This window comes from Salsipaludibacter albus, assembly GCF_019798055.1.
In the GTDB taxonomy this organism is placed as follows: domain Bacteria; phylum Actinomycetota; class Nitriliruptoria; order Nitriliruptorales; family Nitriliruptoraceae; genus Salsipaludibacter; species Salsipaludibacter albus.
The window spans coordinates 56,497-114,167 of the sequence record NZ_JAHOPH010000008.1 but is presented as its reverse complement, the minus strand read 5'-3'; the positions used below and the strand labels follow the sequence as shown (position 1 = coordinate 114,167).

Genomic DNA, 57,671 nt, shown 5'->3' with positions numbered 1-57,671 from the left:
TGCCGATCGGCACGGTCGTGCGCACCCGTGACGGCCGACTGCTGGCCGACCTGACCACCGACGGCCAGCGCTTCGTGGCGGCTGAGGGCGGCCGGGGCGGTCGTGGCAACGTCGCGTTCGCCAACCGCCACCGCCGGGTCCCGCGGTTCGCCGAGTACGGCGAGGAGGTCGAGGAGCGCAGCCTGCAGTTGGACCTCAAGGTGATCGCCGACGTCGGGCTGGTCGGCTTCCCGTCGGCCGGCAAGTCCTCGCTGGTGTCCCGCCTGAGCGCGGCACGTCCGCGCATCGAGGCGTGGCCGTTCACGACCCTGACCCCCCACCTGGGCATGATGCGGGCCGGCAACCGTCCCGACGGCAGCCCGATCGACGTCGTCCTGGCCGACGTGCCCGGCCTGGTCGAGGGTGCCAGCGACGGCAAGGGGCTGGGGCACCGGTTCCTGCGCCACGTGGAGCGCTGCCGGGTCCTCCTGCACGTCCTCGACACCGCGCCGTTCGATCCCGACCGTGACCCGCTCGTCGACCTCGCCGTGCTGCGTCGTGAACTGGTCGCCCACGATCCCGAGCTGGCCGAGCGGGTCGAGGTGGTGGTGCTGAACAAGGTCGACCTCCCCGACGGGCGTGCCATGGCCGACCTGGTCCGGCCTCGCCTTCAGGACGAGGGCTGGGAGGTCTTCGAGGTCTCCGCGATCTCCGGGGAGGGACTCGACGCGTTGCGCTACCGGCTGGGCGAGCTGGTCGCGGCGGCCCGGGACACCGACCCGACCGCGACCGACGACGGCGACGAACCGGTCGTGATCACCCTGCGCGAGTCCGGTCCGGACTACCGCATCGGACGGGATCCGTCCGGCGCCTACGCGGTCGTGGGCCGACGCATCGAGCGCTGGGTCCAGATGCTGCCGATCGACAACCCCGACGCGGCCCGGTACCTGCAGGGTCGCCTGCGTCGTGCCGGCGTGGTGTCGGCGCTGGTCGACGCCGGCGCGCGCTCCGGCGACGAGGTCGTCATCGGCGAGGCGGTCTTCGACTTCCAACCCGAGCTGGACGACCTGCCCGCCGAGGAGCGGGCCGAGATCCTTGCCGGCGAGTTCGACGACGACGACCCCGACGAGGTCGAGGGAGACATCGTCGTCGACGCCGTCGACGACGCGGGTCGCTGACATGGCCGAGCGTCCCGGGCTGGTCGTCGTCAAGGTCGGGTCGTCGTCCCTGCGTGGCCCCGACGGGTTGCTGGACCGCTCCGTGGTGGCCCGGCTCGGCCACCAGCTCGCGCGGGTCCGGGCCGACGGCTCCCGGGTCGTGCTGGTGTCCTCGGGTGCGGTCTCGGCCGGCATGGGGCTGCTGGGGCTGCACCACCGCCCCCGGGAGCGCGAACTGCTGCAGGCCTGTGCCGCGGTCGGCCAGGCCGAGCTGATCAACGCCTATCAGCACGTCTTCGACGACCACGGGCTGTCCGCCGCCCAGGTCCTGCTCACCCAGGACGACTTCGTCGGGCGTGGGCGCTACCTCGGGGCCCGTCGCACCCTGCGCCGGTTGCTGGAGCTCGAGACCATCCCGGTCATCAACGAGAACGACACCATCGCCTTCGACGAGCTGGCGTACGGCGACAACGACCACCTCGCCGCCCTGGTGGCCTCGATGCTGCATGCCGACCTGCTGGTCGTGCTGTCGGACGTCGACGGCGTGCACGACGCGCCACCCGGACGTCCGGGGGCCCGGGTGATCCCGCGCATCGACGACCCCGCCACGCTCGACGACGTCCTGGTCGGCGGCACCGGGTCCCACGTCGGGTCCGGAGGCATGCGGACCAAGGTCGACTCGGCCCAGGTGGTGACCTCCTCGGGAGGCGCGGTGGTGATCGCCAACGCCGCACGTCCGGACGTGGTGGTCGACGCGGTCGCCGGCCGGTCGGTGGGCACCCTGTTCCCGGCCCGGCCACGCGCGAGCGACGCCCGTCGACTGTGGATCGGCTTCGCCCTGCGGATCCGCGGCCGGGTCGTCGTCGACGCCGGGGCCGTCGAGGCCCTGACCCGTCGGGGGACCTCGCTGCTGCCCGTGGGCGTGGTCGACGTGGACGGCGACTTCGTGGCCGGATCCTGTGTCGAGATCACCGGGCCCGACGGCGTGGCGGTGGCCCGGGGGCTGACGACCCTGGCGGCCGAGGACCTGCGGCTCATCGCCGGTCGCTCGACCACCGAGGCACGCGAGGCCCTGGGCGCCGGGCGCATCCGCGAGGTCGTGCACCGCGACCAGCTCTTCGTCTTCCCCGACCACCGGGCTGCCCGGGGCGACGCCTGAGCCTGTCGCCGTCGCGTCTCGATGGTCCTACGCTCATGGCCACGTCACGAGGGGAACGACATGGTGTGGATGTGGGTGGGGCTTGGCCTGCTCCTGGTCGTGGCCGTGTTCGTCGCGGTGACGTACAACGCCCTGGTCCGGCTGCGCAACAAGGCCGAGGAGGCATGGTCGGGCATCGACGTCCAGTTGCAGCGGCGCGCCGACCTCGTGCCCAACCTGGTCGAGGCCGTCAAGGGCTACGCCGGCCACGAACGCGAGACCTTCGAGGAGGTCACCCGCGCCCGCCAGGCGGTCGTGGCTGCCACCGGACCGGCCGAGGCCGAGCAGGCCGACTCGATGCTGGTGGCCGCGCTGCGCAACATGTTCCTGCTGGCCGAGGACTACCCCGAGCTGCAGGCGTCCGCGAACTTCCTGGCCCTCCAGCGCCAGCTCGCCGTGCTCGAAGAAGACATCGCCTTCGCCCGTCGCTACCACAACGCCGTCGTCGAGGACCTCAACACCCGGATCGAGACCTTCCCGTCCGTGCTGGTCGCCGGACCGCTCGGCTTTGCCCGCAAGCCCTACTTCGAGGCCGGGAAGGACGAGCGTTCCGTGCCACGCGTCGACCTGTCCGACGGCGGACCGGTCGGGGACACGCCACCGTCGGAGGAACCCGGCGCGAGTGGCGGGTCGTGGCCGACGAGCCCCGCATGAGCACGAGCACCCGCGCGTCACGCGTCCGGGCCCTCGGGGCCGCACTGCTCGTCGTCCTGCTCGCCGGCCTGGGCCTCGCCGGGTCCGTCACGGTCGCATCGGCCCAGACCTCCGGACCGTGGACCATCACCGACTACGACGTCGACATCACCATCCTGGACGACTCCACCCTCGAGGTCACCGAGGCCATCGACGTGGACTTCGAGGGTGACCAGCGGGGGATCTTTCGCTACTGGGACGTGCGTGAGGCCCTGCCGAACCCCCTGCCGCCCGACTCGACCATCGAGCTCGACGGCGACCCGGCCGACTACCAGCGCGCGACCGAGATCGACGACCTGGCGGTCTCGTCGCCCAGCGGCGCACCGACCGACGTCGACCTGTCGACGTCGGGCGACGAGCTGACCGCGAGGATTGGTGACCCGGACGTCTACGTGACCGGACCGCAGTCCTACGTGATCAGCTATCGCGTGCGTGGCGCCATGAACGGGTTCACCGACCACGACGAGCTGTACTGGGACCCGATCGGCACGTGGCCCGTCCCCATCGACGACCTGCAGGTGGCGGTCCACGGTGACGGCATCGAACAGGTGGCGTGCTACGCCGGCAGCGCCGGCACCAGCGACGTGACGTGTCCGGCGACGTCCGACGACGCGGGCGCGACCTTCACGTTCGGGCAGGTCCTGCCCGGGGCGTACCCCACGATCGTCGTCGGCCTCGACCCGGCCGCCGTGGACGTCACCGACCCCATCCTCGTGCGTCGGCCGGACCTGGCCTGGGCGTTGTTCGGCAGCCCCTACGCCATCCCGGCCGCACTGCTGGTGCTGGTCCTGGGCGTCGCGCTGGCGTCGTGGCAGATCTGGCGCGTGGGTCGTGACCGGGTCGCGGTCGGCGGGGTGACCGCCGGCGGTGCCGTGCGCACCGACGAGGACGGGCAGCGACTGGCGCTGTTCGCCAACCCCGTCGTCCCGGTGCAGTTCCGCCCGCCCGACGACCTGCCGCCCGGGATCCTCGGCGTCGTCGTCGACGATCGAGTCGACCCGGTCGACGTGTCGGCCACGATCGTCGACCTGGCCGCACGGGGCTACCTCACCATCGCCGAGGTGGATCGCGGTGGCTGGTTCTCCAAGGACGACTGGGAACTGTCCCGGACCCCCGGGGCCGACGTGTCCGCGCTCCAGGCCTACGAGGCCGAGCTGCTGACCGGCCTGTTCGACGGTCGCACGGAGGTGAACGTCTCGGAGCTGAAGGGCACCTTCTCCGGCACCTACCAGTCGGTGTCGACGATGCTCTACGACGTGGTGACCACCCGTGGGTGGTTCCGCCGCAACCCGAAGCACGCCGCCGTGCCCTTCATCGTCGTCGGGGTCCTCGTGCTCGTCGCGGCCGTCGGCGTGGCCGTGGTGACCTGGTCACGCGGGCTCGCCGCGATCGCCCTGGCCCTGGGCATCGTCGGCGTGGTCACCCTGGCCGTGGCCCGCAACGCGCCGTCCCGGACCGTGGCGGGGTCCCGACTGCTGGTCGAGACGATGGGGTTCCGCGAGTTCGTGGAACGGGCGGAGGCCGACCGGATGGACTTTGCCGAGAAGGAACAGATCTTCGCGACCTACCTGCCCTACGCCGTGGTCTTCGGCGTGGTCGACCGCTGGGCCAAGGCCTTCGCCGACGTCGGCGTGGACATCCAGCACGCCGTCGGTGGCTACTACACCGGGGTCGGCGTGTTCGACGCCGCGCGGTTCTCGGCCGGCGTGAACTCGTTCTCGTCGGTGTCGTCCAACGCCGTCGCGGCCGCGCCCCCGTCCTCGTCCGGGGGCGGGTCCGGGTTCTCCGGCGGGGGCAGCTTCTCCGGGGGCGGCGGCGGTGGTGGCGGCGGCGGGGCCTGGTAGCGCCGTATCCTGTGGGGAACCATTCCCCAGGAGCCCGTGTGGCCGAGTTCGCCTCCTACGACGACGTGCACGACCGCCTCGCCGACGTCGACTACCTGACCGACGAGCGCATCGACACCGTCGTGTGGCTCGCCCAGCGGCTGGGCAAGCCGATCCTGGTCGAGGGCCCGGCCGGCACCGGCAAGACCGAGCTGGCCAAGGCGGTCGCGGCCGCCCGTGGCGCCGACCTGGTCCGGCTGCAGTGCTACGAGGGTCTCGACGAGGCCAAGGCGCTGTACGAGTGGAACTACAAGAAGCAGCTGCTGCGCATCCAGGCCGGTCGTGACGGCGAGGACTTCGACGACGTCCACGACGACATCTTCGGCCAGGACTACCTGCTGGAGCGGCCGTTGCTGCGGGCACTGCGGGCCGAGCGCGACACCGTCCTGCTGATCGACGAGGTCGACAAGGTCGACTTCGAGTTCGAGGCGCTGCTGCTCGAGATCCTGTCCGACTTCCAGGTCACCATCCCCGAACTGGGCACCGTGACCGGCACGCGCCGCCCGTTCGTCGTACTGACCTCCAACAACACCCGGGAGCTGTCCGAGGCGCTCAAGCGTCGTGCGCTGTACCTCCACCTCGACTACCCGACCCCCGCACGGGAGGCCGAGATCGTCCGACGTCGCGTCCCCGAGGCGTCCGCGGCACTGGTCGAGCAGGTCGTGCGGGTGGTCCGCAGCCTGCGCGCACTGGAGCTGAAGAAGGCGCCGAGCGTGTCCGAGACACTGGACTGGGCTGCGACCCTGGTCGAGCTGGGCTACGAGTCGGTCGACGACGAGGCGCTGTCGCGGACCCTGAACGTGGCCCTGAAGTACCACCAGGACGTGACCCGGGCCACCAGCCACCTGCAGGTCTCGCCCCGGCCCGAGCTCAACTGAGGTGTCCTGCCCGACCGTCCCGGTGACCCGATGACCGCCCGGCCCGCGCCCGACCAGTCCGACGCGCTCGGTGAGCCCGATGACTCCGGCCTGTTCGACCGCACCCTGGCCTTCGTGGGGGCCCTGCGGCGCGCCGGCGTCACGGCGACCCAGTCCGAGGCCATCGACGCGGTCCGTGCACTCGGGGAGGTGGACCTGCTGCGTCGCCCGGTCGTCCGCGAGGCACTGGCGACCGTCACGGTGTCCTCCGGGGGTGACCGTCGCACCTTCGACGACCTGTTCGAGCTGTACTTCCCGGCCCGGCGTGTCCCCTCCGACGGGGAGGCGCTGCCGGCCGAGCACGTCGGCGAGGACGGGGAGGTGGACCGCGACGCGTTCGACACGGCCCTGCTCGACGCGTTGCTCGGCGGTGACGACGACGCGGTGCGGCGCCTCGCCCGCGAGGCCGTCGACGCCTTCGGCCGGGTGGAGGGACGGGACGGCCAGCCGGCCTTCTTCTCCTACCGGGTCCGTCGCGCGCTCGACCCCCACACGCTGCTCGACTCCCTGCTCGAGGCCCGTGGTGCGACCGACGACGACGCGCGGGCCCAGCGCCTGCTCCGCGACGAGTTCGAGGAGCGACTCGCCGAGTTCCGACGCGAGGTCGACGCCGAGATCCGCCGCCGGACCGCCGAGCGCTCCGACCTCGACGACCTGGCCGACCGGGTCGTCAAGCCGGCCCTGGACGAGGTCGACTTCTTCCGCATGACCGCCGCCGAGGCGGCCGAGCTGCGCGCCCAGGTCGCCCCGCTGGCCCGCAAGCTCGCGACCCGGACCCAGGTCAAGCGTCGGCGTGGGCGGGACGGTCGCCTGGACGTGCGGCGCACCGTGCGTCGGTCCCTGTCGACGGGGGGCGTGCCGATGGACCCGGTGTTCCGTCCCCGCAAGCCCCACAAGCCCGAGCTGGTCGTGATCACCGACGTGTCCGGGTCGGTGGCCTCGTTCGCGCGATTCACCCTGATGCTGGTCCACAGTCTCCAGGAACAGTTCTCCCGGGTGCGGTCCTTCGCCTTCATCGACACGCTCGACGAGGTCACCGAGCTGTTCGAGGGGCGCGACTTCGACGAGGCGATCCGGCGGATGAGTTCCGAGGCCGACCTGGTGTGGCTCGACGGCCACAGCGACTACGGGCACGCCTTCGAGGTCTTCCACGAGCGCTTCGTCGACGAGATCACCCCGCGGTCCACGGTCCTGGTGCTGGGCGACGCCCGCAACAACTACCGGGCGTCGTCGTCGTGGGTCCTGGCCGAGATCGCGACCCGCGCCCGTCGCGTCTACTGGCTCAACCCCGAGTCCGCCGCCTACTGGGGGACCGGGGACTCGATCACGGCCGACTACGCCCGCCACGTCGAGGACATGGTCGAGGTGCGCAACCTCCGCCAGTTGGCCGATTTCGTCCGGGAGCTGACATGAGTCGCCACGTCGGCCTGCTGGGCGGCACCTTCGACCCGGTGCACCTCGGCCACCTCGTGGTCGCCGACGTGGTCGCCGACCGGCTCGGCCTGGACGAGCTGCGCCTGCTGGTCGCCGGCGACCCGTGGATGAAGGACTCCGAGTCGGCCGCCCACCACCGGGTGGCGATGGCCCGGGCGGCCGTGGCCGACGACCCGTGCCTGTCGGTCGACGACCGCGAGACCCACCGGGACGGGCCGACCTACACCGCCGACACGCTGGAGATGCTCCACGAGGAGGAGCCCGGCACGCGTTTCGTGTTCCTGCTCGGTGCGGACGCCGCCGCCCACCTGCCGGCCTGGCGCCGGATCACCGACGCGCTCGAGCTCGCGACCTTCGTGGTCGTCGGCCGTCCCGGCAGCCAGCGCCCGATCCACGAGTTGATGGACCGGGTCACGTGGGTGGACGCGCCGCTGGTCGACATCTCCTCGACCGGGCTGCGAGCCGACGTCGCGTCCGGGCGCTCGGTCCGTTACCGGGTCCCGGACCCGGTCCGGGACTACGTGGCGGAGCACGGCCTGTACCTGCCGGGGTGAGTCCCCCCACCCTGCCCACCCGACGGGCCGGGTGTGGTGGCCGGGGGTCGGGTCGCACACCTGCAGCGCCGGGGGTCGTGTGGTTGGATCGTGGGGAGGCGCCGCCCGGGATCCCGGTGTCGGCCGGACCCGTGAACCACCACAAAGGACCGCCGTGCCCGCAACATCCGAGGCCATCGAACTGGCCGTCGAGGTCGCCACGGCCGCCGACGACAAGTTGGCGTCCAACCTCGCCCTGTACGACGTCGCCGACGTCCTGGCCGTCGTCGACGTGTTCGCGATCGCGTCCGCGTCGTCGGACCGCCAGGTCCGGGCCGTGGTGGACAACATCGAGGAGCGCCTGCGCGAGACCGGGGATCGACGGCCGCTGCGTCGCGAGGGCACGCCCGAGTCCGGCTGGGTGCTGCTGGACTACGGCGACGTGGTCGCGCACGTCTTCCAGACCGACCAGCGGTCCTTCTACGACCTCGACCGCCTGTTCTCCGACGTCCGGTCCTTCGAGCCGCTGACCGGCGCGGTCACCCGCGAGGCGACCCGCCTGGACGACGACGACCCGTCCGAGGACCTCGCCGACGCGATCGAGAGCGCCCGGCCGCCCCGCGACGACGAGGCGCCCGACGACGTGTCCGAGGTCGGGGCCGACGGTGGGGACGCGGTGGGGGCGTCGTGACCCGCGTGCTGCTGGTGCGCCACGCCGAGTCGGTGTGGAACACCCAGCGACGCCTGCAGGGCCACGGCGGGGTCGGGTTGAGCGAGACCGGCCGCCGCCAGGCCGAGGCGCTCGCGGGATGGCTCGCCGGCACCATCGGGCCCGCGCCCGTGGTCTCGTCCGACCTCGCACGGGCCCGCGAGACCGGTGAGGTCGTCGCCACCGCGCTGGGCGCCGACCTGCAGGTCGATCCGGACCTGCGCGAGCGGTCGTTCGGTGACTGGGAGGGGCGCTCGGTCGAGGACCTCACGGCCGAGGACTCCACGTTGTGGCAGCGTTTCGCCGACGGCGAGGACGTCGCCACGGAGGTCGGGGGCGAGTCCGGACCGGACCTGGCCGGGCGGGTCGTGCCGGCGATCCGGCGTCACGCCGACGGGGTGGAGGCGGTCGTGCTGGTCACCCACGGGGGGTCGATCTGGCATGGGCTGCATGCGCTGCTCGACCTGCCACCTCGCACGCTGGGCGGGGTCGGCAACACCGCGGTGTCCGAGGTCCTGATGGTCGACGGGCATGCCTGGCTGCAGTCCTACAACGCCCAGCCGCACCTGCCGCCGGACGACGGCCCCGTGCAGGTTCCGCGCGAGTTGCGCAGCCGCGCCTGACCGGCCCGCAGCTTCGGGCAGGCGAGGGCTCAGCAGCCCCGCTTGGGATGGCACTTCGGTGGGCCACCCCCATCGCCACCGTCCCCGCCGCTGGCCAGCGTCGCGGGCGGACCGGTCCCCGCGTCGTTGACCGCCACCACCTCGACCTCCCACGACCCCTTGTCGACCCCCGCCAGGACCAGGGTCGTGCTCGTGGCCGGCACCTGGCGGGTCTGGCCACTGCGGACCTCGGTGACGCGGTAGCCGGCGAGCTGGTTGCCCCCGTCGTCGGTCGGTGGCGACCACGAGATCGCCAGCTCGTCGCGCTTCTGGGTCGTCGCGGCCAGGTTGCGGGGTGCCGACGGCACGTCCACCGTGGTGGCGGTGGCGCTGGCGCCGTCGCTGGTGCCCGCCCGGTTGCGGGCCCGCACCGTGACGGTGACGGTCTCGCCGGGATCGAGGCCCTCGACCACGTACTCGTGGACGTCGCCGGCAACCGTGGTGCCGCCGCCGACCCCCACCTGCAGGAGGTAGTCGGCGATCGTGGCACCACCGTCCCACTCGGGTGGCTCCCACGAGACCATGACGCGGCCGACCCCACCGACTGCGGTGACCTCGGTCGGCTCGGAGGGGGGCTCGGCCCAGTCGCGGATGGTGGCCGTCGCCTCCTCGCCCCTGCCGAGCGCGTTGCTGGCGGTCACGACGACCGCGTCGCCGGCGGGCACCCACGGCAGCTCGACCAGGGTGGTCGCGGCATCGACCGTGGTGGCCCCGCCGGCGTACTCCACGCGGTACCCCGTGACCGGGCTGCCGCCGTCGTCGGCGGGTGGCTGCCACGCCACCGTGACCACGTCCTGCCAGAGGTTGGCGACGAGTTCGACGACCGGGCCCGGCGTGGTCGCGACCGGCGGCACCTCGACGAACGCCTCGCTGCCCCAGCCCGCCTGGTTGACCGCCATGACCTCGATGAAGACCCGCTGGTCGGGTGCCGCCGGGACGGACACGCTCCGGGTGTCGGCGGTGAGCTCGCGGACCGCCATGTCGGGATCGTCGTCGTAGCTCCACCGGACGACCCACCCGACGATCGTGCCCCCGCCGTCGTGCTCCGGTGGGCCCCACGTGACCCCGATCTCGTCACCGTCGCGGACGGCCGACAGGTCGGTGGGCTCGCCCGGGACGACGACCAGGAGCTCGATGTCCGCGTTGGCCCACGGCCCCGGACCCGCCGCGTTCACGGCCCGGACCGCGACCTCGGTGTCGTCGGGGACGTCGTCGGCGTCGAGGTCGAGGTACGTCGAGTCCGGCTCGACCGACCAGACCTCGTCGCCGACCTCCACCTCGTAGGCGAGCAGGGGCAGGGCACCCGTCGGCTCGGGCGGGGCCCAGTCGATCCACAGGTCCGGCCCCGCGAGGGTCGCGGTCACGCCGATCGGGGCGGCCGGGACGCCCCATTCACCTGCGTCGGCCTCCCAGGCCCCGATGTCGACCGTGGCCGTGCCGTCGCCGTCCCCGTCCCGGACGCGCGCGTTGCCGGCGAGGTCGCCCGTCGGCAGTTCGGGTCGGAACACCCCGGCGTCCACCAGGGGCGATCCCGGGGCCGGCACGAAGGTGCCGGGGACGAAGCCCGGGGCCGCCTCGACGTTGCCGTCGTCGGACGACGGCGCCGTGCACGCCCCGGTGAAGGCCGCACCCGTGCCGGACCAGAACAGGTTGTGCTGCAGCGTCGGCGTCTCGTGGCCGTAGGACGCACCACAGACGACGGTCTCGGGATCGTCACCCGTGAACACGTTGTCGACCACGTCGATGGCGGACGTCCAGCCGTCCAGCAGCAGTGCCGCACCGCCGTCGTCGGACGTGGACCCGACCGTGTTGCCGGCCAGCGTGTTGCCCACCAGCACCCCGGACGGCGTGCTGCTGGGTGCGAGCCACCAGATGCCGCCACCCTCGAAGTGGGCATGGTTGCCGGAGATCTCGTTCTGCACGATCCGCGGGGACGTGCCGTTGACGATGCTGATCCCACCCCCGCGTCCGTAGGACACCGTGTTGCCGGTGATGTGGTTGCCGATGATCTCGACCGCCCCCGCCGCGAACAGGTCGATCCCGCCTCCGGGGCCGCCCCCGTTGAGATGGTTGTCGGCGATCACGTTGCCGGTGATGGTCGTCGTCCCACCCCCGTCGCCACGGACGCGGATGCCGCCGCCCCCGGACCCGCCACTGCAGCCCTGTCGGAAGTTGTCGCGGATCGTGTTGTCGGCAATGATCGGCGACCCGAACGCGACCGCGATGCCGGCCCCGGAGCAGGCCGCGTTGTCGACGACCACGTTGTCGCGGACCGTGGGCGACGCACGGTCGATCCTGACGCCGCCCCCCTCCCCGCTGCCCAGCGACACCGACCCGAGGCCCCCGCGGATCGTGAAGCCGGCCAGGACGCTGGCCGGGCCCTCGTCGTCGTCGAAGGTGACCACCGTGCCGTCGCGGTACCCGTTGAGGACGGTCGCCTCCGGGCCGTTGGTGGACCGGACCGTGATGGCCTTGCCACCGAAGTCGAGCAGCTCGGCGTACTCGCCGGGCAGGACCTCGACCACGTCACCGTCCGCGGCCGCGTCGATCGCGTCCTGCACCAGGGCGAAGTCGACCTGGGCGGACGTGCCCGGGGGTCCGACGCGCCACGTGACCGCGGCGTGCGCAGCCGGCGCGGGCAGCAGGCCGACCAGCAGGCCGGCGAGTGCGGCGAGGGCCAGGACGAGGCGGACGTGCGGTCGTGTCGGCACGGACATGGCGGCAGTCGATGGCACGTTGCATCCCCCCGGGGTGTCTCCGTGGGCAGGATGCTCGACGAGGGGGTCGCGGCTGTCAAGGGACCCGGGTCCCGTCCTGCCCTCCAGGGCGGGATCGCCGTCAGGCCCGCGCGGCAGTGGCCAGGGGTTGCAGGTCGTTGTCCACCGCGACGATCGTGTCGTCGGACACCGCGCCCGCCGCCGCGATGACCGCCGAGGCCCGCCGGCGGGGCACGGTCGACAGGATCATCTCGACCGGTCCACGCATCCCTGCGCCGGTGAAGACGGTGGCGCCGTAGCCGGCCTCGCGGATCGCGGTGGCGATGGCGGCACCCGTCGCGCCGTCGTGGCGGGCGTCGGCGTAGATCCGCACGGTCACCATGCCCAGGCGGAGCCGCTCGACGATCGTGGTGCCGAGCAGCGTGCCGAGCATGATCCCGGCGACGTAGCCGATCGCCTTGGCGACGGTGACGTCCGCCAGCACGATCCCGGCCGCGGCCAACCAGGTCCCGCCCTCGAGTGCGTGGAACACCGCGGCCAGCCACTTGCGCCCGTTGACCGTGAAGACCGTGCGGAAGACGTTCAGCGTGACGTCGACGACCCGCAGCGACGCGACCAGCAGGGCCGGGAGCACGATCGTCCAGGCGGACGCCACGGCGTCAGCGAGATCGGGGGACAGCAGGTCGGTCATCGGCTCGAGGTTGGTCGGGGTCGGTGTGCTGCCCGGGGAGCGGTGTCGCGAGGACGGCCGGGGGTCGGGCGCGACCACCCACGGTGACCGACGACGGGCGTCGCGGCGTCGTCCGGCGTGGTCGCCCGGCCACCATCGCGGCCGGTTTCCGCTCGCGTCAGCGAGGTGAGGTGGCCGTGGGACGCTCCGTCGCGTGGTCGAGGACGAGTCCGTGGCGCGCGAGCAGCGTGAGCCCACCCGCGATGGCCAGCGCCCCGGCCGACAACAGCCAGACGAGGTCGTAGGACGCCTGCGACGCCACCTGTCCCGCGACCAGCGGACCCAGGGCGGCACCCACGCTCAGGCCCGTCTGGGTGATCCCGGTCGCCTGTGCCGGCGCGTCGGGGTTGAGCCGCATCACGGCGTAGGTCAGCAGGCCGTTCCAGCCCCACGAGGCGGCGAACGCGAGGATCGTGACCAGCGCCAGCATCGCGCCCTGTGGCTGGGTGGACAGGGCGACGAACCCGACCACGGCCAGCAGCATCGCGCCGGCGACTGCCCGCAGGTGGCCGAACGGCAGGCGGTCGGCCGCGATGCCCACCACGATCCGTGCCACGGCACCGACGGCCGATCCCAGTGCCAGCAGCAGCCCGGCGGTGCCCTCGAGGCTGCCGGCGGTGACGACGGCGTCGACGTAGAACACCGACGACGACTGGCCCGCCGCGGTCGCCAGTCCGGCGGCTGCGGCCAGCAGCCACAGCGAGCCACGACGGCTCGCCAGCACACCGCGGGGTGGCCGGGCGGTCGCCCGGGCCGACGAGCGGCCACGCCGGGACAGGGAGGCGACGACCAGCGGCAGGCCCAGCACGGGGGCCGCAAGGAAGGCGAACCGCCAGCCGACCGTCAGGGCGATGGCGGGCACGGCGAACCCTGCCAGCATGGTCCCCAGCGGGACGGCGCCCTGCTTCACGCCGACGGCCGTGCCGAGGTGGGTCGGCTCGACCGCCTGGGCGAGACGCATGTTGGCCGACAGCTGCGAGATCGCGTTGCCCGGACCACCCAGCACCATGGCGACGACGATCGCGGGCGTGCTCTCGGCCACGCCGACCAACACCAGCGAGGCGACCGCGAACCCCACGCCCAACCAGGTCGAGGTCTGGACGCCCAGCGACTCGATCCGGCGGTTGGCGAACGCGTAGACCAGTGCGGACACCCCGAAGAAGCCGCTGGCCGCCAGTCCGAGGTCGGCCGGCGACATCCCGACGTCGCCCCGCATCGACGTGGCCAGCGCACCCAGCAGGAACGGTGCGAGCATGCCGAGCGTGGTCTGCAGGACGGCGATGACGGTCGGGCGGACCGGCGAGGTCGCGCGGGAGTTCATGGGCGGACTCGTGGGGAGCGGGCGGCTGGTGGGACGACGAGGCCGGTGCCGACCGTGCTGGTGACCCGGCCCGGTCGGTCCGGCGCCGCCGCCGCCAACGCGGCACCGGGGCCGATCCATCCCCCGACACCATGCGAAGGGGGACGTCGAGTGTGCGGCCCGCGGCCTGATGCGGCCGGCAGGAGCACACTCGACGTCCCTCGGGGTCAGCCCCAGAGTTCGCGGAAGGCCGCGGAGGTCCGGCGCAGCTCGGCCGCGGTGCCACGTGCGACGACCCGGCCGGCCTCCAGCACGACCACGTGGTCGGCCCGGGCCAGTGCGGGACGCCGGTGCGACACCACCAGGGCCGTTGCCGGCTCGTCCACGTCGAACAGCCGCGCCCACAGCGCGGCCTCGGTCTCGACGTCCAGCGCCGACGACAGGTCGTCGAAGACGACCAGTTCCGCGCCCCGCACGAGCATGCGGGCCGCGGCCGACCGCTGGACCTGGCCGCCCGACAGGCGCATGCCGCGGGGCCCCACCATGGTGTCCAGCCCGTCGGGCATCGTGGCCAGGTCCCGGGTCATCGTGGCGGTGTCCATGGCCGCCCACAGTCGCTCGTCGTCGCCGTCGGTCCCCATCAGGAGGTTGTCGCGCAGTGCCATCGAGAACAACCGGGGGACCTGTGGGGTGTACGCCGCCACCGGCGGCACCATGAACCGGGCCGGGTCGTCGACCGTGCGACCGTGCCAGGCGATCGTGCCACGCTCGGCCGGCAGGAGCCCCAGCACGGTCTGCAGCAGCGTGGTCTTGCCGGCGCCGACCCGACCGGTCACCACGACCAGTTGCCCGCGCTCGACCTGCAGGTCCACGTCGTGGATGCCGCCGGCGGCATCGGGATGGACGTGGGTCAGGCCTCGGACCGCCAGCAGCGGCGCGTCGACCCGGTCGACGACGCCGACCCGCGTGGCTGGCGCGGTCGGGACGGGCAGGGACTCCTCCAGCTCGGAGTGCACGGTCAGGTCCCGCCAGGTCGACCCGTCCATCAGGTCCACCATGCGGTCGAAGGAGACCCCGGCCTGGCGGATCCGGGCGAGGAAGGTCCCGATGAAGAACGCCGCGAACGAGGTGTGCGCCAGCAGGATGCCGAACAGGGCGAAGTCGCCCACGCTCAGCCCGGCCGCGCCACCCCGGGCCAGGGAACCGGCTGCCAACAGCAGCACCAGGCCCGTGCCCACCGTGCCGGTGGTCTGGCCCATGGCGTCGGTCGCCGCGGTCAGCGTGCGGTCCCGCACCATCATCACGCGACGCCGGTCGTTGAGCCGGGCGAACCGGTCCAGCACCGGGCGCTCGGCGCCGTTGACCTTGATCGACTGCGTGGCCGACAGGGTCTCGCCCAGGAATCCCGCGACGGCCTCGGTGGTCTCGCGAGCCGACTCGCGGTACCGCCGGATCCGGTTGGCCAACGTCCACACGACCAGCAGCACCACGACCATCGGTGCGAAGGCCACCATCGCCAGTACCGGATCGATCCGCGCGAGCAGCACGAACGACACCGTGGCCGACACGATCGACCCGGTGAAGTCCACGGACAGGTCGAGCGCCTCGGTGGTGTGTTCGACGTCGTCGCGGAACCGGCTGACGACCTCGCCGGGGGACTCCCGCACCGGGCGGGCCCCGGGCAGGGCGAAGATGCGGCGCAGCATGGAGCGCTGCATGCCGGCACCGGCCCGGAACAGCAGCCGGGCGTGCCACCACATGCCGAAGAAGATCCCCGCCAGCCGTACCAGCAGGTACGCGCCCAGCGCGATCACCACGGTCACCAGGGTCCAGCCCGCCTGGTCGGCGCTGGTGCCGTCGAGCCCGTCGAAGTACTGCTGGGCGATCACCCCGATCATCACCGGCCAGGTCCAGTTCAGGGTCCACACGGCCAGGCTGATCGGGTAGCGCACGGGCTGGTTCGCCATCAGGCGCAGCAAGGGGCGTAGCCCGCCAGCGGTCGTGGTGGCATCGGGTCCGCGTGCATGGGTGGTCGTGGTCATGTCAGCACCTCCTCGAGGCCGGTTGCCAGCAGGTGGGCGTAGCGGCTGTCACGGTCGGCACGCAGCCGCTCGCGGGGACCGTGCTCGACCACGCGGCCGTCGGCCATCACCAGCACGTCGTCGACCCGTTCGAGCGTTCCCAGCCGGTGGGCGATGATGACACCGGTGCGGTCGCGCAACAGCCCGTCGACGGCCCGTTCCAGCCACGCCTCGGTGGCCGGGTCGAGTCGCGACGAGGCTTCGTCGAGCACGACCAGCCCCGGGTCGCGCAGGAACACCCGGGTGAAGGCCAGCAGCTGGGCCTGGCCCGCGGACACGCCCACGCCGTCGCCGCCCAGCCGGGTGTCGAGCCCGTCGGGCAGGGTCGCCAGCCAGTCGTCCAGACCGAGGGTGGCGACGGCCTCGACGAGCCGGGCGTCGTCGATCGAGGGGTCGAAGAAGGTCAGGTTGTCGCGGACCGTCGCCCGGAACAGTTGCACGTCCTGGGTGACCATGGCCACCCGGTCGCGCAGGTCCGCGGCCTCGGCCGTCTCGACCCCGCCGACGCGGACGTGGCCGGTGTCGGGGTCGTACAGCCGGGTCACGAGCCGGGCGAGCGTCGACTTGCCCGACCCGGTCCGGCCGACGATGCCCAGCACCCGTCCGGCCGGCACCTCCAGGTCGATGTCGTGGAGCACCCGCGGGGCGTCGCCCTTCGGCTCCGTCCCATCGTCCGGACGGGCGTCGTGGTAGGCGAAGCCCACACCGGTCAGCGACAGGCCCAGCGGCCCGGTGGGCAGGGGGGTGGTCCCGGCAGGTGGCAGGGCGGTCGGAGTCGCCAGCAGGTCCTCGACCCGGGCGATCGAGGCCCCGGCCTTCTGCAGGTCCTGCATCTGCTCACGGATCTCGTGCAGCGGGTGGCCGACCATCTCGGCGTAGTTCAGGACGAGGTAGACCGTGCCCACGGTCATCGTCCCGACGTCGAGCTGCCAGGCGCCCAGCACGAACACCGCGACCAGCAGGAGCACCTGGAGCACCTCGCTGGTGCCCCACATCAGTGCCCAGCCCATCCAGCCACGGACGTGCAGGGGCATCCAGGTGCGCAGTTGGTCGGCGAACCGCTCCTGCATGTAGCGGCCGCCGCCGTTGCCGGCGATGTCCTCGGTGCCGTCGACCTGCTCCCCGAGCTGGCCGAAGGTCTCGGCCGCGACCGCGCGCTGGCGTCGCCACCAGGGCACGGCGATGGCGTGCAGCCGGCCCATCGCGAGGATGCCGAGGCCGACCAGGACGCCGAGGGTCACCCCGACGAGCCAGGACTCGCGCAGGAGCAACACGACGATGCCCGCGATCAGCACGCCGTTGCCCACGACCTTGACGACCATCGCCGAGAAGAAGTTCGACAGGGCGGTGACGTCGCCGTCGACCCGCTCGAGCAGCTCACCCGGGGGGTGCTGCTTGTGGAAGCCGAGGTCGAGGTGGAGGACGTGGTCGGCGAGGTCCGCGCGCAGGTCGTTGGTCGCCCGCCAGCCGACCTCCTCTGCCACCCGGGTCGCTGCCACGGCCAGGCCCATGTGGGCGAGCGCGGCGAGCACGACCATGCCGGCCAGCCAGACCAGGCGGTCGGTGGCCGTGCCGGCCAGCGCGTCGTCGATGATCGTGCGCACGACCTGCGGGATCGCGAGTTGCACCGCGATGTCGCCGAGCACGAGCACGGCGAGCAGCGCCATGCGGGCACGATGCTCGCGCAGGTGGGTCGTCAGGAGGGCGAGGTACGCCCGGACCGGGATCATGGTGGTCGCCTGGTGGTCGGTCGCCCGTGGTGGGCGAGGATGGTGCGGGAAGGGGGACACGAAGAAGGGCCACCCCGATGGGGCGGCCCGCGTGACGGAGGTGGTCGTGGCTACACGACGGCACGCGGACGGGCCCCGAAGACGGGCGCGGCGATCGGGCGGCGCGTCTTCATGGAGCCCTCCGTGGTCGTGGTCCTTCCCGCGACCAGGCAGATCGCGGTCCGGTGACCATGCCCGAGCGACCCCCGGATGTCAAGGGGCGCCTGCCGGGACGTGCGCTGGCCGTCGTCGTGCCACGCGCTCAGGTCGTGCTCGACACCTCGGTGTCGGCCGGCTCCCCGGTGACGATGGCGACGGCGTTGGCCAGCGTGGTGCGGGCGATGGCGTCGAGTGCCTCGCGGGTCAGGAACGCCTGGTGGGCGGTGATCAGCACGTTGGGGAACGTCAGCAGCCGTGCGAACCGGTCGTCGTCGATGATCTCGTCGCTGCGATCGGTGAAGAACAGGTCCGCCTCCTCCTCGTAGACGTCCAGTGCCAGCGAGCCGATCCGACCGGACTTGAGCCCTTCGATCACGGCGTCGGTGTCCACCAGCGGTCCACGACCGGTGTTGACCAGCATGACGCCGTCACGCATCGTGTCCACCGCGGCCGCGTCCACGAGGTGGTGGGTGTCGTCGGTGAGCGGGCAGTTCAGGGTGATGATGTCGGCCTGCGCACAGGCCTGCTCCCACGACACGTACTCCGCGCCGAGTTCCAGCAGGTGGTCGTGGCGGTAGGGGTCGACGCACAGGACCCGGCACCGCAGGTGCCACAGCAGGCGGGCGACGATGGCGCCGATCTGGCCCGTGCCCACCACGGCGACGGTGGTGCCGGCAAGGTCGAAGCCGACGAGGCCGTCCAGGGCGAAGTTGCCGTCGCGGACCCGGTTGTAGGCCCGGTGGATCTTGCGGTTGAGCGCGAGGATGAGTGCCAGGGTGTGCTCGGCGACGGCGTTGGGGGAGTAGGCCGGGACACGCAGCACCCGCAGCCCGAGGCGCTCGGCGGCCGCCAGGTCGACGTTGTTGAACCCGGCGCAACGCAGCGCGACGCCCTGGGTTCCGCCCTCGGCCAGCACCTCCAGCACGTCGGCCGACAGGTCGTCGTTGACGAAGGCGCACACGACCGGTGCGCCACGGGCGAGCTCGGCGGTCCGGGCCGTGAGCCGGGTGTCGAGGAAGACCACCTCGATGCCGTGGTGCTCGACCGCGCCGAAGCCCTCCCGGTCGTAGCGCTGGGCCGAGAACACGACCATGCGTCGTGCGTCGTCGCGTGGCTCGTTCGGCGTCATCCCGGTCCTTCGTCGCCCTGGCTGGCGACCCTAGCCGTGGGGGCCGAGGGGCCTGCGACGGGCGGTGACCGCGCGTGCGACGGCTCGACTGAGTCGCTCGACCTCCTGACCCCGACCCGGCGTGCTTGCCTGCAGGGACCCGGGGGGTCGCCCGGTGTGCCACGGTCCGTGTTCGCGCACCGCCTCGCGACCTGTCCGGACCGACCGATGCGACCAGGAGTGCACCGATGCGATCGAGAACCCTGACCACCCGGCTGCTGGGCCTGGCCCTCTTGCTGGCCGGGCTCCCCGCCAGCGCCGGGCCGGACGAGCCCGTCCGCTTCGCCACCTTCAACGCGAGCCTGAACCGCTTCTCGCAGGGCCTGCTGCTGGCCGACCTGCAGACCGTGGCCGGCGGGGGCAGCGTGCCCCAGGTGGAGGCCGTGCTCGAGATCATCGCCCGCAACGACGCCGACGTCCTGCTGGTCAACGAGTTCGACTTCGACCCGGCCGCGGCGGACCTGTTCGCCGACCTCACCGGCTACCCCCACCACTTCACCGCACCGTCCAACACCGGGATCCCGTCGGGCTTCGACCTCAACAACGACGGCAGCGTCGGTGGCCCCGACGACGCGTTCGGGTTCGGGTTCTTCCCCGGCCAGTACGGGATGCTCGTGCTGTCCCGGTATCCACTGCCCGAGGCACGGACCTTCCAGGAGCTGCTCTGGGCCGACATGCCCGGGGCGTTGCTGCCCGAGCTGGACGGCCAGCCGTGGTTCACCGACTCAGAGCTCGAGGTCGTGCGCCTGTCGTCGAAGTCGCACTGGGACGTGACCGTCGACGTGCCGGGCCGCCAGGACGTCCACTTCCTGGTCTCGCACCCCACGCCGCCGGTGTTCGACGGTGCCGAGGACCGCAACGGACGTCGCAACTCCGACGAGATCCGGTTCTGGGTCGACTACGTCCAGCCGCAGTCCGGGGACTGGATCAGCGACGACGACGGGGTGTCGGGTGGGCTGGCGCCGGGCAGTCGGTTCGTGGTCGCCGGTGACCTCAACTCGGACCCGGCCGACGGGGACTCGCTGCCCGGGGCCATCAACCAGCTGCTCGACACGCCACAGGTCAACACCAAGCTGACGCCGACCAGCGAGGGCGCGGTCGAGCAGACCATCCTGCAGGACAGCAACAACGTGCTGGCGACCGCCCAGTACGACACCGCGGACTTCGGGGAGGCCGAGTTCGACGGGCCTGGCAACCTCCGGGTCGACTACGTCCTGCCGTCACGCCAGCTCAGGATGCTCGACGCTGGCGTCGACTGGCCGACCACCGACGACCCCGACTTCGACGAGGTCGGCGTGTTCCCCTTCCCGAGCTCGGACCACCGGCTGGTCTGGATCGACGTCCAGGTGAACTGAGGCCTGCGGGGGCGGGGCCTCGGCTCCGCCCCGGCACCCGCCGGGCCGTCGACCGGACGGGGACGCATGGCCGACGCCGGGTTGGCGTCGAGGCGAGGTGGGCGGGTTCACTCGGGGCCGACGGAAGGGTCGGTCATGGCACGCAAGCCGCCGGGTCAGACGTGGGAGTCCTTCGTGGACAAGCAGATCCGCGAGGCACAGGCGCGGGGCGAGTTCGACGGCCTGTCCGGCGCCGGCCGCCCGATCCCCGACCTCGACCGGCGCGCCGGGGAGTCATGGTGGATCAACCGCAAGCTGCGCGAGGAGCGCGTCACCAACGTGCCGCCGGCGCTGGCGTTGCGACGCGACGTCGACCGCGCGCGTGAGCAGATCGCGGCAGCCGACAGCGAGGCGGAGGTGACCGCCATCGTCGACACGATCAACACCCGGATCCGCACCGCCAACGCCACGATCGTGTCCGGACCGCCGTCCGACGTGTGGCCGCTGGACCTCGAGCGCGTGCTGGCCCGATGGCGCGCCGACCGCGGCGATCACGACCGGTGAGCAGCATCGCGTCCGGTCTCCATGTGCGTTGGGCGCACGACTTGGCACGAGGTGTCGATGGCGCCATCCGGTGTTCGTCGGCATGGATGAGGACGGCAACGGGCCGTTCCCGACACGAGGAAGACCGATGACCCAGTACCTGCTCAGCGTCCACCACGAGGGCCTCGACTTCCCGGAAGTGGCCGACGAGGACCTGCAGCGCCAGTTCGCCCAGGTCGACACCTTCAACACCGACCTGCAGGCGTCCGGCCGATGGGTGTTCGCCGGTGGTCTCGAGCCGCCGTCGACCGCCACGGTGGTCGAGTCCCGGGCCGGGGAGGTGGTCAGCACCGACGGGCCGTTCGCCGAGGCCAAGGAGTACATGGGCGGCTTCTGGGTCATCGAGGCGGCCGACCTCGACGAGGCCATGGCGCTGGCCGCAGATGCCAGCACCGCGTGCGAGGCGCCGGTCGAGGTGCGCCCGTTCCAGGGCGAGTGAGCCCGACGGCCCGGGACGAGGTCGACCGCGTGTTCCGACGGGAGTCGGGGCGCGCGGTCGCCACGCTCGTACGCGTGCTGGGTGACGTCGACCGGGCCGAGGAGGCCGTCCAGGAGGCCTTCGCCCGGGCCCTGGACCGCTGGCCCACCGCCGGGATCCCCGACAACCCGGCCGGCTGGATCGTCACCACCGCACGCAACGCCGCGATCGACGACCTCCGACGCGAGTCCGGGCGACACGAGCGACACGTCCTGGCGACCGGGGTCCACGCCGCCGACCACGTGACGGTGCCCGAGGAGGTCGAGATGGTGCCCGATGACCAGCTCCGACTGCTGTTCACCTGTTGCCACCCCGCCCTGGCGCCGGACGTCCAGGTCGCGCTGACCCTGCGCCTGCTGGGTGGCCTGGACACGGGCGAGATCGCCCGTGCCTTCCTGGTCCCGGAGCCCACGATGGCCCAGCGCCTGGTCCGCGCGAAACGCAAGATCCGTGCCGCCGCCATTCCCTACCGGGTCCCGGGTGACGCCGAGTTGCCCGACCGGCTCGCGGCCGTCCTGGCCGTGCTGTCGCTGGTCTTCACCGAGGGTCACCGGGCCACGACCGGGACCGAGCTCGTGCGCACCGACCTGTGCGACGAGGCGATCAGGCTGGCGCGGGAACTGGCGACGCTGATGCCCGACGAGCCCGAGGTGGCCGGCCAGCTGGCGCTGTTCCTGCTGGTCGCCGCGCGGCGGCGAGCGCGGACCGCCGGGGGGGTGGCCGTCCTGTTGGCCGACCAGGACCGGTCCCGCTGGGACGCCGCGATGGTGGCGGAGGGCCACGCGCTCGTGCGTGCCTGCCTGCGACGCAACGCGCCCGGCCCCTACCAGCTCCAGGCCGCGATCCAGGCCGTCCACACCGATGCGGCCACCGCGGAGGAGACCGACTGGGGCCAGGTGCTGGCGCTCTACGACCAGCTGATGGTCGTGCTGCCCACCCCGGTCGTGGCACTCAACCGTGCCGTCGCCGTCGCCGAGGTCGAGGGTGTCGGCCCGGCGCGGGACGTGGTCGACGACCTGGCGGACCAGCTCGGGGGCTACGGCCCGTTCTGGGCCACCCGGGCCGAGCTCGCCGCCCGCGACGACGACCTCGACACGGCGCTGGCGGCCGTGGACCGGGCGCTCGACCTGGCCACCAGCCGACCGGAGCGCGACCACCTGCGTCGGCGCCGCCGCACCTGGGCCGACGGCTGACGACCTTCAGGCCGGGCCGACGTCGGCGGGGAGTGGCTCGAGCAGTGCCAGGAGCCAGCGTGGGACGGCCGCGCGATCCGGGTGGTCCATCGGCTCGTTCTGGACGGCCCGGGCCCACGACATCGCGCGCATGACGGCGCCCAGGTGGCGCGCCATCCGCAGGTCGCGGCGCAGCCGTCCGGGTGGGGCGACGTCCGTCCAGGTCTCGAGGTAGGCCGCGACGAGCGGACCCAGGTCGTCCGCCAGGGACGGCGTGTGGTGGGGGATGCTGCGCAGCGTCGTCGTCATGCTCGCGAACGGGTGGCCGAGCGCCGCGTCGCCCCAGTCCACGATGCGGGGCCCGCCGACGAGGACGTTGTTGCCGTGGAGGTCGTCGTGCTGGATCGCGTCGGCGACCGGCGACGTCACGAGTTCGTCGACCGCCGCCTCGAGCCGCGGCCGGTGTGCGGCGAGCCGTCGCTCGTCCGTGATCGTCAGGCCCCACGGTCGACCACGCCCGACGAGCGTGGCGTCGGCCAGCAGGTCGTCGAGCCGTGCGAGCAGTTCGTGGCCCCGCGCGTCCGGCACGCCGGCCGTCCGCAACGCCTCGACGTGGTCCTCGGTGTGGCGCTGCAGCCGGGCGTAGGTGCGCAGTGCGGCACGCCAGGCGGGCGCGGCGTCCTGGCCACCCTCGAGCGTGCGCAGGACCGGGCCGCCGTCGTCGAGCACGATCCAGCCCCGGTCGGCGTCGGCTGCCCGGATGCCGGGAACGGCGTCGGGGGCGAGGCCGGCCAGCAGGACGAGGACGGCGACCTCGTGGCGACTCGCCGGCGGCATGGCCTTCACCCACGGTCCGTCGTCGCCCATCCGCCCGACCACGGACCACGGCCGGGCTTGGCGGACCTGCCAGTCGTCGCGGCCGAGCGTCGTCGCGAGCCAGGCGTCGAGGTCGGTCCGGGAGCTCGCGAACCAGGCCGGGACTGCCGGCATGGCCTCAGGCACCCGGGTGGTTCCCCGGGCTGGTGGTCGAGGAGGCATCCGTGTCGTCGTCCGGGTCCTCGACGTCCGGGGTGGCGTCATGCGGCTCGTCGTCGAGTGCGGTGGGGCCGTCCGGGCGGTCGTCCGTCGCGCTGGCCTCGGCGTCCCGCTCGCCCGGTTCGTCGTCCGCGGCGTCCTCCGGCAGGACGCGCACGTTGGAGGTCTGTGGCTGGGTCGCGCTGGGAGGCATCGCCTGGGCGGCGAAGCGGTCGGCCCGGCGTGATCCGGTGGCGAGGATCCAGGTTCCCAGCAGGGCGATGACGATCGACCCCCACTGGGCACCGGTCAGGCCCGCCACCGTGGCGTCGTTGGTGCGGGCGAAGTCGGTCAGGAACCGCCCGATCCCGTACCAGGTCAGGAACAGGCCCATGATGGTGCCCGGGACCAGTGGATGGTTGCGGTCGCCGGCTCGTCGCAGCAGCACGGCGATGACCGCGAGCAGGACGAGCAGGTGGAGGAACTCGTAGAAGGCGGTGTTGTGGATCGTCTCGCCGATGGCGGGCTCCGGCTCGACCGTGCCGCCGCCGCGGTAGGTCATGCCCAGGAAGAAGTCGGTCGGCCCCCCGAAGTGCTCACCGACGGCCATGCACCCGATGCGCCCGACGCACAACCCGATCGCCACGCCCAGGGCGGTCCCGTCGAGCACGGCCCAGCGGTCGGCGTCGTCGTCGTAGTTCCCCCGTGACCACCACCAGGTCGCGATCGCGCCGAAGATCAGCGCGCCGGAGAACTGCATCCCGCCTTCCCACACGGCGATCACGTCGATGGGGGACTGGATCTCCTCGAGGTGCGACAGCACCCAGGTCACCCGGGCACCGATCAGCCCGACGATCGCGACCTTCGTGGCGAGGCTGGTGTACTCGTCCGGGTCGATGCCCCGGTTGGCCACGTAGCGAGCGGCGACCACGACGCCGAGGATGATGCCCAGCGCGACCATCAACCCGAAGGTCCGGATCGTCAGCGGCCCGAGCTGGAAGTCGGGGAAGGTGTGGTAGGGCACTTGGGCGAGCAGAGTCACGGAGTGGCCTCGCGGGGGATGGAGGACGAACAGGATGTCCACGGACCCACAGGATGCCCGACCCCGCCACCCCCTGCCGACACCCCCACCCGAACGGGAGCCAGGCCGCAAAGGGGGGCCCGCCTGAAAGCGTGGTTCGCAGCAGAGAGCTGCGCTGCAGTTGCGAGGGCTTGCCCGAGCACACTGCAATGCACCCGGACGAAGACTCGCCGGAGCGGCGTGTCACGTACGGGTGCACGTGGACCTGAGGGGATTTGAACCCCTGACCCCCTCCATGCCATGGAGGTGCGCTACCGAACTGCGCCACAGGCCCGTGGGTGCGGCCGGCCACGATACCACCGGGGCCGTGGGCACGCGAACCCGACAGCACCGACGTCACCCACGACCCAGGCGGACGAATTCTCCCGGTTCGGCGACGTTGCGCCTAGGCTCGTCGACACTGCGGGGAGCAGCGTCACGGACCCGGCGGGGCACCGGCCGCACGCCGACCCTCCTGCCCACCGCACCGTCCCGTGCAGTCGCCGATCGCACCAAGGAACCCCCATGTCCGCGCTCACCGACGTCCTCGCCTCCGTGGACGGCCTCCGGGAGGACGCCGCCCGTCGGGTCGCGGCCCGCTTCGACTCGGTCGCCGAGCTCGCCGGGGCCGACCCCGCAGACCTCGAGGCCATCCGGGGCGTCGGCCAGGTGATGTCCGGTCGCATCCTGCAGGCAGCCATGCAGGCCCGGGCCCGGGTGGACGATCCGGGGCGGATGGCCAAGGACGCCAACGCCAGGACCGCGGCGACCGCCGACAAGGTGATCGACACGGCCGGCAAGGTGGCCGGCGGCACGATCGGTCGGACCTCCGGCACGGCGCGCGAGGTCGTCGGCGACGCCGAGATCACGGCGCGGACCGGTGTCTACCGCATCCATGCGAAGTCCGACGAGACGGTCGACAAGGCGGTCGAGGCGGTCGAGGGCACCAAGTTCGTCGCCAAGTCGGTCGCCGACCGGGCGGTGGACACCGCGATGAGCCTCGGTGGCAAGGCCGTGGAGGTCACGGGGGCAGTCGCCAAGTCCACCCTGGAGCCGGCCCGCAAGGTCCTCGAGGGACTGCTGGGCCGTGACCGGGACGAGGACTGAACGCGGCCGCACCGGGGGTCGTGTCCGCGGCCTCCGCACCGGCTCGCGTGACCCCGAGAACGGCCGCAGGATCCCGTGGTTGCCGCGATAGCCTTGCAGGCCGCACCTGTGCCCCTCCCACCGTCGCCGGAAGTGTTGATCCCGATGAGCCCAGACGCGCACGCCGACGCCACGACCGGACCCGACGCGTCCGTCGCGCGCTACGACCCGCTCGCGATCGAGCCACCGATCGCGTCGCGCTGGGTCGACGAGGGCACCTACGAGCTCGACTGTGCCGGTGACGACGAGCGGTTCTACGCCCTGACGATGTTCCCGTACCCGTCCGGCGACCTCCACATGGGCCACGCCGAGATCTTCTCGATCCACGACGCCCTGGTCCGCCACCTGCGCATGACCGGCCATGCGGTCCTCAACCCGATCGGATGGGACGCCTTCGGGCTCCCGGCCGAGAACGCCGCCCGCAAGCGGGGCGAGAACCCTGATGAGTGGACTCGTGCGAACATCGAGGAGCAGGCAGCGTCGATCCGCCGGCTCGGATTCAGCTTCGACTGGTCGACCCGGCTGCACACGTGCGACCCGGAGTACTACCGCTGGACCCAGTGGATCTTCCTCGAGCTGTTCCACGCGGGGCTGGTGGATCGCAAGGAGGGGCTGGTCAACTGGTGCCCGGGGTGCGAGACGGTGCTGGCCAACGAGCAGGTGGTCGACGGGCGGTGCGAGCGCTCCGACGACCTGGTGCAGCGTCGGCCCCTGACCCAGTGGTACTTCCGGATCACCGACTACGCCGAGGAACTGCTCGACGACCTGGACACGATCGACTGGCCGGACCGGGTCAAGTCGATGCAGCGGAACTGGATCGGCCGGTCCGAGGGCGCCGAGATCACCTTCGAGGTCGCCGACGACTCCGACGACGAGGTCGTCGTCTACACGACGCGGCCGGACACGATCTTCGGGGCGACCTACTTCGTGTTCGCGCCCGAGCACCCACTGGTGCTCGCCCGGATGGCCGACGACCCCGGCTATGCGGACTACCTCGAGGAGGTGTCACGCCGGTCCGACATCGAGCGCCAGGCGACCCTCGGGGAGGACCGTCGCGACAAGCGCGGCCACCGGCTCGACTTCGACATGGTCAACCCGTTCACCGGCGAGACCATCCCCGCCTTCGCGGCGGACTACGTCCTGATGGACTACGGGACCGGCGCCATCATGGCCGTCCCGGTCGGCGACCAGCGTGACTTCGAGTTCGCGCGGGCCAACGACCTCGAGGTCCGGGTGATCATCCACCCGACCGACGACGAGGGCAACCACCTGGACCCGCTCGATCCGGACACCATGGAGGAGGCCTGGGTCGGTCCCGGGACGATGGTCGGCTCCGGCGAGTACGACGGGATGCCGTGGCAGGAGGCCAAGGCGGCGATCATCGACGACGTCGCCGACAAGGGCTGGGGTCGTGGCACGGTCAACTTCCGCCTGCGCGACTGGCTGATCTCGCGCCAGCGGTCGTGGGGTGCGCCCATCCCGATGGTCCACTGCGCGTCGTGCGGGCCGCGGCCGGTGCCGGCCGACCAGTTGCCGGTCGAGTTGCCCGACGACCTCGACTGGACCGTGTCGGGTTCGCCGCTGGCGGCCCACCCGACGTTCGCCGAGACGACCTGTCCGGACTGCGGCGGTCCGGCCCGCCGTGACACCGACACGATGGACACCTTCGTGGACTCGTCGTGGTACTTCCTGCGCTACCTGTCTCCGACCGACGACACGAGGGCGTGGCCACGGGAGAAGGCCGGCGCCTGGCTGCCGGTCGACCAGTACACCGGCGGCGTCGAGCACGCCATCCTCCACCTGCTCTACGCCCGGTTCTTCGTCAAGGCCCTGCGCGACCGTGGCCACGTCGCCGCCGACGAGCCCTTCCAGGCCCTGCTCAACCAGGGCCAGGTGATCCTCGACGGCTCCCGGATGTCGAAGTCGCGGGGCAACCTGGTGCGGCCGGGCGACGTCTCGGAGGAGTACGGCGCCGACACGCTGCGGGGCACGATCCTGTTCGCCTCGGCGCCCGAGGACGACATCGACTGGGCCGATGTCTCGCCGTCCGGGATGAACAAGTGGCTCGCTCGGGTCTGGCGTCTCAACCTCGAACTTGGTGACGCCGAGGTGGCCGACGGGGGGGCCGACGTCGACGTCGCCGAGCTGCGTCGCGCCGTGCACCAGCGGATCCTGGCGGTCTCCGACGACTACGACCAGTTCAAGTACAACACCGCCATCGCCAAGCTGATGGAGATCACCAACGCCACGATGGACGCCGAGCGGGCCGGCGTGGCCGGCGGCGCGGTCCGCGAGGCACTGGACGCGGTCCTGCTGATGCTGGCGCCGATCTGTCCCTTCATCACCGAGGAGCTGTGGCAGCGTCGCCACGGTGCGTCGGTGCACGACCAGGCATGGCCACGCGCCGACGAGTCCCTGCTGGAGGTCGACACCGTCGACGTGATCGTGCAGGTCAACGGCAAGGTCCGTGGCAAGGTCGCGGTGGCCAGCGGGGCCGACGAGTCGGTCGTGGAGGCCGCGGCGATGGCGGACGACAACGCCGCGAGGTTCCTGGCCGAGGGCGAGGTCCGCAAGGTGATCCACGTCCCCGACCGCCTGGTCAACTTCGTCGTGGCCTGACGGGCGGAGGGCTCAGCTCTCGACGAGGGCGCCGTCGACCATCTTGACGATCCGGTCGCCGAGGTCGGTCACGCGTTCGTCGTGGGTCACCATGATCGCGGCGACGCCGCGGCGGTCGACCTCGTCGCGCAGCAGCTCGACCACCTGGCGGCCCAGCTCGGAGTCCAGGGCGGAGGTGGGTTCGTCCACCAGCAGCAGGTCCGGGTCGTTCATCAGTGCGCGCCCGATGGCGACCCGCTGGCGCTGACCGCCGGACAGCTCGTCGGGGACGTTGTCGCCCCGCCCGCCCAGGCCGAGCTCCTCCAGCAGTTGCTCGGCACGGTCGCGGGCGTCACGGTCGACCCGGCCGCCTCCCAGCTGGCGCACGGCCAGGAGGTTCTCGGTGGCCGACAGGAACGGGATCAGGTTGACCGACTGGAAGACGAACCCGATCCGGTCCCGTCGGACCGCCGAGCGCTCGTTGCCCTCCAGGTCACCCAGCTCGACGTCGCCGAGGCGGATCGAGCCCGACGTCGGGGTCGCCAGGGCGCCGGCCAGCGTGAGCAGCGTGGTCTTGCCGGAGCCGGACGGTCCCTCGAGGACGAGGAACTCGCCGTCGTCCACGGACAGGTCGACGTCGTCGACGGCCACGATGGTCTGCTCGCCGGAGGGGAACTCCTTGCGAGCCTTGTCGATGGTCAGTGCGGGCATGGCAACAGCCTCCTCAGCCGATCGCGTCGGCGGGGTCGATGCGCAGGATGCGGCGCAGGGTGCCGAGGGCGCCGAGCACGGCGACCACGACGGTGGCCACGGCCAGGACGGCCAGGCGCGCCGGCACGATCACCAGGGGCAGGTCGGGGGGCACGAGCAGGGTGAGGCCGATCCCGAGCCCGATGCCCAGGACCACCGCGAGCGCCGCGACGGCGACGGCCTGGGCGGCCAGGCCGGCGACGAGGTCTCGGGTCCGGGCGCCGATGGCCTTCAGGACGGCGTAGAGCCGCACGCGCTCGATGGTCAACAGGACGAAGAAGAGCGCGACCACCAGCAGGGTGACGACGAAGGTCACGCCGATGATCCCCTGGAAGGTCGAGGACTGCTGGGTCACGACGTCGTCGGCCGCGATCACGTCGTCGACCGTCGCGGCCGCCAGCCCGTCACCGGTGCCGGCGAGCTCGTCGGGGGTGGCGTCGCCGGACACGACGGCCGCCTGGGTCGTGGCCCGCTCGGTCGGGTTGACGGTGTCGGCGAGTTCGAGCCAGTCGTCGGCGGCCACCCAGATCGTCGGCGAGCCGGCCGAGACGTCCCCCACGAAGGTCGTCACCGTGAGCTCGCGCGCGTCGGGTCCGACCGCCAACGTGTCTCCCTCCTCGACGTCCACCAGGTCGGCGAGCTTGGCGTCCACGACGGCCTCGCCGCTGGTCGGCGGCTCGGGCAGGGTGTCGGTCGCGAGGTCGTAGCCGACCAGGACGACGTCCTGGACGTCGCCGTCCACGGATGCCGTCGTGGCGACGGTCGACAGGCGTCCGACCTCCTCGACCCCGTCGACCTGCGCGAGGGCCTCGACCGTGCCGTCGGGCAGGCGCGATCGTGAGGGTGCGAGGTCGGCGTCGTCGGACAGCACCAGGACACGGTCGCCCTGGGCCCGCAGGACACCGGTCTGGGAGCGGGACAGGCCGTCGAGGAAGGCGCCGAGGACGACCAGGAGGACGACCAGCAGGGTCATGGCGACCAGGACCGGCAGGAACTGTCCGAACCGACGGCGCAGCTCGCGGATCGCGATGCTCATGCCAACCCTCCGCCCCGCACGGCCTCGACCGGCTCGATCCGGAGGATCCTGCGCACGGAGAGCAGCCCGGCCAGCAGCCCGAGGACCAGGATCGCCACCGAGGACGTCACGACCGTGGTCGGGTCGAGTCCGGCCCCGAACACGTCCTGGAGCGCGGTCAGCAGCCCGGTCGCGATCCCGGCACCCACCAGCACGGCCACGCCGACGACCATGACGACCTGGACCAGGACGGGCACCACGACGTCGCGTCGCCGGGCGCCGACGGCTCGCAGCAGAACCAGCGCATCGCGTTTCTGCACGGTCAGGATCTGGAAGAACACGGCCGTGACGATCGCGACCACCAGGTAGAGCAGGACGTACAGGATCGAGAACGACCGGGTGATCGTGCCCGCACCCGGCAGGCTGGTCACGGCGGTGGCGGCGTCGACCGCCTCGACCCCGTCGACGGCACCGGTGATGTCGGCGGCCAGCGTGACCGGGTCGACCCCGTCCGCCACGGTCACCGCGATCGCGGAGGTCGGCAGGGGGACCGGTGCGCCGGCCCGCGCCTCGGTGGCCTCGGCAACGACGTCGCGGGTCGTGAACAGGGTCGGCAGGACGTTGAACGTGGCGCCCTCGGCCTCGCCGACCACGTCGACCGGCACGCCCGCCAGCTCCAGGCCGTCGGTGGGCGGTGCGGCGACGAACCCGCTGACCGCCAGGATCGCGTCGCCGGAGTCGGCGATGGCGCTGCCGCTGGACAGCTCGGCCGGGAGCGCGGGGGAGTCCGGCTCCACGGCGATCACGGCGGTGGGCTCGTCGCCGACGTCGAACACCGTGAACGTCACCGGACTGGCGACGGCCACGCCGTCGACGCCGGCCACCGCGTCGGCCACCCCGTCGTCCACGACCGATGCCTGGGGATTGCGCCGCGCGGCGTCGTCGTAGACCCACACGTCGGTGTCGCCGGCCTCGTACGCGCCGGTCAGGCCCCCGGTCAGTGCGCCGGCCACCGCCTGGAAGAACAGCAGGAGGAGCACGAGGAGGCCGACCGCACCACCCAGGAGGGTGAAGCGGCCCAGCGAGCGTCGCAGTTCGGCGAAGGCGAGGAACATGGCGTCAACTCTATACGACACGACGTCGTGTCGCAAAATAGCGATCGCGGCCTACACTGCCGGACATGCCGAAACTGTGGGCCGACTCGCTGGACGAGCACCGTGCACTGGTGCTCGAGCGACTCGTGGACGCCTACGTGTCCCTGGTCGCCGAGCAGGGCGTCGAGGGCCTGACCGTCGCGGCGGTGGCCGAGCGGGCCGAGCTGGCCAGGTCGGCCGTCTACAACCACGTCGACCACCTCCACGACCTGGCCCTGCTGCACGCCGAGCACACCATGGCGTCGTGGCTCGGCCCCCTGCAGGAGCGCGCGGCGGCCGGGGCCTCGGCCTGGGAGCTGCTCGAGGACCTGGTCCGCAACTCGCTGCAGGTCTTCGCCGAGGACCCCCTGGCCGGCATGGACCTGGCCAGTCACCTCGACGACGCGCAGGCGGCGCGCCTGTCCGAGCTGTTGGGTCCCATCCGGGAGCACCTCCAGCAGACGGTCAGCCGCGGGGTCACCGACGGCGAGTTCGTCGACCTCGACCCCCGTGCGCTCGCCGGGTTCGTCTGGGCGTGCATCTCGGGGTACCGGACGATGGTCGGGACCATGGGCATGCCTCACGCGGTCGCGGCGGACACCCTCGTGCCCCTGCTCGGCCGGGCCGTGCTGGCAGTGCCCGGTGACCTCACCTGACCCGACGACTTCTGGTCGTCAGGCGACACATCTCGCGGCCTCCACCCGGCAGATGGCCATTGACTCCGTTCGGTCCCACTCCATAAGTTTGGTGGGTCGACGAATTGCGTGGGTCGTGCAGGGATCCGCACCGCGTCGGCATCCGACCGCACCGGCGCCCCCGCGCCGTCGTCCCCCGAATGGGAGAGTCATGAGAGTTGCTCGACAATACGCCCCTGCACGAAGGCTGATGGTCGCCGTCGTCGCCGCCGCCATGCTGGTGGCCGCGTTCGGCCTGGCGCCGTCGCCCGCCCAGGCCCAGGCCGACGAGGACTACGAGGTCCTGGTCGTGGGCAAGACGCTCGGCTTCCGCCACGGCAGCATCGACAACGCCACCCACGCGATCATCGACCTCGGTGAGGACAACGGCTTCACCGTCGACGTGTGGGACCCGCCGAACGACTCCGGTGGCTGGTGGGGTCCGGGCTCGCCGGGCCAGCCCGAGCTGACCCTGGACAGCACGCCCTTCACGAGCGCCGAGGACCTGGCGAAGTACGCCACGATCGTCTTCGTGTCGCCCGTCGACAACACCAACAACATGGACCCGGAGAAGCCACGCCTGCTCGATGACGACGAGCTCGCCGCCTTCCAGGGCTACATGCGCGATGGTGGTGGCTTCGTGGGCATCCACGCCGCGACCGACACCATGCACACGGTGCCGTGGTACAGCGAGATGACCGGCGGCGGCGCGCGCTTCGCCGGCCACCCCCAGCAGCAGACCGCGACCATGCGCGTCGAGGACCCGACCCACCCGTCGACCGAGATGCTGCCACTGGCGTGGGAGCGCTGGGACGAGTGGTACAACTTCACCGCCAACCCGCGTGCGGACGTCCACACCCTGATCACGCTGGACGAGTCGACCTACGACCCGGGGCGCTCCGCGATGGGTGACGACCACCCGTTGAGCTGGTGCCAGAACTTCGAGGGCGGCCGCTCGTGGTACGAGGGCGCCGGCCACACCGACGAATCGTTCGAGACCGACACGCTGTTCCTCGAGCACCTGCTGGGTGGCATCGAGTGGGCTGCCGGTGTCGCCGGTGACGCCGGTGACTGCCGCACCTTCGGCGAGGTCGACGACATGCTGTCGTCGGTCGACTCCGACCACCGTCGCGTGGAGGTCCTGCTGCCCAAGATCCAGGACCGCCTGGACGCGGCGCACGCGGCCGAGCTCGAGGGTGACCACGAGACCGCGGCCGAGCTGCTCGAGGGCGCACAGGGCATGGCCAACGCCGTGGACCGCGACCTGTCGGACAGCCTGGCTGACCTGTGGGAGTGGCAGGAGGCCGCGGCCGACGCCACCTCGTGACCTGATCACGGTGCCGGGCACAGCCGGCACCCACACGAGCGCCCCCGGGATCTCCCGGGGGCGTTCGTCCTGTGTCGAGGCCGAAGTGTGTCGATGAGCAAGAAATAGCCGTTGACGTCGTTCGGTGGGAGGGATAAGTTTGGTCGGTCGCCCGAATTGATCGTGCAGGGGTTGCTCGGCGACATCCCGGTCCGGCAACCAGGTTCGGACCACCCTGATGGGACTGCCAATGAACGATGCGACCCTGCGTCATCCGATCCCCCTGGTGATGCGACGACTGCTGATCGCGGTCGTCGCCGCCACGCTCCTCGCCACGGTGTTCGCCGTGGCCCCACCGCCCGCCCAGGCCCAGGCCGAGGACTACGAGGTCCTGGTGGTGGGCAAGACCCTGGGCTTCCGCCACTCCCACATCGACGAGACGACCAACGCGATCATCGCCCTGGGCGAGGAGCACGGGTTCACCGTCGACGTCTGGGACAACCGCCAGCCCGCGCTGACCCTCGCCACCACGCCGTTCACCAGCGCCGAGGACCTGGCCAAGTACGCCACCATCGTCTTCGTGTCGCCGGTCGACGGCACCAACAACCTCAACAACCCCACTCGTCCGCGACTCCTCAACGACGACGAGGCAGCCGCGCTCCAGGGCTACATCCGTGCCGGTGGGGGCTTCGTCGGGCTGCACGCCGCAACCGATGCCATGCACACCTATCCGTGGTACAGCGAGCTGACCGGTGGCGGGGCACGGTTCCGCAACCACCCGGCCCAGCAGACCGCGACCATGCGCGTCGAGGACCCGACGCACCCGTCGACCGAGATGCTGCCGCTGGCCTGGGAGCGCTTCGACGAGTGGTACAACTTCACGACCAACCCGCGTGAGGACGTCCACGTCCTGATCACGCTGGACGAGTCCACCTACAACCCGGGCTTCGGGGCGATGGGCGCCGACCACCCGTTGGCGTGGTGCCACAACTTCGAGGGCGGGCGCTCGTGGTACGAGGCCGCCGGCCACGTCGAGGCGGCGTACGTCGACCCGACGTACCTGGCCCACATGCTCGGAGGCATCGAGTGGACCGCCGGTGTCGTCGGCGACGCCGGTGACTGCCGCACCTTCAACGAGGTCGACGCCATGCTGGCGTCGGTCGACGCCGGCTCGCGGCCGGCACAGGTCCTGGTCCCGAAGATCCAGGCACGCCTGGACGCGGCGCACGCGGCCGAGCTCGCGCTCGACCACGCGACGTCCGCCGAGTTCCTGGAGTCCGCGCAGGGCATGGCCCACGCGGTGGACACCGACCTGGCACACGCGCTGGCCGACCTGTGGACCTGGCAGGAGGCAGCCACGGCCGCCACTGCCGGAACGCCGTGACCTGACGGGCTCATACGGCCCACGAGCGCCCCCGCGGACCTCCCGCGGGGGCGCTCGTCCGTGCGGGGCGTCGTCGCCTCAGTCGTCCGCGCGGCGCCCGACCCTCCACGTGGTCAGCCAGGCAAGCCCACCGGCCACCAGCAGGGCGACCAGCGCCGGACCGGCGACGGCGTCCAGGGGGGTGGCCCCGGCGGCCAGTGCCGTGTTCACCGCCAGGGCCAGCGGCAGCACCAGGGCCAGTGCCAGCAGTGGTCCGGCCACCACCCAGCCGACCAGCAGGAACACGCCGGGCTCGGCGTGGAGCAGCCACTGCAATGGCGGCGACTCCCGGGTGGCGGTCAGCCCGGCGGCGGCCGCCAGGAGCACGCCCACCGCGATCGCGGCCAGCAGGGCGGCCGGCACGGCGGCGCCGTCCAGGACCCCGGACAACGCACCCACCGCGACGGCCACCACCCCGGCCGTGGCCATGGTCACGGCCGGGACAGCGAGGTGCTCGGGCGTGACGTCCACCGGTCGCAGCGGGGTGAGCTCCTCCAGCACCGGTTCCTCCAGCTCGATCCGCAGTGGCTCCACCAGTTGTCCTGCCACCCCGGAGACCGCGACGACGGCCACGACCAGCGCCGGGATCGCACCGCCGAACACGGCCACCAGGCCCGCGGCGGCGACCACGACGACCACCGTGCGCTCCACGGCGCCGGGACGACGCAGCAACGAGGCGAGGTCGCGTCGCGCCACCAGCGTCCAGCGACGATGGCTGCGTGGCAGGGGCACGTCCCGGACGCCGACCAGCCAGCGCTGGCCCGCGCGCCGCAGCTGGGCGATGGCCCGGGCGTCGAACAGCGCCGCCGAGGCGGAGACCGCCGAGGCCGCCCCTGCCCGCCGGACCAGCTCCTCGTCCGCGATCCCGCCGAGCCGGTGCAGGGCCAGCCGGGTGGCCACCGTCGCGGTGGCGACCAACAGTCCGGTCGCCAGCCACGGCGAGGGGCCACCGACCGACACGGCGGTCGCCACGGGTGCGGCGGCCCAGCCCCACGGGGTGGTCCACGTCGCCAGGTCCGGACGCACCGCGGCGAGCCAGGACAGGGCGGCGACCACGAGCAGGGCCACCGGCGTCGTGCGCAACACCGTGCGTGCGAGGCGGTGGGAGGACTCCACGGCCAGCGCGAGGGTGCCCACGAGCATCCCGAGCGCGCCGAAGCCCAGGGTGGTGGTGGCCACGGTGGTCGTGGCCCCGGTGCGGACCTCGAACGCCACGACCGTGCCGACCGCCAGCCCGACGACACCCCCGACCAGGGCGAACAGTCCCAGGCCGGCCACCAGCCGGCGTCCCAGCAGCACCCGGCGGTCCAGTGGTGCGGGCAGCAGCCACGCGGCCTCGGGACGGGACACCAGCACCGGTCCGGTCCAGGTCCCCAGTCGCATGCCGACGACCGTCAGCACCAGGGCCAACGCGACGACGGCGGCCGGCAGGTCCGCCAGCACGTCGCCCGACACCGGTGGGGCCTCCAGCCGGGGGCCGTCGATCGTGCGGGCGACGGCGGCGACCCACAGGCCGCTCACGACCGCCACCACGTAGACCTGGTAGGCGAACCGCCGGAGGATGTCACGACCGGTCGGCCCGGAGGATCGCTGTCGGACGAACGCCCGGACGGCGCGGACCCGGTCCCGGTCGTTGCCGGTGGCACCGCTCACGTCAGCCCCAGCTCCGTGACGGCCGCGCCGTCCATGACCTCCGCGAAGCCACCGTGGTCGGCGACCACGCCGTCGTGCAGCACGACGACCTGGTCGACCAGGTCGGCCGGGAAGTCGAGCTGGTGGGTGCTGAAGACGACGGCTGTCCCCGCGTCACGACGGGCCTGCAGCGTCTCCCACAGCACGCCCCGCGTGTGCGGGTCCAGGGCGCGGGTGGGCTCGTCCAGCAGCACCAGGTCCGACGGCCGGAGGAACAGGCAGGCCAGCTGGAGCTTCTGACGCATCCCGCTCGAGAGCTGGTCCGGCAGGAAGCCGCGGCGGCGGGACAGGTCGAAGCGATCGAGCAGGTCGTCGGTCCGCACGACGCCCTCGTCGCCCAGTCCGTGGGCCGTGGCGACGAACCCGAGGTGGTCCTCGACGGTGAGGTCGGGGTAGAACAGTGGCGCGTCCAGTGCGAAGGCCACCGATCGGCGCACGTGGCGCCGACCGCCCTCGGTCGTGGTCCGGCGTCCGGCGACCTCGACGATCCCGCTGGTCGGGTCGAGCCTGCCCGCCGCCAGCCGCAGGGTCGTCGTCTTGCCCGACCCGTTGCGGCCGACGACCATCGCGCAGGATCCGCGTGGGACGACCATGTCGAGGCGTTCGAGGGCGACGACACCTCCGAACTCACGTCCGACGGCGTCCAGGCGCAGGGCCGGGGGAGTGGCCACGCTCCACCACCTCCCGTCGGACGTTCGGGGCCGGCGCGCACGGTAGCGAGGACCGGGTGCGGTTCAGCCGCCCGGATCGACCGAGCGGTCTCGGCCCGTCGTGCGTCAGGTCGCGATCGGCGCGGCCAGGACGGCGTCGGGGATCCGGAAGGCATCGACCAGGTCGCCCGCGACCGGTGCCAGTTCGGCGCACAGGTCGTCGATCGTGCGGGTGATGGCCTTCGAGCGTTCGGCGGACAGCCGCTGGTGCTCCTGGAACCACCCACGGTCGGCCTCGATCGTGGCGAGGGCGTGCAGGTCGCAGACGGTGTTGAGCACGGCGCCCAGGTCGCCCTCGGCCTCGTCGACGGCGGTGGCGAAGGCCTCCATCACCCGCCGCTCGACGTGGGCCCGGGCAGCGGCCAGCATGTGGTCCTGGCAGGCCAGGTAGACCGCGAACTCGTCCGCGTCGTCGTCGGTGGCCCGCTCCATCCGTCGGGCCAGCGAGCCGAGCACGTGCTCCTCGCGCCAGGCCAGCATGGCCAGCTGCCAGTCCCGGTTGCGCAGGCCCGTCTCCGGACCCGACTGGTCCCGGTCGACCAGGTCGCGGACCCGTTCCCACGCCGTGCGCACCGACGTCCGCTCGACGATGGTGTCGATGACCCGGGAGGTCAGGAAGCCGACCATCCCGCGCAGGTCCAGCGACCCGAAGTCGTCGGCGAACCCCGACAGCAGCGCCTTCGCCACCTGCAGGAGCAGCACGGTGTTGTCGCCCTCGAAGGTCGTGAAGACGTCGGTGTCCGCCTTGAGCTGGCCCAGCCGGTTCTCCGACAGGTAGCCCAGTCCACCACAGGCCTGGCGGGCGGCCTGGATCGTGTCGGTGGCGTGGGCGGTGGTCATCGCCTTCATGCCCGCGGCGTGCGCCTCGAGCGGGCGACGTCGCTCGACGTCGTCGTCGGCGAACACGTCCGCGAGTTCGTGGGCGAGTCGTTGCTGTGCGGTGTGGAGGGCGTAGGTCCGGGCGAGTCGCGGCAACAGCTCCCGGCGGTGCGTCGGGTAGTCCATCAGCCGGACACCGCGCCCGTCGGGGCGACTGAACTGGGTCCGTCGCAGCGCGTGGCGGACGGCGATGGTCAGTGCGGACTTGCTGGCACCGACCGCGGCACCGGCGATCGAGACCCGCCCCTGGACCAGGGTCCCGAGCATCGTGAAGAACCGCCGGTTCGGGTTGTCGATCGGCGAGTCGTAGCCGCCGTCGGCATCGACGTGGCCGAACCGGTCGAGCAGGTTGGTGCGGGGCACGCGGACGTGGTCGAACCAGATCCGCCCGTTGTCGACCCCGTTGAGCCCCATCTTGTGCCCGCAGTCGGTGATCGTGATGCCGTCCAGGACGGTGCCGTCGTCGTCCCGCAGGGGCACCGCCAGGCAGTGCACGCCGTGGCGCTCGCCGTCCACGACCAGCTGGGCGAACACGGCCGCCATCCGGCCGTCGTCGGCGGCGTTGCCGATCCACTCCTTGAAGTCCACGTCGGGGTCGGGGGTGTGGACGACGAACTCGTCGGTGTCGGGGTCGAAGGTCGCGGTGGTGCCGAGGTCCGCGACGTCGGAGCCGTGGCCCCGCTCGGTCATCGCGAAGCCGCCCGGCAGGTCCCCGCTGATGATGTCGGCGAGCCAGCGCTCGTGGTGCTCCTCGGTCCCCAGGTGCAGGATCGCCCCGCCGAACAGGCCGAACTGCACCCCGGCCTTGATCAGCAGCGACAGGTCGCCATGGGCGAGTTCCTCGAAGGTCGCGGTCGCGCCCACCAGGTCGGACTCGCCGCCGTACTCGGCCGGCAGCCCGACGGCGAACACCCCGTCGTCGGCCAGGGCTTGCAGCCAGTCCCACACCTGCGCTCGGTGCGTGGTCGTGTCGAGCCCGAAGCGTGCGGTGACGTCGTGCTCCACCAGGAAGTTCCGGGCCCGTGCACGGGTGGCGGCCTGGTCGCCGTCGAGGAATCCGCCGAGACCGGAGCGGTCCCGGGTGGCGACCGGTGGTGCGTCGGACCGCGCGTCGGTCGTCGGCACCCGGTCGTGGTCGGGCTCGTCCGACGCGTCCATCCCGGGGTCGCCCGGGCCGTCCTCCAACCCGGGATCCGCGACGGACTGGTCGGTGCCGGGCGAGCTGCCGGGCGGGGGCGTCATGGTCTGCTCCTCAGCGCGGCGCCCGCTGGTGCCGACGGCCACGTCGGGCGCACGATCATCGACCACCATCGTGTCGGATGCGCGCCCCGGGTGCAGGCCACCGGGGGCCGATCGACCAACCCCAGTCCGTGCGCCTCCGGCTCCGACCCCCCGTCGAGTGTGCTCCCCGCGGCCGCCCGTGGCCGGGATGCGCACACTCGACGAACAGTGGTGTGCCGCTCCACGGCGTCCGAGCGCAGCGAGGACGCGCGTCAGGCGATGACGGGGACGCGGGTCATGGCGTCGGCGACCTTCTCGGTCGGGTAGGGCCGGTCCTCGAGCTCGCCCGACAGGTAGGCGTCGTAGGCGGCCATGTCGAAGTGGCCGTGTCCGCACAGGGCGGTCAGGATGACCGTCTCCTCGCCGGTCTCCTTCGCGCGCTCGGCCTCCTGGATCGCCATCGCCAGCGCATGGGTCGGCTCGGGCGCCGGCACGATGCCCTCGGTGCGGGCGAACTGGATCGCGGCCTCGAAGCAGGCGGTCTGTCCGATCGACGTGGCCTCCATCAGCCCCAGTTCCTTGACGTGGCTCAGCAGTGGGCTCATCCCGTGGTAGCGCAGGCCACCGGCGTGGATCGGGTCGGGGACGAAGTCGTGGCCGAGGGTGTGCATCTTCAGCAGGGGCGTCATCCCGGCGACGTCGCCGAAGTCGTAGCGGTACTCGCCACGGGTCATCGACGGGCAGGCATCCGGCTCGACCGCCAACAGTCGCGGCGACATCGTGCCGGCCATCTTCTCCCGCAGGAACGGGAAGATCAGCCCGGCGAGGTTGGAGCCGCCGCCGGCGCACCCGACGATGAGGTCGGGGGTCTCGTCGACCTTGGCGAGCTGGGCCAGCGCCTCCTGGCCGATCACGGTCTGGTGCAGCAGCACGTGGTTGAGGACCGAGCCCAGCGCGTACTTCGTGTCGGGGTCCTGCGCGGCCATCTCCACCGCCTCGGAGATGGCGATGCCCAGCGAGCCGGGCGAGTCCGGGTCCTGGGCCAGCACGGCACGGCCCGCTTCGGTCAGCTCGGACGGCGAGGAGTGGATGTCGGCGCCCCAGGTCCGGATCATCGACGCGCGGTAGGGCTTGCCAAGGAACGACGCGGCAACCATCCACACCTCGCACTCGATGCCGAACTGTGCGGTCGCGAACGCCAGGGCGGAGCCCCACTGGCCCGCACCGGTCTCGGTCGTGATCTTCTTCGTGCCCTCCATGGCGTTGTAGTACGCCTGGGGCACGGCGGTGTTGGGCTTGTGGCTGCCCGCCGGGGACACGCCCTCGTACTTGAAGTAGATCCGCGCCGGCGTGTCCAGCGCCCGCTCGAGGCGTCGCGCCCGGTACAGCGGCGACGGCCGCCACAACCGGTAGACCTCCCGGACCTCCTCGGGGATCTCCACATACCGCTCGGTGGTGACCTCCTGCTCGATCAGCGCCATCGGGAACAGCGGGGCGAGCGCCTCGGGCCCGATCGGCTCGTGGGTGCCCGGGTGCAGCGGCGGCGGTGGCGGCTCGGGGAGGTCGGCGACGATGTTGTACCAGTGGGTCGGCAGCTCCGACTCGTCGAGCAGGATCTTGGTCAGGCCGTGGTCCGCCATGCGCGGCTCCTCCGTGGTCGGTCGTGGCGCGGGCCCCCGGGACGACGCGCTGGCGCCACGATAGGCGTGGGGGTGCGGGTGCGCCCAGCGCTACCGTGGGCCCGACGAGCCGACCCAAGGACCGGTCCCAGGTGCCCGACGGACGTGTCGCGGTCGTCACCGACTCCACGGCCGACCTCCCCAACGAGGTCGCCGAGGAGTGGGGACTGCGCGTGGTGCCGATGTCGGTGACGTTCGGGACCACCACGGAGATCTCGCGGGTCACCATCTCCGACGAGCAGTTCTACGAGCGGCTGGACGTCGCCACGTCCCTGCCGACCACCGCCCAGCCCAACCCCCACTGGTTCATCGAGGGGTGGCAGGACGCCGCCGACGACGGGTGCTCGGCGATCGTGTCGCTGCACGTGTCGCGCGAGCTGTCCGGCACCGTGTCGCAGGCGCAACGGCTGGCCCCCGACGCGGCCGTGCCGGTCACGGTCGAGGATTCTCGCCAGGTCGCGGGCGGGCTGGCGTTGATGGTCCTCGCCGCGCTGCGGGCAGCTGAGCAGGATGCGCGGCCCGACGAGGTGGTCGCGGCGGCGACGGCGGTCCGCGACGCGGTGGTCAACATGATGGTCGTCGACACGATGGACTACCTGCGGCGCGGTGGTCGGGTGACCGGGGCCGCGGCGACCATCGGCCGTGCGTTGCGGGTCCGGCCCATCCTGGGGGTCGACGACGGCCGGATCGAGTCGGTCGGACGCGCACGCACGATGCGCTCCGGGATCGAGCGCATCGTCCAGACGATCCACGACCGGCACGGGGACGTTCCGCTGTCGCTGGTGGTCACCCACGCGGTGGCGCCGGAGGCGGCCGATCTGGCACTGGAGATCGCCCGCGAGCGCCTGGACGTCGCCGCGTCGTTGACCAGCGTGTTCGGACCGGTGCTGGGGACCCACACGGGCCCCGGCGCCGTCGCCCTGGCCGCGGCACCGGCGAGCCTGGTCGGCAGTCCGACAGAGGCCCCGGACTGAGCGTCGTCCACAGACGGACCGGTGGGACCCCGCGGGAACCCGGCGGTCGCGCATGCTCTGGCCGTGGATGCCGACTGGTTCGACCGTCTGGCCCACGACCTGGCCGCCACGCGGGCCGAGTTGCTCGGGCTGGCGCTGCTGGTCGTGGGTGGCGTGGTCCTGACCGTGCTCGTCGTGGGCCGGGTCGAGGGTGCGGCCGGTGGCGGGGAGGCTGCCGAGGGGGTCTTCGGTGTCGGTGACGAGACCGGCGTGGCCGAGGGGCCGTCGGGGAGCTCGACCGTGGACGTGGCGTCGCAGGACCCGTCGGCAGGCCCTGCTGTCGGGGCCGGATCCGACGACGTGGCGGGTGGGACCGGGGGGTCGGATCCCGGCGTCGGTCCCACCCCGGGGGCTGCTCCTGTCGGCGTCGTGGTGGTGCACGTGACCGGTGCGGTCGTCGCACCGGGGGTGCTCGAACTGCCCGCCGGCGCACGGCTGGTCGACGCGGTGGACGCCGCGGGTGGCACGACGGCCGAGGCCGCCACCGACGTCCTCAACCTCGCCGCCGAGCTGCGCGACGGGCAGCGACTGCACGTGCCGACGACGGTCGAGGCGGCCGCGGCGGAGGGGGACGGCTCGGGCAGCGGGACGAACGAGGACGGCTCGGAGGAGCCCGGGCCGGTCGATGGCCAGGTCGACGGTGGTGGCGGGCCAACGGCTCCCGTGGACCTCAACCGGGCCGGCACGACCGAGCTCGAGGCCCTTCCCGGCGTGGGGCCGGTCCTGGCGGGGCGGATCGTGGCTTGGCGGGAGGAGCACGGCGCCTTCACGTCGGTCGGGCAGCTGCGCGACGTGTCCGGCATCGGCGAGAAGACGTTCCAGTCCCTGGCGCCACTGGTGGTGGTGTCGTGACGGCGGGTTCGGACTCGCGTCGCCACGAGGGGCCGCCCGGGGGACCGCCACTGGTGGAGGGGCCGACGCCGCTGGTGGCCTGGGCCGCGGGCGCGTGGATCGGTGCGCTTGCGGGGTGGGCGGTCGCAGCGCCCGGGGCGACCCGGACCCTGGTGGTGGCCGGGGCTGCCATCGCCGGCCTGGTGGTCGCGCTGGCGGTCGTGGCGATGGTCGGTCGTCACCGGGGCGCGGTCGGGTCGGGCCGGGATGGCGCGGGGAAACGACCGCGGGGTGGTCGCCGCGCGGATCGCCGGCGGCTGGTGCACACGCTGGTCGGACTGGTGCTGGTCGCGGCGGTCGCCGCCGGTGCGGCCCAGGCACGGGCGACCGCCCTGGAGCGAGGTCCGCTCGCACGACTGGCACAGCAGGGCGGCGGGGCCTCGGTGCTCGCCACGGTCGCCTCCGAGCCGGCACTGCGCGACGACGGCACCTCGTGGGTGCTGGTCACGGTCACGCGGGTGGGCCACCACCACGGCCGCTGGCGGGCCCTGGTCGCGGGCCTGCGCGACCCGCCGACGGTGGGCGATCGCCTGCGCGCCACGGCCACGGCCCGTCCGCTGGACAACGACGGGTTCGAGGGTTCCCTGCGTCGCCGCCACGTCGGCGTGGCGCTGGACGCGGACACGTGGGCGCCGGTCCCATCTGCCGGCGGGGTGCTGGGCGCGATCGACGCCCTGCGGACCGACGTGCGCACCGCCGCGCGCGCCGGCCTGTCGGGGGACCGGGCTGCCCTGGCCACCGGCCTGGTCACGGGCGATGTCCGTGGGTTGTCTGCGGACGCCGACGACGGCATGCGCGCCACCGGGCTGACCCACCTGGTCGCGGTCTCGGGCTCGAACGTGGCACTGGTGCTGGGCGTGGTCGCCGCCGTGGCGGGTCGGTGGCCGCGTCGGCTGCGACGTGCGGCCCTGGTGACGGCGCTGGTCGCGTTCACCCTCACGACCCGGGTCGAGCCGTCGGTCCTGCGCGCGGCGACGATGGCCGGTGTCGTCCTGGCCGGGGACCTGCGCGGCGTGGCTCCCGATGCGGTGCACGCGCTGGCCGGCACGGTCCTCGTGCTGGTCCTGGTGGACCCGGCGTCCGCCGGTTCCCTGGGTCTCGTGCTGTCCGCACTGGCGACGGCCGGCGTGCTGGTGGCCGCGCCCGCCCTCGCCCGACGGCTGCCACGATGGCTGCCGCGGGCGGTCCGCCTGCTCCTGGCAGCGACCCTCGGCGCCCAGGTGGCGGTCGCGCCGGTCCTGCTGGCCACCGTCGGCGAGGTGCCGCTGGTATCGATCCCCGCGAACCTCGTCGCGGTCCCGGCCGCGGCGGTGGCCGCCGTGGTCGCCACCGTCGCCGCGGTGACGGCGCCGGTGCTCCCGGGCGTGGCCGCGGTCGTGTTCGGCCTGGCCGACCTGCCGTTGCGGGTGGTGCTGGCCGTGGCTGCCAACCTCCGGGGACCGGCCATCACGCCCGACCGTCCCGTGCTGGCCGTCGCCGCGGGCGTGGTGGCGGTGGCCCTGCTGGCTCGACCGGGTGGCCGACTCCGGCGGGTCGCCGTGGTGGCGGTCGTGCTCGCGGGTGTCGCGCTCGGGCCTCCGGCGACGTGGGTCGGTGCGCATCTGGGCTGGGGCGTTCCGGACGTGCTGTCGGTGACGGCGATCGATGTCGGCCAGGGCGACGCGATCCTGGTCACGACCTCGTCGGGGCACCGGATGCTGGTCGACGCCGGTGGTGACGACGCCGCGGCGACGTGGCTGCGTCGACACGGGGTCGGCCGACTCGACCTCGTCGTGGTGACCCATCCGCACGCCGACCACGTCGGGGGACTGCCGGACGTGGTCGCGCGCGTGGACGTCGACCGTGCCTGGGTGGCGGCCGACCCGGACGGGTCCGCCCCGACCCTCGACCGGGTGGCGACCATCGGCGGGTCCCGGCCCGTGGGGTGGCCCGACACCACGACCGTCGGCGTCGTGCGGGCAGGGTCGGCGCTGCGTCTCGGCTCCGCCACCGTGGAGGTGCTGGGACCTCCGACCGGCCCGGTCCTGGCTGCGACCGAGGGCGCGGCCAACGATCGCTCGGTGGTGCTCCGGGTCGTCGAGGACGACCGGGTCGCCCTGCTGGTGGGCGATGCCGAGGTGACGGCCCAGCGCTGGCTGCTCGACCACGTCGACGACCTCCGGGCGGGCCTGCTGAAGGTCCCGCACCACGGCGCCGCCACCACCGAACCGGCCTTCCTCCACGCGGTCGCGCCCCGGGTCGGGCTGGTGTCGGTCGGTCGGGACAACGACTACGGCCATCCCCACCCACGCCTGCTGGGGTGGCTCGACGACCTCGACGTGGTGGTCCACCGCACCGATCGCGACGGCACGGTCACGCTCCCCGTCCCGCCGCCTCGCCCGGTCGTCGGGGCCGGCTCCATGGAGCCACCCGAGCCCGCGGCGATGCCCGAGCCCGCGGCGATGCCCGGGGACGGTCACCGCCCCCGGGCACCCCGGGACCTCAGCCGAGGTCGGCGCACTGACCGGTCGCGGGCCCGTGCACCTCGTTGGGTGCCTGCAGGTCGACCGGTGCCGGGTCGTTGCCGGAGCAGCGCAGCGGTCCCTCGACGGTCGTGCCGGCCACCACGGGGTCGCGGTCGGTGGTCGAGTCCACCAGGGTCAACGGTCCCTCGACCGTGCTCCCGACCACCGTGACGTCGTGGGTGGTGCCGGTCAGCGACACCGGTCCCTCGACCGTCGTGGTCAGCAACTGCACGGTGGCCGCCGAGGACGCCCGGACGGGTCCGGCGATCGTGGCGTCGGTGGCGACCAGGCTCGCGCCCGCGGCCACGACGACCTGGCCGCTGACCGTGGTGCCGTCGATGCAGGTGACGCCGGACGCGACGACCAGCCTGCCCGAACGGGGCGCGCTGATCGTGTCGGTGCAGGCAGGCGGCTCGGGCAGCAGCGTGGCGACGAAGCCCTCTGCGGCGCCGATGTTGCCGGCCGGGTCGATGGCGCGGTACTCGATGAGGTGACGGCCGTAGCCCGGTGCGGCCTCGTCCCACGGCACCACCCGGCTCTCGCCGAGCTTGCCGTAGACCAGCGACTCGATCTCGGTGCCCTCCGCGGTGAACAGGAACGGCGCGTCGGCGTCGGTCGGCCAGCCGAAGTAGTTGAACCAGCCGTCGCCGTTCTGGCGGAACTCCGGGACCACGTAGCCGTCGGTGTCGTCGGTCGCCTCCAGGCCCATGGTGAACGGCCCGTTGAAGACGTACTCGGGGCCGTCCGGCGTGGTGATCTCCAGCAGTGGCTCGGACAGCTCGTAGCTGACCTGCGGGTCGGTGGCGTCGACCTGCCACTGGCGGCTGTCGACGACCGCCCCGCTGGCCGGATCGACCAGGTCGGCCTGCAGCGTGTGGGTGCCGGTCAGCCCGAACGGCTCCAGTGCGAGGTCACGGTCGTTGCCGGGGTTGGACACCTCGGACCCGTCCAGGGACCAGTCCACCTCCCAGCGCTGGTCGACCGGGTGCGTGGTGTCCACGTACACGACGTCGGTGGCGCCGACCGGCTCGGCGGTGCTGGTCGACCCGGTGATGGCGGGCTCGACGTCGCTGACCTCGGTGACCAGGCTCGCGTCGACGGTCCAAGTGCGCGTGGCCGTGAGGGCGTTGGAGCTGCGCACGGCAGGGTCCCGGACGAAGGCGGTCGGGTCCACGACGGTGGCCGTCACGGTGTGCTGTCCGTCGAGGTCGAGCGCGCGGAGGTCGAGGCTGCGGGCGTTGGCCGTGTCGGCCAACACCTGCCCGTCGACCCTCCAGGTCACGTCCAGCTCGTGGCTGACCGGGTGCTGGGTCTCGAGCCACACGACCCGGTCCGCCCCGATCGGGTCGGACGTCGGCGTCGAGGACTGCACCAGCGACGTGCGCGACGAGATCCGCTGGGTCATCCGCTCGCGCGACACCTGGTCGAAGTAGTAGCCCAGCGACTTCATCATCGAGTGCTGGCTGGGACGCCAGATCCCGGACCCTGCGTACATGCCACCCTCGTAGCGACCGATGACGCCACCGGACTCGCTCTCCTCGCCCAGCCAGCGCCACCACTTCGCCTGCTGGTCGAGCATCTGCTGCTCGGTCCGCAGCGTGTGGTGGATCGACGAGGGCTCGCCCCCGGTGTAGGGCGCACCCTCCTCGCCGCGGCCGTAGTAGTCGTACTCGTCCTGCAGTCCGCCCAGTGAGTGGCCGAGCTCGTGCGGGGTGATGAGTGCCGACAGGGCGTTGCCACCCGACGCGGTCGCGTACGAGCCACCCGCCCCGCCGTAGGTGTCGCTGTTGGCGATGGCGAGCAGTTGGCGGTTGCTCGACCCGACGCCCTCGACCAGGTTGGCGTAGTCGATCGCGGCACGACGGTCGACGGTCAGGAGCCGCTGGACGCTGTTGGGGTTGCAGCCCCCCCAGAAGCCCATGTCCAACGGGGTGTCGAACTCGGGCGAGTCCAGGTCCGGGTCGCAGTCGACACCACTGTCGGGCGACTCGATCTCGATCGCGTAGACGTTGACGTACTCGCGATAGGACTTGAACGGCTCGATGCTCCACAGCACGTTGAGGTGCTCGTCGACCTGGGCACGGAACCGTGGCATGTCCTCGGCGGTGTAGCCGTCGCCGAGGATGACCAGGTTGAACCGGGCCGCCGGGGGACCGGTGACCTGGATCGGGACCACCGTGGCGTGGGGCGCCTCCTGGGCGACCGCCGCCATCGGGACGGTCATCGGGGCGGCCACGACGGCGAGCGCCACGGCGGATCGGAGCAGCAGGCGTCGCAGCATGGGGGGACCTCCGGGGGGACAGGGGGCGAGGTGGCGGCCACCCTAGGCATCGGCGTTTGATCTCGTCAAACACCCGGGTCGTGCGTGTGCGCTGGGGCCGACATGGGTCGCCGCGCCAGGTGACCCGGTCCTGGTCGTCGGCGGTCGTCCGTGGCCCTCACTCCACCAGGACCGGTGTCAGCACCCAGATCGCCTCGGCGTCGACGTCCCCGTCGTTGCGGATCGCGTGGGGCACGGTCGAGGTCACGTGGATCGAGTCGCCCGGGCCCAGCCGGTGCTCGACGCCGTCCACGACGTAGACCAGCGTTCCTGACAGGAGGTGACAGAACTCCTCGCCCGGATGCGTGTAGGCGGTGTCGTCACGGTCGCTCGGCCGGACGGTCACCCGGAGCGGCTCGAGGACCTTGCCCGGCGACGGGACCGACAGGAGGCAGAAGGTCCGGTCCGCGGATCCGAGGTCGACCACCGCTCCCTCGCCGGCCCGGGTCATGTGGGGGAGGGGGCCGTCGGGCGGCCGGTCGTCGGGCGGCCGGTCGTCGGGCGGCCGGTCGTCGGGCAGGCCGTCGTCCCCCGGGACGAAGAAGGTGGCCAGCGGGACCTGCAGGGCGTCCGCCACCTTGCCCAGCGTGGTGATCGCGATCGCGGCCAGTCCGCGCTCGACCTGCGACAGGTAGCCGGCGGACAGCCCGGACGCGGCCGCCAGTTGGCGCAGCGACAGGTCGTGGTCGACCCGGAGCCGGTGGATCGACGCCCCGACCTGGCGGACGGCCTGCTCACCCGTCTCGCTCATCGCCCGGTGCCCCGGGTCGACCGGGACGCACGTCGCGGCGCGGCCACGCCTCGGGCGGCCGACGGGGTCGGCGCGGGCACGGCGGCGGCAGGGGACAGGGTTCGGGGCGCCGTCACGGTCGACCTCCACACGGTGCGGGCTGCTGGTGGGTCCCGGGGGCTCGGCCAGCGTAGGTCCCGGTCGTTGCGTCGTCGGCGCCGTGGCGGGTCCCAGCCCCGTTGTAGCCTGCTGCGCATGCCTCCCGTCCACCTCGTCCACGGCGACGACGACCTCCTCCTGCACCGGGCGACGACCGACCTCGTCGACCGGCTCACGACCGAGGACCCCGAGCTGTCCTTCGACGTCCACGACGTCGCCGACCTCGAGCACCTGCCCTCGTTGCGGACCACCTCGTTGTTCGGTGACCGCACCGGCATCGTGGTGCGGGGCCTCGAGGGGCTCAAGGCCGACGACGAGCTCAAGGACGAGATCACCGAGTACGTGGAGGCTCCGGACCCCGACGCCGTGCTGGTGCTCGTCGCGCGTGGCACCAACAAGATCCGGGCGATCGTCAACCGGGTCAAGAAGGTCGGCGAGATCCACGAGCACAAGCGTCCCGCCGACTGGAAGGGCGACGCGTGGGACGCGCTGGTGCGTGACGAGTTCGCCCGGCGTGACGTCCGGGCCGACCGGACGGTCGTGGCCGCGCTGCGTCGCCACGCGGGCACCGACACCAGTGCCATCGCCAGCCAGGTCGCCCAGGTCGTCGCCACGCTGGAGCCGGACGCGACCCTGACGGCCGAGCACGTCGACGACGTCATCGGGGGCCACGCGACCGAGTCGACCTTCACGCTGGTCGACGCGGTCGTGGACCGTGACGTGGTGGCGTCCCTGGTGGCGTTGCGCGGCCTGCTGGAGGCCGACGACGAGCCGGTGATGATCGCCGGTGCCCTGGTGTGGCGGTTCCGCCAGCTGCTGACCATCCGGGCCGGTGGCGACCACAGGGCCGCCGGGATGTCGCCGGGGCAGTTCCGGCGTGTCCAGCCCCTCGCCAACCGCAACTTCAGCCCCGGCGAGCTCGCCTGGTGCCAGGACCGACTGGCCCGCCTGGACGTCGACCTCAAGGGCGGCAGTGCCCTGGACGCGCCACTCGTGCTCGAACTGGCCGTCCTCGACCTCGCCACCCCCCGCGACGTCGGTGCCCCCTTCAACCCCACCGCCTAGCTGCGCATCCTTCGGACGCGCGTCAGGCCAGGGTGTCGACGACGTCGCGGACGGCGGCGACGGTGGCGCCGAGGACGTCAGAAGGACGGACGTCGTCGCCGTGCAGGGCTCGCAGCGCGGCGGCGATCCGCGGGCGCAGGTCCACGACCCGGGGAGCACGCGAGCCCAGCACCTGCGCGCCGTCGGCCAGCACGACCGCCGCGGCGCGCCGACGCAGGCCGGCGAGGTCGTGGCGCAGGGCCTCGCCATGGCGGCGTGACCAGTCGGCGTCGGTGGTCGTGCTGCGGCCGAGGTGGCGGGTCACGGCGTCGTCGAGGTCGGCCAGGTGCAACCGATCGGTCACCACGTGCAGCGCCGCGAGTGCGTCGCGGACCCGGCCGGCCAGTCCGTCCGGCACGTCGTCGTCGCGGAGGTCCAGCACCGTCCCGCCCGGCAGGTCGTCCTTCCGGTCGTCGTCTCGGTCGTCGCCACCCCGGTCCGGGACGCGGGCATCGTGGCGTTGCGAGTCGGTGGTCGGACGGGCCGGCGCGCCGGTCACCAGCGCGGTCACGTCGGCCAGCCGCGCGAGGTCACCGGCCAGCGCCGCGGGTGCGGCGAGCTCGTCGGGGACCAGGTCGTCCAGCAGCTCGACCCGTCGTCGCAGGACGGCGCCGGTGCAGGTGTCCTCGAGGTGGCGTCGCAGGGCCATGGCGACCGGCCGATGACGGGCCACCACCTCGTCGATCGTGTCCGGCCCGACGCCACCGTCGCGCAGCAGCGCCCGTGCGACGTCCTGCTGCAGGGTGACCAGCGTCGCGGCCACGTCGGCGAGGGTCGTCGCCGGCACGACGGTGGCCTGGTCCTGCAGCCGGGCCCACCAGTCGTCGGCGTCGAGCACCTGTTGGGCCGCCCACAGCGCCGCCACGACGGCCGTCGGGTGCACGTCGGCCTGCATCGCGACCTCGTCGACGTGGGTCGGACCGACCCGGTCGACCAGCGACGAGGCCACCCGCAGTGCGGTGATGTCCGGCGCCAGCCGGTGACCGTCGACGTCCGCGGCCGGGTGGTCGTGGATCGCCGGGGCGAAGTAGTCGTGCAGGGCGGGACGGCAGGCCGTGGCGTCGACCATCGCACTGTCGACGACCGCCGCGGCCAGCGACCGCTTCGTCGCGGCCATGACGGTGGCCAGCTCGGGCCGGGTCAGCCCGCCGCCCGCTCCGGCACGTGCGTCCATCTGCTCACGCGACGGGAGCAGGTCGACCTCACGGTCGATCACCCCGCTGGCCTCCAGCCGGTCGAGCTGGCGGGCGTAGGCCCCGATGTCCTCGGCCGACCGGTCCTGTTCCCGCGACAGCAGCCACACCTGGGCGTCGACGTCCCGGCACACCGCCGCGACCACGTCGTCGGTGGCGGCGTGCAGCACCTCGTCGCGGTCGGCACGGGTCAGCGACCCCGCCCGGATGGCGGGGGCGAACAGGATCTTGGCGTTGACCTCGCGGTCCGAGATCGCGACGCCCGCAGCGTTGTGGACCGCGTCCTGGTCGATGCGGCCACCACGCCGGGCGTACTCGATCCGGCCACGCTGGGTGATGGCCAGGTTCGCCCCCTCGCCGAACACGCGGGCGTTGACCTCGTCGGCGTCGACCCGGATGTCGGCGTTGGCGCGGTCCCCGACGGCGTCCTCGGTCGACGCCTTGACCATCGTGCCGATGCCACCGGCGTAGAGCAGGTCGACCTGCAACCGCAGGACCGCCCGCACGAGCGTGTCCGGGGCCATCGACCGCTCGTCGGTCCGGAGCAGCTCACGGACCTCCGGGGTCAGCTCGACCTCCTTGGCGGTGCGCGAGGCGACCACGGCACCGCGCGAGCGCACGTCCGGGTCGTAGTCCTGCCACGACGACGTGGACAGCTCGAAGAGCCGTCGGCGTTCGGCGTACGAGGCCGCCGGGTCCGGATCAGGGTCGATGAAGACGTCGCGGTGGTCGAAGGCGGCCAGCAGCTTCAGCGTCCGGGAGGTCAACAGCCCGTTGCCGAACACGTCGCCGGACATGTCCCCGATCCCGACCACGGTGATCTCGTCGGTGTGGATGTCCACGCCGAGCTCGCGGAAGTGGCGGGCGATCGCGGTCCAGGCCCCCTTGGCGGTGATGCCCAGGGCCTTGTGGTCCCACCCGCTGGAGCCGCCACTGGCGAACGCGTCCCCCAGCCAGAACCCGTGTGCGTCGGCGATGGCGTTGGCGGTGTCGGACAGCCGGGCGGTGCCCTTGTCGGCGGCGACGACCAGGTAGGGGTCGTCGCCGTCACGACGCCGGACCCCGTCCGGGGTGACGACCTCGCCGTCCACCACGTTGTCGGTGACCGACAGCAGCCCGTTGACGTACACGGTGTAGGCGTCGGTGATGGCGGCGACGCGGTCGGCCGGGTCCGACGGTGGCTCGTGCAGGACGAACCCGCCCTTCGCACCGGTCGGGACGATCATGCTGTTCTTGACGATCTGGGCCGCGACCAGGCCCAGCACCTCGTCGCGGACGTCGTCGGTCCGGTCCGAGGCGCGCAGCCCCCCACGGGCGATCGGTCCTCCGCGTAGGTGGATGCCGGTGGTCAGCGGCGACGTCACCAGGATCTCGGCGTGGGGGACCGGGGCCGGGACGCCGGGCAGGTCCGACGAGCGGAACTTGCAGGCGAGCACGTCCACGACCCGACCGTCGGCCAGGGTGACGCCGCGGTCCGGGGCGAAGGCGTTGGTCCGCAGGGTCGCGGTCACCGCGGCGGCGAGGTCGGCGATGATCCGGTCGTCGTCGAGGCTGGCGACCCCGTCACGCACCGTCTCGAGCATGTGGAACGCCCCCGGTTCGTCCTGGGGCGTGGCGTCCGGGGACAGCCGGGCGGTGAACAGGTTGGCCAGCCCCCAGGCAGCGTCCGGATTGTCCCGCAGCGCCGCGTCGATCCGGCTCGCCGACCACGACGTGCCCAGCAGGCCCAGCAGGTGGCGGTGGGCCCGCAGCCAGTCGACCTGCTGCCACGTCAGCGGGGTCGAGGCGACCAGTCCGAGGAGGCCGTCCGTGGCGGTCGTGCCCGCCAGTGCCGCCAACAGGGCATCGTCGAGGCGCCCGGCGCTGGTCATGGTCCCGGGGCGACGGGCGGTGACGCGCAGTCGTTGCTCGACGGTTCCGTCGGCCGTCGTGGCGGCGGCGTCCACGACGTGGAAGCCGAACGCCTCGACCGCGGGCAGCAGGTCGGACAGGTCGAGCCGGGGGCCGTCCCGGCGGACGACGACCTCCCAGCCGTCGTCGCGTGGCTCGAAGGTCGCCCTGGTCTCGGCCGCACGGTGGGTCGGGGCCGGGGGAGGGGACGCGTCCGACTGGCTCGACGTCGGGGTGGTGGTGCCGCTGGCGGTCAACCGCAGGCCTTGGATCGTCGGTGAGGCTCCGGGCGACGGCGCGACACGACGACAGGGGTCCGCACGTCGGCGACGAACCACCGGCGCGACGATCCGGACCCAGTCCACCACGAGGCCGGTCCGCGGTGGGATGTCGTGTTCCCCCGTGGATCACGGTCGTGGCCGTGACGGCGCCATTGCCGTCGTGGCGAGCCTACTTGTCAGCCCGCTGTGCGAACAGGACCCCCGAATGCACGAACGGACGCCACCACGGGCGTCCGTTCGGAGTCCACGCGGCAGTCACGGGAGTCGGGTCTCAGGCCTCGAGCTCGGCCAGGCGGCGGGCCATGCGGGACTTCTTGTTGGCCGCGTTGTTGGCGTGGATGATGCCCTTCGTGGCCGCCTTGTCGAGCGCACGCGAGGCGACGGTGAACGCCTCGCGGGCTGCGGTGGCGTCCTCCTGCTCGGCGGCGACCCGGAAGCTCTTCAGGTCGGTCTTCAGGCGGGTGCGGACACCCTTGTTGCGGTCGTGCCGGGTGGTGTTCTGGCGGTTGCGCTTGATCTGGCTCTGGATGTTCGCCACGGCGGGGCCTCGACTGGTCGTGAGTGGGAGGGTCGTGCGAGGAGTCACGGGCGCTTGCAGGCGCGACGGCGCGCCGCGCGAGTGCCTCGACGACGGAAGGACGACAGGGTAACCCCTTCCACCCGGGTGCGGCAACACGGACCCGGAGCCGCGATCGGGGAGGATCGAGGAGACAGGGCCCGTCGGTACGCTCGCGGTTCGCGCGTTTCCCACCATCTGAGGCCCTGCCCCGTCGTGTATCCCATCGACCGCATCCGCAACTTCTGCATCGTGGCGCACGTCGACCACGGCAAGTCGACGCTGGCCGACCGCATGCTGCAGGTCACCGAACTGGTCGATCCCCGTCACATGCGTGCCCAGTACCTCGACAAGATGGACATCGAGCGCGAGCGCGGCATCACCATCAAGGCCCAGACCGCCCGGTTGCCGTTCAACTTCCCGGCCACGCCCGGCAACGACGCGACCCATGCCGGTGCGCGCGGGTCCGGCGAGTACCTGCTCAACCTCATCGACACCCCCGGCCACGTCGACTTCTCCTACGAGGTGTCCCGGGCGATCAACGCCTGCGAGGGTGCGATCCTGCTGGTCGACGCCGCCCAGGGGATGGAGGCGCAGACGATCGCCAACCTCTACCTGGCGGTGGACGCCGACCTCGAGATCATCCCGGTCCTCAACAAGATCGACCTGCCGGCCGCCCGCCCCGACGAGGTCGCCCGGGAGATGACCGCCATCATCGGCGGCGACCCCGACGACGTGATCCGGATCTCGGCCAAGACCGGCGAGGGCGTGGACCGCGTGCTCGACGCGATCGTCGAGCGGGTGCCGGCCCCGACCGGCGACGTCGACGCCCCGCTCCGGGCGCTGGTGTTCGACTCGGTCTACGACTCCTACCGCGGCACCCTGGTGTACTTCCGGGTCGTCGACGGCACGGTGACCTCCGGCGAGGCGATCCGGATGATGGCCACCGGCTTCACCGGGGAAGTGGACGACCTCGCGGTCCACTCGCCCGAGGAGGTCGCGATCGACGCACTCGGGCCCGGCGAGGTCGGGGTGCTGTCGGCGGCCATCAAGGAGGTCAGCGAGGCCAAGGTGGGGGACACGGTCACGCTGGCCGATCGTCGTGCGGCCAACGTGGTCGCCCTGCCCGGGTACCGCGAGCCCCTGCCGATGGTGTTCTCGGGGCTGTACCCGATGGACTCGGGGGACTTCCCGATGCTGCGCGAGGCGCTGGACAAGCTGCGCCTGAACGACTCGTCGTTCACCTTCGAGCCCGAGACCTCCGCGGCGCTGGGGTTCGGGTTCCGCGCGGGGTTCCTGGGGCTGCTCCACCTCGAGATCATCACCGAGCGGCTCGACCGCGAGTTCGACATCCCGCTGGTGACCACGGCGCCGAGTGTCAGCTACCGGGTCACGATGCAGGACCCGAACCAGAAGGGGCTGCCGGCGCTGGACGAGGAGGGCGACGAGGTCGTGCAGGTGGTCTCCAACCCCCAGGACCTGCCCGCGCCCAACGAGATCCTGCGCGTCGCCGAGCCGATGGTGCACGCGATGATCCTGGTGCCCAACGACTACGTGGGCCCGATCATGCAGTTGTGCGAGGGCCGTCGCGGGACGATGGAGTCGATGGACTACCTCACCGAGGAGCGGGTCGAGATGCGCTACCTGCTCCCGCTGGGCGAGATCATCACCGACTTCTTCGACCAGCTGAAGTCGCTCAGCCGGGGCTATGCGTCGCTGGACTACGAGCCGACCGACTACGCCGCGGCGGACCTGGTGCGGGTCGACGTGCTGCTCAACAAGGAGCCGGTCGACGCGTTCAGCGCGATCGTGCACCGCGACAACGCCTACGAGTTCGGCAAGAACATGGTCGAGCGGCTCCGCGGGTTGATCCCGCGGCAGATGTTCGACGTGCCGATCCAGGCCGCGATCGGGGCCAAGGTGATCGCCCGCGAGACGATCAAGGCCCGGCGCAAGGACGTGCTGGCCAAGTGCTACGGCGGTGACGTGTCCCGCAAGCGCAAGCTGCTCGAGAAGCAGAAGGAGGGCAAGAAGAAGATGAAGGCCGTCGGTTCCGTCGACGTCCCGCAGGAGGCCTTCGTCGCCGCCCTCCGCTCGACCGGCCCCACCTCCTGACCGGCGTTTCGGCCGGTTGGGTCCGAACGCCGAGGGGACGTGTCACGCAACCGGGGTAATGTTACCTCCAGACGGAAGGTGACCGGCGCGTCGGCCAGTGCGGCCGGTCGGGCCGTCGCCACCGGAACCCCCACGACCGGTGACCACATGGCCCGCACCCCACGCGACAACCCCTTCACCCCCGGCTTCGGCAACCTCCCCCGCGTCTTCGCCGGCCGCAAGCCCGAGTTCGCCGACCTCGAGCTGATGGTCGACCGCCTCGCGACCGGCACCTACGAGCAGGCCCGGATGGTGACCGCCGACCGTGGCTTCGGCAAGACCAGCCTGCTGCGCGAGTTCGAGCAGGAGCAACGCGAACTCGGTCGCTGGGTCGTGCGGGCCGCCGCCACCCGCGGCGACGCCGTCATCGGCCGGCTGTGCCGCCAGCTCGCCGACCTGGTCGCGCGCGAGGACCTCGCCGCCAGCATGTCGCACGGGCTGCGGGAGGCCCTGCGTCGCCTGGCCGGCATCGAGGTCGGGCCCGGCGGCGTGTCGATCGACCTCGCCCCCGACGACGACGTCGACCGCGGCGGCGAGCTGGCCCGGCTGCTGGAGGGCGCCGCCCGGCTCGCCCGTGACGACGGCAACGTCCTGCTCGTGCTGGTGGACGAGGCGCAGAACATCGGGGTCGACGCCATCGGCGAGTTCTTCTACGCCGTCCAGGAGGTCCAGGGCATGGTGGTCGAGTCCCGGGACGACCGCTCGGGGGCGCTGCGACGCGACAGCCTCCCCCTGGGTGTCGTCGTGGCCGGGCTGCCGGGCCTGGTCGACCGCCTCCGCCGGGCCGGGTCGACCTTCGGCGAGCGCTCCCGCCCGGTCCGGCTGGGGCCGCTGTCCCCGGGCGACCTGCGCGAGGGGCTGCGCGCACTCGTCCGTGACGGGGGCGCCGACATCGACGCCGACGCGCTGGACCTGTTGGCCGACGCCTCCGGGGGTTACCCGTACTTCCTCCACGTCTACGGCCAGCAGGTCTACAACGCCGGCAGTGGCGAGGTGATCACCGTCGACGAGGTCCGGCGTGGCGTCACCGCCGCCCAGCCACTGGTCGACGACTTCTACGAACAGCGTCTGCGTGAGCTCGGCGACCGCCAGCGCGAGTACCTGCGTGCGGCCGCCACGGTGCCGCCGACCCAGCGCACCACCCCCGGGATCGCCGCGGCCATGGGCACGACCTCGTCGGCCCTGGGGTCGACCCAGCAGGCCCTGGTCGACCGCCACGGGTTGCTGCGTGCGACCGGCGACGGCCACCTCGAGTTCGCCCTGCCCGGCCTCGACCGCCACCTCGCCGACCGCTGAAGTCTCGTCGTGCTGCCAACGGCGTTCGGTCCGGATGGTGTCCGGGTGGAACGCCAGACGGCGGGGGAGGTCGAGGTCCTCGTTGGCGTTCGGCCCTGGTGCTGTCAGGGTGGAACGCCGGGCGGTGGTCTCGGCTCGGCGCGTCGGCGTTCGGTCCGGGTGCTGTCCGGGTGGAACGCCGGACGGCGCTCTCGACGTCCAGGGGTCGGGCAGACTGGCGGGAGCCGAGGAGGAATCGATGGGTGACGTGGTGACGACCGAGGTGGACGGGCACGTCCTGGTGATCGGGGTGGACCGGGCCGACAAGCGCAATGCCTGGAACATGGCCGTGATCGAGGAGGTGTCGGCGGCCTACCAGCGGCTGGCGGACGACGACGAGCTGCGGGTCGGGGTGCTCCACGGGCACGGTGACCACTTCTCGGCCGGGCTGGACCTGGCCGAGGTGGGACCCCACGTCGCCGAGCACGGTCCGGGGGCGCTGGGCGGTGGCGGGGTCGACCCGTTCGGCGTGTTCGGGGAGCCGGTCGACAAGCCGGTCGTGCTGGCCGTGCAGGGCATCGCGTTCACCCTGTCGATCGAGCTCGCGCTGGCCGCCGACATCGTG

General features: G+C 72.6%; 43 protein-coding genes, 1 tRNA gene and 1 pseudogene (2 of these 45 only partly in view). 25 read left to right on the top strand and 20 right to left on the bottom strand.

Translation table 11 applies throughout. The features are described from left to right. The 9 genes from obgE to KR546_RS07045 all read left to right on the top strand — a co-directional run. Positions 1–1,157: the 3' portion of a GTPase ObgE gene (gene obgE, locus KR546_RS07085; RefSeq protein ID WP_238444003.1), read on the top strand. The gene continues 280 nt to the left of window position 1, outside the view; only the last 1,157 of its 1,437 coding nucleotides appear in the window; its start codon lies beyond the left edge, outside the window; it ends in the stop codon at positions 1,155–1,157. 1 nt (position 1,158) lies between these two features. Next, positions 1,159–2,295, top strand: coding sequence for a glutamate 5-kinase (gene proB, locus KR546_RS07080; protein WP_238444002.1), 1,137 nt, complete (start codon positions 1,159–1,161; stop codon positions 2,293–2,295). A 60-nt stretch (positions 2,296–2,355) separates the two neighbouring features. After that, positions 2,356–2,988 (top strand): LemA family protein, encoded by a 633-nt coding sequence (locus KR546_RS07075; protein WP_238444001.1) that lies wholly within the window; start codon positions 2,356–2,358, stop codon positions 2,986–2,988. Further along, positions 2,985–4,871: a DUF2207 domain-containing protein gene (locus tag KR546_RS07070; protein WP_238444000.1), complete on the top strand. Its 1,887-nt coding sequence runs from the start codon at positions 2,985–2,987 to the stop codon at positions 4,869–4,871. The genes KR546_RS07075 and KR546_RS07070 overlap by 4 nt, the downstream gene beginning before the upstream one ends. A gap of 38 nt (positions 4,872–4,909) precedes the next feature. Further along, the gene (locus KR546_RS07065) at positions 4,910–5,788 is read left to right on the top strand and encodes an AAA family ATPase (RefSeq protein ID WP_238443999.1); all 879 of its coding nucleotides are present in this window, start codon (positions 4,910–4,912) and stop codon (positions 5,786–5,788) included. Between the two features lie 30 nt (positions 5,789–5,818). Continuing rightward, entirely contained in the window at positions 5,819–7,240 is a 1,422-nt protein-coding gene (locus KR546_RS07060) for a vWA domain-containing protein (RefSeq protein WP_238443998.1), read from the top strand. After that, the gene (gene nadD / locus KR546_RS07055; protein ID WP_238443997.1) at positions 7,237–7,815 is read left to right on the top strand and encodes a nicotinate-nucleotide adenylyltransferase; all 579 of its coding nucleotides are present in this window, start codon (positions 7,237–7,239) and stop codon (positions 7,813–7,815) included. Before KR546_RS07060 ends, nadD begins: the two co-directional genes overlap by 4 nt. A 154-nt stretch (positions 7,816–7,969) precedes the next feature. Further along, entirely contained in the window at positions 7,970–8,485 is a 516-nt protein-coding gene (rsfS, locus tag KR546_RS07050) for a ribosome silencing factor (protein ID WP_238443996.1), read from the top strand. Beyond that, positions 8,482–9,126 carry a histidine phosphatase family protein gene (locus KR546_RS07045; protein WP_238443995.1) on the top strand — a complete coding sequence of 215 codons (645 nt, stop codon included), beginning with the start codon at positions 8,482–8,484 and terminating at the stop codon, positions 9,124–9,126. The genes rsfS and KR546_RS07045 overlap by 4 nt, the downstream gene beginning before the upstream one ends. 29 nt (positions 9,127–9,155) lie before the next feature. Here KR546_RS07045 and KR546_RS07040 read toward each other — a convergent pair whose 3' ends face one another. The 6 genes from KR546_RS07040 to KR546_RS07015 all read right to left on the bottom strand — a co-directional run bounded on the left by KR546_RS07040 (position 9,156) and on the right by KR546_RS07015 (position 19,050). Beyond that, entirely contained in the window at positions 9,156–11,882 is a 2,727-nt protein-coding gene (locus KR546_RS07040; RefSeq protein WP_238443994.1) for a fibronectin type III domain-containing protein, read from the bottom strand. 121 nt (positions 11,883–12,003) lie between these two features. Further along, entirely contained in the window at positions 12,004–12,573 is a 570-nt protein-coding gene (locus KR546_RS07035) for a DUF5698 domain-containing protein (RefSeq protein ID WP_238443993.1), read from the bottom strand. Positions 12,574–12,730: 157 nt separating this feature from the next. Continuing rightward, complete coding sequence (locus KR546_RS07030) at positions 12,731–13,933, bottom strand: MFS transporter (protein WP_238443992.1); 1,203 nt, start codon at positions 13,931–13,933, stop codon at positions 12,731–12,733. Between the two features lie 206 nt (positions 13,934–14,139). Beyond that, positions 14,140–15,954 carry an ABC transporter ATP-binding protein gene (locus tag KR546_RS07025; RefSeq protein ID WP_238443991.1) on the bottom strand — a complete coding sequence of 605 codons (1,815 nt, stop codon included), beginning with the start codon at positions 15,952–15,954 and terminating at the stop codon, positions 14,140–14,142. Beyond that, on the bottom strand, positions 15,951–17,723 hold the full coding sequence (locus tag KR546_RS07020) for an ABC transporter ATP-binding protein (RefSeq protein WP_238443990.1): 1,773 nt from the start codon (positions 17,721–17,723) through the stop codon (positions 15,951–15,953). The genes KR546_RS07025 and KR546_RS07020 overlap by 4 nt, the downstream gene beginning before the upstream one ends. A gap of 301 nt (positions 17,724–18,024) precedes the next feature. Then, a complete protein-coding gene (locus KR546_RS07015; RefSeq protein WP_238443989.1) occupies positions 18,025–19,050 on the bottom strand; it encodes a 2-hydroxyacid dehydrogenase in 1,026 nt (341 codons plus the stop codon). A 227-nt stretch (positions 19,051–19,277) separates the two neighbouring features. On the opposite strand from KR546_RS07015, the gene KR546_RS07010 reads away from it, so the two are divergent. The 4 genes from KR546_RS07010 to KR546_RS06995 all read left to right on the top strand — a co-directional run bounded on the left by KR546_RS07010 (position 19,278) and on the right by KR546_RS06995 (position 22,697). Next, positions 19,278–20,444 (top strand): endonuclease/exonuclease/phosphatase family protein, encoded by a 1,167-nt coding sequence (locus KR546_RS07010; RefSeq protein WP_238443988.1) that lies wholly within the window; start codon positions 19,278–19,280, stop codon positions 20,442–20,444. A 135-nt stretch (positions 20,445–20,579) separates the two neighbouring features. Continuing rightward, positions 20,580–20,987 carry a DnaJ family domain-containing protein gene (locus KR546_RS07005; protein ID WP_238443987.1) on the top strand — a complete coding sequence of 136 codons (408 nt, stop codon included), beginning with the start codon at positions 20,580–20,582 and terminating at the stop codon, positions 20,985–20,987. A gap of 127 nt (positions 20,988–21,114) precedes the next feature. After that, positions 21,115–21,465 carry a YciI family protein gene (locus tag KR546_RS07000; protein WP_238443986.1) on the top strand — a complete coding sequence of 117 codons (351 nt, stop codon included), beginning with the start codon at positions 21,115–21,117 and terminating at the stop codon, positions 21,463–21,465. Between the two features lie 29 nt (positions 21,466–21,494). After that, a complete protein-coding gene (locus tag KR546_RS06995; protein WP_238443985.1) occupies positions 21,495–22,697 on the top strand; it encodes an RNA polymerase sigma factor in 1,203 nt (400 codons plus the stop codon). A 6-nt stretch (positions 22,698–22,703) separates the two neighbouring features. On the opposite strand, the gene KR546_RS06990 is transcribed toward KR546_RS06995, so the two are convergent. From KR546_RS06990 to KR546_RS06980, 3 genes are all read right to left on the bottom strand, one after another. Next, positions 22,704–23,666, bottom strand: coding sequence for a phosphotransferase family protein (locus tag KR546_RS06990; protein ID WP_238443984.1), 963 nt, complete (start codon positions 23,664–23,666; stop codon positions 22,704–22,706). 4 nt (positions 23,667–23,670) lie between these two features. Continuing rightward, positions 23,671–24,732 carry a prolipoprotein diacylglyceryl transferase gene (locus tag KR546_RS06985; protein WP_238443983.1) on the bottom strand — a complete coding sequence of 354 codons (1,062 nt, stop codon included), beginning with the start codon at positions 24,730–24,732 and terminating at the stop codon, positions 23,671–23,673. Between the two features lie 239 nt (positions 24,733–24,971). Next, positions 24,972–25,045, bottom strand: a tRNA-Ala gene (locus KR546_RS06980). Positions 25,046–25,275: 230 nt separating this feature from the next. On the opposite strand from KR546_RS06980, the gene KR546_RS06975 reads away from it, so the two are divergent. Beyond that, positions 25,276–25,857, top strand: a complete 582-nt coding sequence (locus tag KR546_RS06975; protein WP_238443982.1) for a helix-hairpin-helix domain-containing protein — start codon at positions 25,276–25,278, stop codon at positions 25,855–25,857. 144 nt (positions 25,858–26,001) lie between these two features. Then, the gene (gene leuS / locus KR546_RS06970) at positions 26,002–28,515 is read left to right on the top strand and encodes a leucine--tRNA ligase (RefSeq protein ID WP_238443981.1); all 2,514 of its coding nucleotides are present in this window, start codon (positions 26,002–26,004) and stop codon (positions 28,513–28,515) included. Between the two features lie 12 nt (positions 28,516–28,527). Here leuS and KR546_RS06965 read toward each other — a convergent pair whose 3' ends face one another. From KR546_RS06965 to KR546_RS06955, 3 genes are read right to left on the bottom strand one after another with little or no spacing between them, the layout of a single operon-like run. Next, on the bottom strand, positions 28,528–29,205 hold the full coding sequence (locus KR546_RS06965) for an ABC transporter ATP-binding protein (protein WP_238443980.1): 678 nt from the start codon (positions 29,203–29,205) through the stop codon (positions 28,528–28,530). Between the two features lie 13 nt (positions 29,206–29,218). Continuing rightward, on the bottom strand, positions 29,219–30,280 hold the full coding sequence (locus KR546_RS06960) for an FtsX-like permease family protein (protein WP_238443979.1): 1,062 nt from the start codon (positions 30,278–30,280) through the stop codon (positions 29,219–29,221). Further along, the gene (locus KR546_RS06955) at positions 30,277–31,395 is read right to left on the bottom strand and encodes an FtsX-like permease family protein (RefSeq protein WP_238443978.1); all 1,119 of its coding nucleotides are present in this window, start codon (positions 31,393–31,395) and stop codon (positions 30,277–30,279) included. The genes KR546_RS06960 and KR546_RS06955 overlap by 4 nt, the downstream gene beginning before the upstream one ends. Positions 31,396–31,439: 44 nt before the next feature. Between KR546_RS06955 and KR546_RS06950 the strand changes: the two genes are divergently transcribed. The 3 genes from KR546_RS06950 to KR546_RS06940 all read left to right on the top strand — a co-directional run bounded on the left by KR546_RS06950 (position 31,440) and on the right by KR546_RS06940 (position 34,756). Further along, positions 31,440–32,048, top strand: coding sequence for a TetR/AcrR family transcriptional regulator (locus KR546_RS06950; protein WP_238443977.1), 609 nt, complete (start codon positions 31,440–31,442; stop codon positions 32,046–32,048). Positions 32,049–32,277: 229 nt separating this feature from the next. Next, on the top strand, positions 32,278–33,393 hold the full coding sequence (locus KR546_RS06945) for a ThuA domain-containing protein (protein ID WP_238443976.1): 1,116 nt from the start codon (positions 32,278–32,280) through the stop codon (positions 33,391–33,393). 229 nt (positions 33,394–33,622) lie between these two features. Next, entirely contained in the window at positions 33,623–34,756 is a 1,134-nt protein-coding gene (locus KR546_RS06940; protein ID WP_238443975.1) for a ThuA domain-containing protein, read from the top strand. Between the two features lie 78 nt (positions 34,757–34,834). On the opposite strand, the gene KR546_RS06935 is transcribed toward KR546_RS06940, so the two are convergent. From KR546_RS06935 to KR546_RS06920, 4 genes are all read right to left on the bottom strand, one after another. Beyond that, positions 34,835–36,448: a DUF6297 family protein gene (locus KR546_RS06935; RefSeq protein ID WP_238443974.1), complete on the bottom strand. Its 1,614-nt coding sequence runs from the start codon at positions 36,446–36,448 to the stop codon at positions 34,835–34,837. After that, positions 36,445–37,158 carry an ABC transporter ATP-binding protein gene (locus KR546_RS06930; protein ID WP_238443973.1) on the bottom strand — a complete coding sequence of 238 codons (714 nt, stop codon included), beginning with the start codon at positions 37,156–37,158 and terminating at the stop codon, positions 36,445–36,447. The genes KR546_RS06935 and KR546_RS06930 overlap by 4 nt, the downstream gene beginning before the upstream one ends. 105 nt (positions 37,159–37,263) lie before the next feature. Then, positions 37,264–39,318 carry an acyl-CoA dehydrogenase family protein gene (locus tag KR546_RS06925; RefSeq protein ID WP_238443972.1) on the bottom strand — a complete coding sequence of 685 codons (2,055 nt, stop codon included), beginning with the start codon at positions 39,316–39,318 and terminating at the stop codon, positions 37,264–37,266. 251 nt (positions 39,319–39,569) lie between these two features. Then, on the bottom strand, positions 39,570–40,937 hold the full coding sequence (locus KR546_RS06920; RefSeq protein WP_238443971.1) for a TrpB-like pyridoxal phosphate-dependent enzyme: 1,368 nt from the start codon (positions 40,935–40,937) through the stop codon (positions 39,570–39,572). 131 nt (positions 40,938–41,068) lie between these two features. Between KR546_RS06920 and KR546_RS06915 the strand changes: the two genes are divergently transcribed. From KR546_RS06915 to KR546_RS06905, 3 genes and pseudogenes are all read left to right on the top strand, one after another. Beyond that, a complete protein-coding gene (locus KR546_RS06915) occupies positions 41,069–41,950 on the top strand; it encodes a DegV family protein (RefSeq protein WP_238443970.1) in 882 nt (293 codons plus the stop codon). 63 nt (positions 41,951–42,013) lie between these two features. Continuing rightward, positions 42,014–42,841: a ComEA family DNA-binding protein gene (locus KR546_RS06910; protein ID WP_238443969.1), complete on the top strand. Its 828-nt coding sequence runs from the start codon at positions 42,014–42,016 to the stop codon at positions 42,839–42,841. A gap of 206 nt (positions 42,842–43,047) precedes the next feature. Further along, positions 43,048–45,117: pseudogene (locus KR546_RS06905) on the top strand (ComEC/Rec2 family competence protein); the annotation flags it as partial. A gap of 244 nt (positions 45,118–45,361) precedes the next feature. Here KR546_RS06905 and KR546_RS06900 read toward each other — a convergent pair. Next, positions 45,362–47,665, bottom strand: coding sequence for a M64 family metallopeptidase (locus tag KR546_RS06900; protein ID WP_238443968.1), 2,304 nt, complete (start codon positions 47,663–47,665; stop codon positions 45,362–45,364). Positions 47,666–47,822: 157 nt separating this feature from the next. After that, the gene (locus KR546_RS06895; protein ID WP_238443967.1) at positions 47,823–48,455 is read right to left on the bottom strand and encodes a helix-turn-helix domain-containing protein; all 633 of its coding nucleotides are present in this window, start codon (positions 48,453–48,455) and stop codon (positions 47,823–47,825) included. A 234-nt stretch (positions 48,456–48,689) separates the two neighbouring features. Between KR546_RS06895 and holA the strand changes: the two genes are divergently transcribed. After that, positions 48,690–49,658, top strand: a complete 969-nt coding sequence (gene holA / locus KR546_RS06890) for a DNA polymerase III subunit delta (protein WP_238443966.1) — start codon at positions 48,690–48,692, stop codon at positions 49,656–49,658. 22 nt (positions 49,659–49,680) lie between these two features. Here holA and KR546_RS06885 read toward each other — a convergent pair whose 3' ends face one another. Further along, positions 49,681–53,037: an NAD-glutamate dehydrogenase domain-containing protein gene (locus KR546_RS06885; RefSeq protein ID WP_238443965.1), complete on the bottom strand. Its 3,357-nt coding sequence runs from the start codon at positions 53,035–53,037 to the stop codon at positions 49,681–49,683. A gap of 295 nt (positions 53,038–53,332) precedes the next feature. After that, complete coding sequence (gene rpsT / locus KR546_RS19620; protein WP_238443964.1) at positions 53,333–53,599, bottom strand: 30S ribosomal protein S20; 267 nt, start codon at positions 53,597–53,599, stop codon at positions 53,333–53,335. 234 nt (positions 53,600–53,833) lie between these two features. Here rpsT and lepA point away from each other — a divergent pair, with 234 nt between their 5' ends. The 3 genes from lepA to KR546_RS06865 form a co-directional block, all read left to right on the top strand. Beyond that, on the top strand, positions 53,834–55,732 hold the full coding sequence (gene lepA, locus KR546_RS06875) for a translation elongation factor 4 (RefSeq protein WP_238443963.1): 1,899 nt from the start codon (positions 53,834–53,836) through the stop codon (positions 55,730–55,732). A 147-nt stretch (positions 55,733–55,879) separates the two neighbouring features. Further along, positions 55,880–57,067: an ATP-binding protein gene (locus tag KR546_RS19095; RefSeq protein ID WP_274387720.1), complete on the top strand. Its 1,188-nt coding sequence runs from the start codon at positions 55,880–55,882 to the stop codon at positions 57,065–57,067. A 238-nt stretch (positions 57,068–57,305) separates the two neighbouring features. After that, positions 57,306–57,671: the beginning of a crotonase/enoyl-CoA hydratase family protein gene (locus KR546_RS06865; protein ID WP_238443962.1), read on the top strand. It continues 417 nt past the right edge of the window; the window shows 366 of its 783 coding nt (coding positions 1–366); the start codon lies at positions 57,306–57,308; its stop codon lies off the right edge, out of view.

Coding starts and splice junctions, on each gene's coding strand:
- KR546_RS06940 (WP_238443975.1), top strand. CDS start 33,623: ATGAACGATGCGACCCTGCGTCATCCGATCCCCCTGGTGATGCGACGA.
- KR546_RS06965 (WP_238443980.1), bottom strand. CDS start 29,205: ATGCCCGCACTGACCATCGACAAGGCTCGCAAGGAGTTCCCCTCCGGC.
- KR546_RS06960 (WP_238443979.1), bottom strand. CDS start 30,280: ATGAGCATCGCGATCCGCGAGCTGCGCCGTCGGTTCGGACAGTTCCTG.
- leuS (WP_238443981.1), top strand. CDS start 26,002: ATGAGCCCAGACGCGCACGCCGACGCCACGACCGGACCCGACGCGTCC.
- KR546_RS07040 (WP_238443994.1), bottom strand. CDS start 11,882: ATGTCCGTGCCGACACGACCGCACGTCCGCCTCGTCCTGGCCCTCGCC.
- KR546_RS07005 (WP_238443987.1), top strand. CDS start 20,580: ATGGCACGCAAGCCGCCGGGTCAGACGTGGGAGTCCTTCGTGGACAAG.
- KR546_RS07030 (WP_238443992.1), bottom strand. CDS start 13,933: ATGAACTCCCGCGCGACCTCGCCGGTCCGCCCGACCGTCATCGCCGTC.
- KR546_RS06920 (WP_238443971.1), bottom strand. CDS start 40,937: ATGGCGGACCACGGCCTGACCAAGATCCTGCTCGACGAGTCGGAGCTG.
- nadD (WP_238443997.1), top strand. CDS start 7,237: ATGAGTCGCCACGTCGGCCTGCTGGGCGGCACCTTCGACCCGGTGCAC.
- KR546_RS07025 (WP_238443991.1), bottom strand. CDS start 15,954: ATGACCACGACCACCCATGCACGCGGACCCGATGCCACCACGACCGCT.
- KR546_RS07020 (WP_238443990.1), bottom strand. CDS start 17,723: ATGATCCCGGTCCGGGCGTACCTCGCCCTCCTGACGACCCACCTGCGC.
- KR546_RS06990 (WP_238443984.1), bottom strand. CDS start 23,666: ATGCCGGCAGTCCCGGCCTGGTTCGCGAGCTCCCGGACCGACCTCGAC.
- KR546_RS07035 (WP_238443993.1), bottom strand. CDS start 12,573: ATGACCGACCTGCTGTCCCCCGATCTCGCTGACGCCGTGGCGTCCGCC.
- KR546_RS06975 (WP_238443982.1), top strand. CDS start 25,276: ATGTCCGCGCTCACCGACGTCCTCGCCTCCGTGGACGGCCTCCGGGAG.
- holA (WP_238443966.1), top strand. CDS start 48,690: ATGCCTCCCGTCCACCTCGTCCACGGCGACGACGACCTCCTCCTGCAC.
- KR546_RS07075 (WP_238444001.1), top strand. CDS start 2,356: ATGGTGTGGATGTGGGTGGGGCTTGGCCTGCTCCTGGTCGTGGCCGTG.
- proB (WP_238444002.1), top strand. CDS start 1,159: ATGGCCGAGCGTCCCGGGCTGGTCGTCGTCAAGGTCGGGTCGTCGTCC.
- KR546_RS07000 (WP_238443986.1), top strand. CDS start 21,115: ATGACCCAGTACCTGCTCAGCGTCCACCACGAGGGCCTCGACTTCCCG.
- KR546_RS06925 (WP_238443972.1), bottom strand. CDS start 39,318: ATGACGCCCCCGCCCGGCAGCTCGCCCGGCACCGACCAGTCCGTCGCG.
- KR546_RS06895 (WP_238443967.1), bottom strand. CDS start 48,455: ATGAGCGAGACGGGTGAGCAGGCCGTCCGCCAGGTCGGGGCGTCGATC.
- KR546_RS07015 (WP_238443989.1), bottom strand. CDS start 19,050: ATGACGCCGAACGAGCCACGCGACGACGCACGACGCATGGTCGTGTTC.
- KR546_RS06900 (WP_238443968.1), bottom strand. CDS start 47,665: ATGCTGCGACGCCTGCTGCTCCGATCCGCCGTGGCGCTCGCCGTCGTG.
- KR546_RS07070 (WP_238444000.1), top strand. CDS start 2,985: ATGAGCACGAGCACCCGCGCGTCACGCGTCCGGGCCCTCGGGGCCGCA.
- KR546_RS19095 (WP_274387720.1), top strand. CDS start 55,880: ATGGCCCGCACCCCACGCGACAACCCCTTCACCCCCGGCTTCGGCAAC.
- KR546_RS06945 (WP_238443976.1), top strand. CDS start 32,278: ATGGTCGCCGTCGTCGCCGCCGCCATGCTGGTGGCCGCGTTCGGCCTG.
- KR546_RS07060 (WP_238443998.1), top strand. CDS start 5,819: ATGACCGCCCGGCCCGCGCCCGACCAGTCCGACGCGCTCGGTGAGCCC.
- KR546_RS07010 (WP_238443988.1), top strand. CDS start 19,278: ATGCGATCGAGAACCCTGACCACCCGGCTGCTGGGCCTGGCCCTCTTG.
- KR546_RS06950 (WP_238443977.1), top strand. CDS start 31,440: ATGCCGAAACTGTGGGCCGACTCGCTGGACGAGCACCGTGCACTGGTG.